The organism is Sphingobium sp. TomTYG73 (assembly GCF_055394245.1).
The window spans coordinates 2,361,784-2,417,488 of record NZ_AP027339.1 but is presented as its reverse complement, the minus strand read 5'-3'; the positions used below and the strand labels follow the sequence as shown (position 1 = coordinate 2,417,488).

Genomic DNA, 55,705 nt, shown 5'->3' with positions numbered 1-55,705 from the left:
TGTTCCGTTCGCGCCGCCTGCTCGCCGCGACCGGCCTTGCCGTGTTGGCGGTGGTGGTCGCCACCTTTGTCGACCTGCCATGGCTGAGTTCGCTGTCGCAGCCCTATCTCATCAAGGTCGGTTGATCGGGTCCGGCATGGCGGCGCAGTCCATCCCGATCGATTGGAGCACGATCGACCTCGTCATCTTCGACATGGATGGCACGCTCTATGATCAAAGGCGGCTGCGCGCGCGGATGCTGGCCGCCCTGCTGCGGGACGCGATCGCTCAACGAAGTCTGGACACGCTGCTGACGCTGCGTTCCTTCCGCCGTTGTCGCGAGGCGCTGGCCGAAGGGTCGCAGGATTTCCTGGCCGATCAATACAGCATTCCGGCGGCCGAGAGGGGCTGCACCCCCGAAGAGGTGCGCGGGCTGGTCGGTGAATGGATGGAAGAGCGGCCGCTGTCCATGCTTGCCGCCTGCCGCCGTCCGGGTATCCAGCAGCTGTTCCAGGCGATAGCGCGCGAGGGTAAGCGGATCGCGATCTTTTCGGATTATCCCGCGGTCGCGAAACTTGCGGCGCTGGACCTGACCGCCGACTATATCGTCGCGGCCACTGATCCCGACGTTGGCCGTCCCAAGCCCGATCCGGCAGGTCTTGAGAAGCTGTTGCGCCTGTCGGGTGTCGCAGCCGATCGCGCGGTGCTGATCGGCGATCGGGTCGAACGGGATTGGGCGGTGGCCGCGCGGTTGAACATGCGCGCGCTGATCCTGTCGCGGGGCGCCTCGGGCGAGGTCGAGCGGTTCCGTTCCTTCGGCGACGCGCTGTTCCAGCCGCTGCTCATGAAAATGGCGTGCTGATGGTCCCCTCGCGGGGACCGGGAGTCAGAGACGGGACGCCTGTTCGAGGGTCCCGGAAAGCTGTTCCGGTTTGTCCGTCGGGGAGAGGGAGAGGCCGATCAGCACCACGCCGAAGACAATGGACGCAACGCCGACAAGCTTGGTGGTCGATATGGATTCACCAAGGATGAAATAGCTCGACGCCACGGTGATCACGAGGCCCAGCCCGATGAAGGGATAGGCGGTAGAGAGATCGACGCGCGCCAGAACCAGCAGCCATATGAGCGCGCTCAGCACAAAGCAGCTCAGGCCGAGGATGACCAGACGCGAGGTCGCGATCACCATCGCCGTGCGGAACAGCGATTGGTCCGGCTGGGCCAGAGCGCTCTGCACCGCCGCGCTCGACATGCCGAGCTTCAGGATCAACTGCGCCGCCGCAGACAGGAAGACGCTTGCCAGAACCAGTCCGAGGAGCATTGCCTTTGCCATAAATCGCCTTTCCTTTTCGCCACCGCTGATGCCTTACGAATGTTCGGGAAATGCCGCGATCGGGGCGGAGGATTTTGCCGCACCACCCACCGGACGGTTCGGGGTATCTGATGCCGCGCCCAGTCGCGACCGTGCCATGCTCTCCACAGCGCCGAGCAGGAACAACGGCATCGAGAACATCACTATCCGGCCGACATTATATTGGACGTCCAGCGCCAGGGCGAACAGGAACAAGGCGATGACGCCGCCGATGTCGCAAAGATAGACCATGGGGTCACGGCTCTGCCGAATCGCGGTCCACCACAGGATGATCACGACGATCGGGGGCCAAAGATTCTGATAGGCACCCTTCATGCCGAAAAGATGGCGGATCGAACCGATCATCCCCGAAACATAGGTGCCGGGGTCCCGTTGATTGTCGAGGCCCGGCATGGCGAGGGTAAGGACCGTCGCCGCATAGGCTGCCAGCGCGACGGCGGCAACGCATGCCATGACGAAATAGACCTTGCGATGCTCCACCACGAACAGCATGCGGAGGCTCGCGCCAAAGAAGGCGATCAGGGCCACCTTTTCATTGACGATTGTCCCGAGGATGACGGCGGCGGCGAAGATGGCGATCCTGCGCTCTATCATCGCAATGGCCGCGATTACGAGCGGCAGCGTCGCTACGCCGTCGGCGGAGCCCATGCCGAGATAGCGCGTCAGCAACAGGAAGATGAGGGTGGCGGAAAAGGCCCAGCCCACCGAAACATTGCGCCAGAAGGCGAGATAGAGGCCGACAATGCACGCGGATATTGCCGCATAGGCCGCGTTGGCCGCGCACATTGCCTGCAAGGCTCTCACATATTCCGGCTGCATCACGACGGGTGCGTGGTGGATGCCCTGACCCGAAAACAGGATGACCGGCAGCTGGTAGAAGGGTGCGGCGAGGATTACCGAACCGATGCGATAGACGTGCGGGCTGGGTGGGATCTTCCCGCCCGGTTCGCCCAGCACCCACAGCAGATAGCGCGAATAGTCATCATAGGACATGGTGCCATAATAGACGGTTCGGTAGACCTCGAAGAACATGGGCAGGACAAGCGCCACGAGCATGGTGGCCATGAATATCGGCGCGAGGTAGGTTCCGCCGCGCAGTTCCTTAGAGTGCATTTCCAAGGCCATCCCCCACCATCCTCAGTTCAGCGCCGCCGTGGAGATCATCGGCCGGGACAGGTTGATCGTGATGGCGCGCTGGGCACGGCGGACGGTCACGAAACTTTCCCATGGCTTTGATCCATCCCGATTTTCTACAGGAGCCCCACTGGGTCCACACTTGCGATTTCGGAGAAGGGCCACTCCTTGGGGGGATCGCTTTTCCTCCCCGGATAGGTCCGGAATAGTTGTTTCGATTTGCGGCACTTTGGTGATCATCGGGGCATGAAATCGGCGCGAGAAACAGGCATGGCCGGGGAAATGGTGCCCGACAGGCACATGGGGCGACATCCCTTGCCCGCGGGTGGTGAGCCGTCGATGCGCGCCTGGGCCGTGCCGAAAGCGGTCGCCCTATTGCTGGCGATCATGCCCGTTGTCGCAGAGGCACGGACCCTGGAAGCCTTTCCCGGAGCGGTGGGCTATGGCCGGTTCACCCAAGGCGGTCGCGGCGGCGCGATCATAGCGGTGACGAGCCTGGCCGATAGCGGGCCGGGAACGTTGCGCGCCTGCATCGATTCGCGGGGGCCGCGCACATGCGTTTTCCGGGTCGGCGGGGTCATCCGCTGGACGACCGAGCGGCCGGTGATCCGCAATCCCTATATCACGATCGCGGGGCAGACGGCGCCCGGTGGCGGCATATTGATCACGCATGCGGGCGGCCGATACGGTCTGACGCCCCTTGTCGCCAAAAATACGCATGATGTCATCATTCGCCACATCAGGGTGCGGCTGGACAACCGGGGGGACACGCGCGCTTCCGACAGCGGGATCATCTTCGAAAAAAGCAGCAACGTCATCATCGACCATGTCAGCGTGTCGTGGTCGGAGGATGAAACCGTCGGCGGTCAGGGGCAGAACGACAATATAACGATATCCAATTCCATCCTTGCCGAGGGATTGCGCAGGCATGACAAATGCGCGCTTCTGAGCAGCGATGCCACAGGCAGCCAGAAATTGACGTTTCTCGGCAATATCTGCGCCCATAACGGCGACAGGAATCCCGACGTCAACTTCTTCCCCGGTTCCTGCGTCGATGTGGTCAACAACCTGATCTACAATGCGCGTTCCGATTTCGTCGAAGTTTGGGAACAGCATGGCGGAAGCCCGGTCAATATCGTGGGAAACTACTTCAAGTCGGGACCCAATATGGTGCCCGGGCGATACATCATCGCGCGCCAGTCGGTGAATTCGACCGGCCGCGCGCAGATATATGAGGCGGGCAATTATATTGATGGCAGGATCGTCCGGGAGCCGCCGCCCTATGTGCGCGAAGCGATGGTGCAGACGCCGTCCTGTCCCATTGGCGCCCCGGTCATCGACGCCAGGCAGGCCTATCATCGCGCGCTGACGACAGCCGGGGCCTTTCCCCGCGATACGGTGGACACACGGATCGTGAAGGAGGTGAGGCAGGGCACTGGCAAGATCCGCCATGAGCCCGGCATCCTTCCCGAGATAGCCGATGGAACGCCTTATGCGGATTCCGACGGAGACGGCATGTCCGACCAATGGGAAAAGGCGAACGGCACCGACGCGACCAGAAACGACGCCTGGGAAGATGCGAACCGCGACGGGTGGAGCAATCTCGACGAATTTCTGGATTATGCGCATCGCCAGGCGCTGGCGGGCTCCAGCCTCGCGGAAAGACAGGAAGATCAAGACAAACCCCGGACTGTTACGGCGTGGGTGGTCGCTCTGACCGTCGCCGCGCTCGCTGGGCTGGGCGGCCTTTTGAGAGCGGCGATGATGTGAAGCCCTCCCCCGCCCTTCCCGCCATTGCATACACCACCAATCTCTCCTAAAGGCAGGCCGTCATCTGGGGAGTAGCCAGCCGTTCGCTTGGTCGAACGGGCCGTATGTCAACATATTTGGCCGAGAGGCCGTGGCATGCGGGATATGGGAGGCCAAGGCGAACGCCTTGAGCGGGCCGTATCGGGCGAGACCAATGGCATCGGCTCTTCCCTGTCCGGCCGGGCGGGAAGAGGCGGTGGCATTGCGTCTTCAACCCTACGCCCGGCCCCGGATATAATATCGATGGACGCTCTCTTCACCTCTACCGCATTGGTCGCGCTCGCCGAGATGGGCGACAAGACGCAGTTGCTGGCCATGCTGCTCGCCACCCGCTTTCGAAAGCCGGTGCCGATCATACTCGGCATCCTGTTCGCCACGATGGCCAATCATTTCCTGGCGGCGCTGGTCGGTCATTCGATCGCGGGCGTGCTGACGCAGCCATGGTTCCGCTATGCCGTGGCGGCGAGCTTCATCGCGATGGCGGGATGGACGCTGATCCCCGACAAGATCGATGAGGACGAGCCGCTAAAGGCTCCTTCGAAGGCGGGCGTGTTCGTGACGACGTTGATCGCCTTCTTCCTGGTGGAGATGGGCGACAAGACGCAGGTCGCCACCGTGGCGCTGGGCGCACAGTTCGACAATGTGCTGGCGGTGACGGCGGGCACGACGCTGGGCATGATGATCGCCAATGTGCCTGCGGTGCTGTTTGGCGAAGCGCTGGCGAAGAAGGTGCCGATGCGCGCGTTGCAGATGGGCGCGGCGCTGCTGTTCCTCGGCCTTGGGCTGTGGATGATCGCGGACCTGCAAGGCTGGATCGGTTAAAAAAGGAACAGGGACCGCCGCCCGGCTGTTGTCAGCGGGCGGCGGCTGTTGCAAGGGGAGCTAAGTCATTTTCCCCAAGCAGGACAGGCATGGAACGCGTGATGAAGGACAATCTGGTTACGGTGTTCGGCGGCGGCGGCTTCCTTGGCCGACAGGTCGCCCAGGCCCTGATGGAACGCGGCGCGCGGGTGCGCATAGCGCAGCGCGACCTGGCGAGCGCCTTTCGCATCCAGCCTCTGGGCGCGTTGGGGCAAAAGCAACTTATTGCGGCCGATATTCGGAATGCGCAGAGCGTCGCTCGGGCGATCGCAGGGAGCGATATCGTCATCAATCTGGTCGGCGTGCTGAGCGGCGACCTGGAAGGATCGCATCATGACGGCGCGGCCAATGTAGCGAAGGCCGCGGCGGAAGCCGGGGTCAAGGCGCTGGTCCATGTGTCGGCCATCGGCGCGGATGCGGAGAGCCCTTCGGCCTATGGACGGTCCAAGGCTGCGGGCGAGGTGGCGGTTCGGGCAGCTTTCCCTGCCGCGACCATCATTCGTCCGTCCATCATTTTTGGGCCGGAAGATCAGTTCCTCAACCGCTTCGCCGAGCTGATCAGCCGCCTGCCGGTGGTTCCGGTGATCGGCGCCGATACGAAATTCCAGCCGGTCTATGTCGCCGACGTCGCGCAGGCGATCGTCAATGCGGCGGCGGACCCCGGCCTTCATGGCGGCAAGACATTCGAACTGGGCGGCCCGCGACAGCTCAGCATGATGGAGCTGAACAGCTGGATCGCCAAGGCCATTGGTCGCAATCGCAGCCTGATCGCGGTGCCTGCGCCGATCGCATCGACCATCGCGAGCTTTGGCTGGCTGCCGGGCGCGCCGATCACGCGGGACCAATATGCGATGTTGCAGAAGGACAATATCGTGTCGGCGGGCAAGCCGGGTCTTGCTGAGTTGGGCGTGTCACCCACGCCGATGGAGGCGATCGCCGATAGCTGGCTGGTCCGCTACCGCCGCCATGGCCGCTTCGCCGGGCGCGTAAAGGCCTGACCTGAGCGCGCGAGCCATCGCCGCCTGCCAGCTGTCGATGGAATGACGGGATGGCGCGGCGATGAGCGTTGCCGTGCATTGCACGCGCGTCCCGCATCTGCACAATAAGCGCGATCTTTCCTCCGCCGGGTTCCGCGCGGATTTCCCTTTCCAGTTCAAGGACCAGAGCCGCCCATGGACCTCCATTTTCTGACGGTCATCCTGCTTGGCATCGTCGAGGGGCTGACCGAATTCCTGCCCGTGTCCTCCACCGGGCACCTGATATTGGCGAGCGAACTGCTGGGTTATGACGCGGCGACCTGGGCGATGTTCAACGTCATCATCCAGCTGGGTGCGATCCTGGCGGTGGTGGTGCTGTACTGGCGGACGTTCTGGGCGGTGGCGATGGGGCTGCTGCGCAAGGAACCGACGAGCTGGCGGTTCTTGCGCAATTTGCTAGTCGCTTTCTTGCCGTCCGTGGTCATCGGGCTGGCGATGCATGATTATATCGAGGTGCTGCTGGGCGCGCCGCAGGTCGTCGCCTGGGCGCTGATCATCGGCGGCATCGCCATTTTGGCGATCGAGCGGATAGCGAAGGATAACCGCTTTCACGGCATAGCCGACATCCCGTTGGCGCGGGTTATCGGCATCGGGTTCATCCAGTGCATCTCCATGATCCCGGGGGTCAGCCGGTCGGGCGCGACGATCATGGGCGCGCTGGCGCTGGGGGTTGAGCGGCGCACGGCGGCGGAGTTCAGCTTCTTTCTGGCTATCCCGACGATGCTGGGCGCATCGACGCTGGAGCTGCTGAAAAAGGGTAGCGACGTGACCTCCGCCACGGTGGGCTGGGGCAGCATCGCCTTGGGTCTTGTCGTGTCTTTCATCGTCGCGCTGCTGGTTATCCGGTGGTTCGTCGGCTTGGTTTCTCGCCAGGGTTTTGTCCCCTTTGCCTGGTATCGGATCATCGCTGGGACGGGCGCGCTCATATGGTTGTGGTTAAGGTAGGGCCGAATCGGTCATAGATTTAGCCTTACCGATCGCCCGTTCGATCAAGCGTGTTGGAAATAGTCTCAGTTTAGGTCAGCCAGCATGACCTTTATGCTCGAATCCGCGTGACTTTGGCGGTTTTTCTGCTATGTGAGCCCTGAATAGATTTTAGGGACTCATCATGGCTGACAATCCGATGCTGAAATTCGTGGGAACGGGCCAAGCCTATCCCGAGAAGCGTTCGGCCGACGATCGCGCCGACGATTTCCTGGAAATTAGCAGCAGCTTCCTGCTGGAAAGAGCCGAAGAGCAGGCGGCGCGTTGCTCGCAATGTGGCGTGCCTTATTGCGCGACGCATTGCCCGTTGCACAATCATATCCCCGACTGGCTGCGCCTGACGGCCGAGGGACGGCTGCGCGAAGCCTATGAGCTGTCGAACCTGACCAGCACGATGCCGGAGATTTGCGGCCGCATCTGCCCGCAGGACCGGCTGTGCGAAGGCAATTGCGTCATCGAATTTTCAGGCCATGGCGCGGTCACGATCGGCTCTGTCGAAAAGTTCATCACCGACACCGCCTGGAAAGAAGGCTGGGTTGAGCCGCTGGTTCCTGGCAAGCCGCTGGGTCAGTCGGTGGGCGTGATCGGGGCGGGTCCGGCGGGCCTTACCACCGCCGAATATCTGCGCGTCGCGGGCTATGAGGTGCATGTCTATGACCGGCACGACCGCGCGGGCGGGCTGCTGACCTATGGCATCCCCGGCTTCAAGCTGGAGAAGGACGTCGTCATGCGCCGGGTCCAGCGCCTGAAGGATGGCGGTATCATCTTCCATGAAGGTTTCGAGGTCGGCCGCGATGCGTCGATGGAAGAGTTGCGCAGCCGCCATGACGCCATCCTGATCGCCACCGGCGTCTACAAACCGCGCGACATCAAGGCGCCGGGGGTCGGCGCGCCGGGCGTGGTCAAGGCGCTCGACTTCCTCATCGCTTCCAACAAGGCCGGGTTCGGTGACGCAGTGCCGGAGCATGAGGACGGCTCCCTGCATGCCAATGGCAAGAAGGTGGTCGTCATCGGCGGCGGTGACACGGCGATGGACTGCGTCCGCACGGCCGTGCGTCAGGGTGCGACTTCGGTGAAGTGCCTCTACCGCCGCGACCGGGAGAATATGCCGGGCTCGCAACGCGAGGTTCAGAATGCGGAGGAGGAAGGCGTCGAGTTCGTCTGGCTATCCGCCCCGATCGCGTTCGAGGGCACGGAACATGTGACCGGCGTCAAGGTGACGAAGATGCGCCTCGGCCAGCCCGACGCTTCGGGCCGCCGCGCGCCGGAGGCCGATCCGGGCACCGAACACACGCTGGACGCTGATCTCGTCATCAAGGCGCTAGGCTATGATCCCGAAGAGCTGCCCAAGCTGTTCGGCGCGGAGGATCTGTCGGTCACCCGCTGGGGCACGCTGCGTGTCGATCACAAGACGATGATGACGTCGATGGACGGCGTGTTCGCCGCTGGCGACATCGTGCGGGGCGCTTCGCTGGTCGTATGGGCGATCCGCGACGGCCGTGATGTGACCGAGCATATGCACCGTTATCTAAAGGCGAAGGCCAAGGCTGCGGTCGGCGAGAGACAAGCGGCATGAGGCTGATTGCTATCCCCCTGGCCCTGGCCTTTGCAGTCGCACCAGCGAGCGCCCAAACCGGCGACCGGCTGGCCGCCCTCGCGGCTGCGCGCGACCTGCTGGTGGCCACCGACTTTGAGCGGCAGATGGAACAGACGGGTCTGGCGATGGCTACTACTGCTTTCGAACATAATGTCGTCCAGCAAGAATCGAAGTTGGGAATCACCATGCCCGCCGATCTGAAACAGACATTACGCCGTGTCGTGAACGAGGAACTGGTAGCGATGCTTGCTGATATGAAGCGGACGGCGCTCGATGACGCGGCGCAGATCTATGCGGATTATTTCAGTGCAGCAGAGTTACAACGCTTAGCCGTCCTCCAAACTGATCCTGTGATGCGCAAGGCGCAAAGTGTCATGCCACAGATGATGCCGCGACTGGCGCAGATCGGCCTTAAGGCATCCAGCGAGCATCAGCCTGCTCTGGAGGCCAAAATCAAACAAGCGGTCGAAGAGTGGGCCGCGTCACAGAAGATCAAGGGAAGTTCATCATGACCACGGAAAGCGAACGCATCCGCCTCGCGCGTGAAGGCATGTACCGCCCAGAATTTGAAGGCGATGCCTGCGGCGTCGGCCTTGTCGCCGCGACGGATGGCCGAGCGAGCCGCCGCGTGGTTGCTTCGGCGATCGATGCACTGAAGGCCGTGTGGCACCGTGGCGCGGTCGATGCGGATGGTAAGACCGGCGACGGCGCGGGCATTCATGTCGATCTGCCGGTGCGCTTCTTTGACGATGCGATCGCAGATTCGGGGCATAAGCCCCTGCCCAACCGGCTGGCCGTCGGCATGATCTTCCTGCCGCGCACGGATTTGAGCGCGCAGGAGACCTGCCGCACGATCGTTGAATCCGAGATCATCGAAGCGGGCTACACCATCTATGGCTGGCGTCAGGTGCCGGTCGATGTGTCCGTCATCGGCGAGAAGGCGCAGCGCACGCGGCCCGAGATCGAGCAGATCATGATCGCCGGGCCGATGCCCGAAGAGCGCGATCAGGTCGAGTTTGAGAAGGACCTTTACCTCATCCGCCGCCGGATCGAGAAGAAGGTCATCGCCGCGCAGATACAGGATTTCTACATCTGTAGCCTGTCGTGCCGGTCGATCATCTATAAGGGCCTGTTCCTCGCGGAATCGCTGTCGGTCTTTTATCCAGACCTGCGCGATGAACGGTTCGAGAGCCGGGTCGCGATCTTCCACCAGCGCTATTCGACCAACACCTTCCCGCAATGGTGGCTGGCTCAGCCGTTCCGCACGCTCGCCCATAATGGTGAGATCAACACCATTCGCGGCAACAAGAATTGGATGAAGAGCCACGAGATCAAGATGGCTTCGCTGGCCTTCGGGGATCATTCGGAGGACATCAAGCCGGTGATCCCGGCGGGTGCGTCGGACACCGCCGCGCTCGACGCCGTGTTCGAGGCGATCTGCCGTTCGGGCCGCGATGCGCCGACGGCGAAGCTGATGCTGGTGCCGGAAGCTTGGCAGGCCGCTGCTGGCGAAACGCCGCAGGCGCATGTCGATATGTATGAATATCTCGCTTCCGTGATGGAACCGTGGGACGGCCCCGCCGCGCTGGCGATGACGGATGGCCGCTGGGTCGTGGCGGGCGTCGATCGCAATGCGCTGCGGCCGCTGCGCTACACACTGACCGGCGACAATCTGCTGATCGTGGGTTCGGAGACCGGCATGGTCGTCGTGCCCGAAACCACCATCGTCAAGAAGGGCCGCATGGGGCCGGGGCAGATGATCGCCGTCGATCTGCAGGAAGGCGCAATCTACGACGACCGCGCGATCAAGGACCAGATTGCGGGCGAGAGGCCCTATGCCGAGCTGATCAAGGACTTCATGAAGGTCGGCGATCTGCCACAGACCGCCAGCGCCCTGCCCGCCTGGGACAAGGCGGAGCTGACGCGGCGGCAGGTTGCCGCCAACCTTACGCTGGAGGATATGGAGCTGATCCTCGCTCCGATGGTCGAGGATGCGAAGGAAGCCGTCGGATCGATGGGTGATGACACGCCGCTAGCGGTCATTTCCGACAAGCCGCGTACCGTCAGTCATTTCTTCCGCCAGAATTTCAGCCAGGTCACCAATCCGCCGATCGATTCCCTGCGCGAACGGCATGTGATGAGCCTGCGCACGCGCTTTTCCAACCTGCACAATATCCTGGAGCAGGATACGCAGAACAGCCATGTGCTGGTGCTGGAATCGCCCGTTCTGGTCTCGTCCGAATGGGCACGGCTAAAGGCGCATTTCGGCCCGGCTGTGGCCGAAATCGACTGCACCTTCCCGGCGGAAGGCGGGCAGGAACAGTTGCGCTCCGCGATCACCCGCATCAGGGAGGAAGCGGAGCAGGCTGTGCGCGAAGGCTGCACCGAAATCTTCCTGACCGACGAGCATGTCAATGCAGACAAGGTGGCGATAGCGGGCGTGCTGGCGGCGGCGGCAGTGCACACGCATCTGGTCCGCAAGGGGCTGCGCAGCTACGCGTCGATCAACGTGCGGTGCGCCGAAGCCCTCGACACCCATTATTTCGCGGTGCTGATCGGCGTCGGTGCGACCACGGTGAACGCTTACCTCGCCGAGGCCAGCATTGCCGATCGCCATGCGCGCGGCCTGTTCGGCGATTTGACGCTGGAAGATTGCTTCGAACGGTTCCGCGTCGCCATCAACGAAGGCCTGCTGAAGATCATGTCCAAGATGGGCATTGCCGTCATCAGCAGCTATCGGGGCGGCTATAATTTCGAAGCGGTCGGCCTGTCCCGCGCGCTGGTCAACGACCTGTTCCCCGGCATGCCCGCGAAGATTTCGGGCGAAGGCTATGCATCGCTGCATCATAATGCCGTGCTGCGGCACGAGGCGGCCTATGACAGCGCGGTGGTGCGCCTGCCGGTCGGCGGCTTCTACCGTCAGCGCAACGGCGGCGAGAGCCACGCTTATTCGGCGCAGCTGATGCACCTGTTGCAGACGGCGGTCGGGACGGACAGCTATTCGACCTATCTGCAATTCTCGCGCGGCGTGCGGGATTTGCCGCCGGTCTATCTGCGCGACCTGCTGGAGTTCAACTTCGCGCGGGAGGCAGTGCCGATCGACGAGGTCGAAGCGACGACGGAAATCCGCAAGCGCTTCGTGACGCCGGGCATGTCGCTGGGCGCGCTGTCGCCGGAAGCGCATGAGACGCTGGCGATCGCGATGAATCGCATCGGCGCCAAGGCCGTGTCGGGCGAAGGCGGCGAGGATGCGACCCGCTTCAAGCCCTATGAGAATGGCGATAACGCGAACAGCGTGATCAAGCAGATCGCGTCCGGCCGCTTTGGCGTTCATGCCGAATATCTGGGGTCTGCCGAAGAGATCGAAATCAAGGTCGCACAGGGCGCCAAGCCCGGCGAAGGCGGCCAGCTGCCCGGTTTCAAGGTGACCGAGTTCATTGCGAAGCTGCGCCACTCGACGCCCGGCGTGACGCTGATCTCGCCGCCGCCGCACCATGACATCTACTCGATCGAGGATCTGGCGCAGCTCATTTACGACTGCAAGCAGATCAACCCGCGTGCGCGGGTGTGTGTGAAGCTGGTCAGCCAGGCGGGTATCGGCACGGTCGCGGCGGGCGTGGCGAAGGCGCATGCCGACGTCATTCTGATCGCGGGCCATGTCGGCGGCACCGGCGCTTCGCCGCAGACATCGATCAAATATGCCGGCACGCCGTGGGAAATGGGGCTTTCCGAAGCCAATCAGGTGCTGACGCTCAATGGCCTGCGCCATCGGGTGAAGCTGCGCACGGACGGGGGCCTAAAGACCGGGCGCGACATCGTGATCGCGGCGATCCTGGGCGCGGAGGAGTTCGGCATCGGTACGCTGTCGCTAGTGGCGATGGGCTGCATCATGGTGCGCCAGTGCCACAGCAACACCTGCCCCGTGGGCGTGTGCGTGCAGGATGAGAAGCTGCGCGAGAAGTTCACCGGTACGCCGGAGAAGGTCATCAACCTCATGACCTTCATCGCCGAGGAAGTGCGCGAAGTGCTGGCGCGGCTGGGCTATCGCAGCCTGGACGAAGTGATCGGGCGCACGGAACTGCTGAAGCAGGTTAATCGCGGTGCCGAGCATCTCGACGACCTCGATTTGAACCCCATCCTGGCCAAGGTGGACGCGCCTGATGACCAGCGGCGCTTCAGCCTCACCGCATGGCGCAACGAGGTGCCCGACAGCCTGGACGCGCAGATGATGCGCGATGCCAAGGCCGTGTTCGAGCGGGGCGAGAAGATGCAGCTGACCTATACGGTGCGCAACACGCATCGTGCGGTTGGCACCCGTCTGTCGGCGGCGGTGACCGAGCGGTTCGGCATGTCTGCCCTGGCGGACGGACATCTGACCGTGCGGCTGCGGGGGTCGGCCGGTCAGTCGCTGGGCGCGTTCCTGTGCAAGGGCATCACGCTGGAAGTCTTTGGCGATGCTAATGATTATGTGGGCAAAGGCCTGTCGGGCGGCACCATCGTCGTGCGCACGACGGTTTCCTCGCCGCTGACGAGCAAGGACAACACGATCATCGGCAACACCGTCCTCTACGGCGCGACCGCGGGCAAGCTGTTCGCGGCGGGACAGGCAGGCGAGCGCTTTGCCGTCCGCAACTCGGGCGCGCAGGTGGTTGTCGAGGGCTGTGGCGCCAATGGCTGCGAATATATGACCGGCGGCACGGCGGTGATCCTGGGCAAGACCGGCGCGAACTTCGGCGCGGGTATGACCGGCGGCATGGCCTTCATCCTGGACGAGGACGGCAGCTTCGAACGACGCGCCAACCCGGAAAACATCATCTGGCAGCGGCTGGAAAGCGCCCATTGGGAAGCGCAGCTAAAGGCGCTGATCGCCGAGCATGCGGTCACGACCGACAGCAAATGGTCGAACACGATCCTGGATGATTGGGATCGCTGGCGGCGTCATTTCTGGCAGGTTTGCCCCAAGGAGATGGTGCACCGGCTGACCCATCCTTTGAGCGATGCAAGCGCCGAGGTAGTGGCTGCGGAATAGGATGAGGGGGAGGAAAGGCAGAGCGCTTTCCTCCCCTTTTGCTTGGGTCAGCCAGTGCGTCGGGCCGCTGCGCTGCCTTGCCTAATAGGGAACGGGTGAAACGGCAGGCGCAGAATCGAATTTCGCGCCATTGCCTTGCGCCAGTTGCGTCGGCTGCGGCTGCGGCTGTGCATCATCGCCGTTCGCGAACCGGTCTATGTTGGCTGGTAGTCTGTGCATCGGCGATGGCGGGGCGTCTTCAAGCGGTTGCCAATCTTCGGTTCGCTCATCCTGCGCCTCATAACGCTGCACAACCGGATCGTCATAGCCGCTCCAGCCCGCCATCATGCTTGCCATTTGCCGATCCGCGAGGGTCGGGCCGCAGCCCTTGCAGTTGATCTCATCCGGCCCGGTCAGGTCGGGACTGCTTTCCGGTTGCGCGATCGAGATGGGTGACGCGGGATAGGAGGAGGATTGCACATCGGTGAAGGACAGCCGTGGCGGCGTCGTCGCGTAGAGGCCAAGGCCTAGCCCACTGACCAACGCGGCCCCCGCGCTCGCCAGGCTGAACAACCAGAAACGGGGGGACATGCGACCTTCTCCTCTTCCGCGCTCGCCTGAATCATCACCAACACCCGGCAAAAGAAACGCACATGAAGATCGGTTGTTGCATGGGTCCAAGGCCTTTGCTAAGGGCCGCCTCCTACCAAGGCACCGGCCCCGCCGGTTTCCCTTCAGATGTGCGGTCGTGGCGGAATTGGTAGACGCGCAACGTTGAGGTCGTTGTGGCCGAAAGGCCGTGGAAGTTCGAGTCTTCTCGACCGCACCATTCAGTTTGACAAGGTAACTAATTTTCGCCTTCGGGCATGCTGCGCCTGAGGAATGGTGCAGTTCTGCAGGGTTTGCCGGCGTGGTTTTTGGGCACGTGGGTCAGAGATGCCATCCTCGCATCTGCTCAGGCTGCGTAGTTTTCAACCTGATCTAGAATTTATCTCCGCAACCCTATTGCCGATTTTGTTGCACCGTACGATGGTCGCGGCGAAGCGGCAGCTTCCGGCTCCCGCTGCCCGGAAAGTCGCCAGTCAGCAAACGGCCATCCCAGAATGCAGGAGTTGAAAAAGCGGCTGGTCCGCAGCTAGGGCCGGAAATTTGGCGGCCGAACGGCTACAAAGGGTCGAACTCAGCGAATTACGCCTCGGCGAGCGCTTCCATTACTGCATCGAGGTCGCCCCTGACGACGATGTAATGCCCCTTTTCGAAATTAATGGCGCTGGCTTGATCAGTTCCTCTGTAACGTCGAACAAAGCTGACACGGTCTGCATTAATGGCGAGGACATCGCCATCGGGCGTCTCGAATTTGATGTAACCGTTCATGGAATTTCCGCCTCAGGGCCGGACGGAGCAGATCCGCCGCCTTTCTTGGCTTTATGCTTCGCAAGCAATTCGTCCAGTTCCGCTATACGGATGCGCTCCGGAGTATCCTTTGCAAGGCCTTTCAGCCTGCATTCGGCCCACAGGCTTCGGCGTTCCGACTCCAATGCCTTCTGATACAAATCGGCCATACTGTTCTCCAGAATTAGCGTGGATGCTGCGTGTCGGCACGTTGCCCTGAGCAACTCGCCCTGGACGGTGCGCGTCGGGCATCCTCGCAGCCCTCCTGTAGGAGGGCGGCATCAGCTATTTATTTCGAGCTTTGCGCGCAGCGTAGCGAGCATCCCGAGCGGCTTTCATTTCAGCAGCGCTGGGGGGCGTCAGCCTGGCGGCCTTGAGTGCTGCCGCAGCCTCAGCCGCGGCTTGTTTTTCAGCTTCCGCCGCCTGCTCGGCCGCTCTGCGTTCCGCCTTTTGAGCTTTGGCTAAAGCAGCGGCTTCAGCCTTGGCCGCCCGCTCGATTGCAATTGCTTGATCCTGCGCTTCGCGCGCTCGGCGCCGTTCCGCCATAACTGCCTCGTCGATGGGCGGCTTGGCTTTCAGTGCATCCAAGGCCTTTTGCTTGGCCGATCCTGCTGCGGCAATACGGTCTTGGAACGAGGGAGCTTTATAGGAAGGCAATGTTTATCCTTGAACATTCGATTTAGATGACGCACCGCGTGTTGCAAAGGCACGTCGTATTTGCCGTTGAAGCCAGAGCCGCTAGCAAAAAACCTTCTTGATCTCAAGGTCGCGAGATTGCGCGATGCGAATGCGATCCCTTCGGTCTGATCCGCACTGCCGCTTTCTGACCACCGCTCTTCCATTCCCTGGATCCAGGAGGTCATGACTCCTGTTATCGAACGAGGGACTGTAGCGCCGACAGTCCGCCCGATCAGCGTTGCTTCTTCGCGATGGTCGCCGTGAAGTCCGGATCCTTCTTCGCCACCCAGTCGACGAATTTGCGCACGTTGTGATTTTCCAACAGGCCCGCCACCTCCATCCCGTGGCGTTGAAGTTCGGAATTGGTGAAGTTGGCAATCAGCGTCTGCTGGCAAATGGAGTGCATCGGCACGACATCGCGCCCGCCGCGGCTCTTGGGTATGGGGTGATGCCAGACGATGGTCTTGCCGGTTGGTCGGCCGCACAGCCAACAGGGCACGGGGGCTTCAGGAGCCTCATCTTCCTGTGGGAGATGGTCATAGGGATCGTATTTCGAACGCTTGCGGGCCATGGGTCGATTTAACCGCCTGATTGTCTGTCGGCTATAGCGATGCGCACTGCTGCATTATACGGGCAAGTACATCAATCCACGCCTTGCCGAGAACTGGAATGGGAAACAGCGATGACGGATTCATTGAAACCATGGGACGGAGAACAGGTCCGCATGTGGCTGGAACGCCGGATAGAGGCGTCAAGGCTGGATCAGGCGGCGGCGGACCGGCGCGGTTATGAGGCGCGCGACGACTATGACAAGGCCGCTGCCGAGGAGTGGGTTTGTCGCGCGCTCAGGCATGGCGATTGCCCCCAAAAGCAGGCCGCGTTCGCCAGTCGCCTTAAGGAACTGATCGGCCAGGACGAATATCCGGCGACGAGCATCCATGACGATATACGGTTCGAGCGGCATGTTCGCAGTCACCTCAGGAAGCTGGCCAAGATGACCAAGGCGAATGAGGGGTTCGGGAAGACGCTGCACTATCAGTGAAGGGGGTGAAGTACCGACATCTGCATGCTAGGGGCGAACCATGTCCAATATCCGCAGCCATGGCGGCACAGTCGAAATCGACGGATTCAAATATGACTGGGAACTGCTGAGCGAGCCCCAGCTATCCTCTGGTGATGGCTGGAAGGGCATGACTGTCTCGTTGCGTCAGCAAGACATGCCGCGCGAGGCCATACTGGAATTTCCTACGCCCAAGCGCCTGATGAAAGGATTGCCGAAAGGGCGTTCCCACATCAACGACACGATTGCCGCACGGGGCGTGCGGGCGGCGTTATTGGCAGGATGGGATCCTGCGTCACGAGGTAAAACGATGATTTTCACAGTCGATGCCAACGGCGACTAGGGGCGATAGTCAAAGCCATATGAACGGCCGCGATCCCTACATCTCCGCTCCGAACGCGTCAGTCCGAAATCGGCCAGTCTTGGGCATGCAGAATGAAGAAGCAGACCGACCGCAGTTGAGAACGGAAAATTAGCGGCTGAACAACCGGGATGGGTCGGAAGCCCCTGCGAGCTCATGGGGTAGACCGTCGCTCCCATTTGATGCGCAGACGTCCGCGTCGTCGTGCGGCCGGCCTGAAGCGCGAATAGATGGAAGAACGCGTATCAATTCCGGTGGGGGCCGGGACCAACCATCCTCGCAGAATTGACCCGGACGGTCTTTAGGTCACCTGGGTTACCTGTAGCGATTGGCTTTGCATCTCGACACTCCCGTAGCTGGTAAGAAATGACACGTCGGCAGCATCGCGGCCGACGCCGATCTTCGCCATCGTGTCGGGCGTAGACATGCCCGTCGGATCTACCATGTACCAGGTGTTGTCGAGGAAGACTTCGGCCACAGCATGGAAGTCTTGCGGTTCCACGCCGATGCCGTAAACGCTGCAGAAGCGCGCAGGGATGGCGCTCGCCCTTGTCATGCTGATCATCAGGTGCGCGAAGTCGCGGCAGACACCATCACGCGAATGGTAGGTGTCCATGGCACCGGTTGCTGCGGTCGAGCTGCCCGCCTCGTAACTCAGATTCGCCGCGATCCAATCACGGATCGCAGCCACGCGCTGCCCGCCGATGGTGTCACCGAACAGGTCAGAAACGATGGGCTGAAACTCGTCCGAGGCGCAGTAGCGAGAGGGCAGGATGTACTCGATTACCTCACCCGGCAAACGGTGCGGGGGCACCGCGTCGAACTGGGCGATGTCGGCCGTCAGCCGGTTGATCTCGACCATGGCGTCGTATCGCACAGTCAGCTGACCCTGGGTGCGCAGCCAGATTCGGTCGCCGATGGTGTCGTGCCCCGCGATACGTGCAAAGTGTTCCGTTGGCGGCAGCTGGATGTACGCGTCGAGCACCCGCTGTTCAGGGATGATCGCCGCCTCCAGCTGCAGCAGCAGATCGGCCTTTTCAGGCACGTAGTAGTTGAGCTCGGTCGAGATCGCGATCTTCATGGGAAGTCTTTGCTTTAAGTGTGCTTCGCCGCACAAAGCCTGAGGCGCTCCTCAGCTCCTTCGGCGACGAATTAATTCTGGTAAAAGGGGCTTGCTGGCACCGCAGCGCAGGGCAAATCTCGTGTGATCTATCTGCTGAATAACGACCTTTCCGTGGATTGATTCCATCGCGCCAACGTCTGTAGTCGATCGCCGTTCGGTACATGATATGTCTGCAGCAATTAGTGGATCAGTTTTTCCACGTGCCGGAGCTTGTCGGGGTTCCGCATGACATAGATCGCTTTCACATGGTCGTTTTCAATGAGCAGAGCTGTCGTCTGCAATATGCCATCTGCCTCTCGCGTGACAAAGCCGGGCAGACCATTCACGAAGGCCTGCTTGACCAACTCAGGATGACCGCGCCGCAGGCGAAAAATCGCGGATAGTCCGCGCAAAACCTCAACGGCGCCATCGAGAATACGGCTTGCCGCTGGACGTTTGCCGCCGCCGTCGGAATGGAAGCGCACATCGTCGGCGAGCAGTGAGCCGAGCTTTGCGGCGTCACCAGCCCGGGATGCTTCGTAAAAGGCTGCAACGATCGCCAGTCCATGATCGCGTTCGACAGGAAATCGCGTTCGTTCGCTGCGTACATGCTCCCGCGCACGGGCTGCAAGCTGGCGGCAGGCGGCAGCGTCTCGACCGACGGACCGGGCTATATCATCGAAGCTCTCACCGAACAGGTCGTGAAGCAGGAATGCCGCTCGTTCGAGTGGGGAAAGGCGCTCAAGGGCAAGCATGAGGGGGAGGGTGACATCCTCCAGCGGTTCCGCCTCCACGATCGGGTCGGGGAGCCAGGGCCCGATATAGTCTTCCCGCCGCACCCGCGCGGACTTGAGGTGATCGAGGCAGAGGCGTGTCACCATGCGGCGGAGAAAAGCGGCGGGGACGCGCACAGCTTGCCTGTCGGTTCTGGCCCAGCGGATGAATGCTTCCTGCAGCATGTCCTCCGCATCGGCCATCGAGCCGAGCATGCGATAGGCGACGCGCAGCAAGGCGGCTCGTTGCGCGTCGAAGCTGGTCACGCTATCGTCGGTCACGACGGCCAGCCGAGCGCGGGATCGTAGAGACGGAAGCCGACAGCCAGACGGTTCCAGCCATTTATGACATTTATCGCCAGCGTCAGTTGCACTTGCTCCTCCGCACTGAACTCCGACGCCAGCTCAGCATAAACATGGTCAGGTGCCCGCTTCGTGGCAACTTCCGTTAGACAGTCGGTCCAGCCGAGAGCTGCCCGTTCGCGGGCGCTGTAGCATGGCGCCTCCGCCCACGCACCGAGCAAATAGATGCGCTGCTCCGTCTCGCCCGCTTTGCGTGCATCGGACGTGTGCATGTTGAGGCAGTTGGCGCAGCCGTTGATCTGGGAGACACGGATCTTGACCAGTTCCAGCAGGCTTTTTTCGAGACCGGATTTCTCCACCTGCATCGACAGATCGTACCAGGCTTTGAAAAGAGGCCCGCCAGCGGCGTAGACATCAGCGCGGTCATTCATGTGTCGGATCCTTTCATCGCTGTTGGATACCGTCATGACGAGGCAGAGGATGGCCGTGTGACATGCTCCGCATTTTTTTATCGGCTGTTCATTGCCATCTTCCCTGTGAGCGTTGTTCTGGCGACGTCGAGTATCTGCTTAAGAGAATGCAAAGTTGATGGCTAAGTGACCGAAACGAGTGGGCGCCTCGTTGGGCAAAACACATAGGGCAGCTTTCAGCTGCCCAGTCTGCCCAGTCTGCCCAGGAGCCACACCTTAGAGGCCCATGGTCTGGCCAGCGTCGCGTCCCCGACCGGCCCCTTAGAATGAAAATCCGGCCAAAGGCGTCTTCCGATCCTGTTCGCTATCAGGTGCCGCGGCCTGATCGACCGCGGCACCCGTGCATTCAGAAGCGGATGCGCAAGCCCGCCCTTCCGCCAGCGCCTTCAAGGCTGTTGGAGCCACCGCCGTTGCTGAAAGTGCGCACATAGTTGGCCTCCAAGAAGCCGGAAATGCCGCTCGTCTGGCCAATGGTGACGCCCAGAACCGCTTCACCATAATCCCTCATGCGGTCATTGGTGAAGGCGACCGTCTGCACGCCGTTACTAAAGCTTACCTCGTCCCGTCCCTTGAACTCGTGGACATAGTTGGCTCCTATATAGGGTGCCAGCACGGCCGTGTCCCCAATGTGCACCTGTCCGCCGACACGCCCACCGATGCGGCCCCGCAGGCCATCGTCCTCGTTAAAGTCCGCAGTGGTGCCAAGGACCGAGAAGTTGTCGATGTCCGAGCGCGTGTAGGACAGGCTTGCGGCAGGCTCGATGAAGAAGGCGTCGCTGCCGAACCGCAGACCGACCTCGCCACGGACGCCATAGACGGAGCCATTGAATTTCTGTTTGAAGCCGCCGGTCGGGCTGTTGGCGTTGGCCCAATAATGATCATATTTGCCGAGGACGTTTGCAAATATGTTGCCCGAGGTGAAGCTGCCATAGACACCGGCATTAACCGCGTTGAAGGTGATCCTGTCCGGCGAAGCAGCGAAGTTTTGCGAGGAGTTTATATAGCCGCCGGTCACACCGAGGGCGAAGCCACCCTTTTCACCAACGCCACCACCGAAGTCGAAGCCGGCCTGTCCCCCGTAATAATCCTGCTTATAGCCTGTGTTGATGACACGGCTCTGCCCAAAGTTGGACACCGTCCGCCTTCCACCGCGATCCTCAACCGATCCGTGCATCTGTAGCCAGAACTTGCCGGAGTTCGCAGCATCGCCATGGGCCCAGAGTGAGTCGCGGCGCGACCGCAGTTGCGCGGTGACCACGTCTGCGGACTTCATCCACAGGCTGCGGGCGCCATCCACATAATTGAGCGTGCGGAACGCCGCGTCGCTTGGTCCGCCCGTGACGCTGTAGGACAGGGTAGCTGGGTCATAAGCGACTTCATATCGAACGAGGCCTGCATTCTGGAAGCCCCCGTTGAACTGAAAAGCCGACGCCGCGGACGGGGCACCCGCCTGAACGATGACGGCGCCCGAGGTGAAGATGGGTGCGGTAAGGGACGGCGTATCAAGCAGCACGGTCGTTGTCCCCGTGGCAGCGCCACCCAGGATCAGACGATCGCTGCCGCCAGCCCGCACATCGACGCCCAACTGGCTTGCGCCCGTGCCCGAAAAGGTGCCCGGAAGCGTGAGGCTATCGCCCACTACACCGTTGCGCAGATCGATCAGGCCGGCGTTTGAAAAGCTCTCCAGACCCGTGAATGTCGATGCACCCGCCACCGTTGCGCCCGCGCCAAGGCTGACCACGCCAGTGTTGACGAAGGCGTCGGTTCCCGCTCCGAAATCGGGGTTGGGGCCAACGACGAATGTGCCGCTGTTGTTCACCGTATCGTTGCCGGCAGTCAGGACAATGTCGCTGGACAAGGAACCGCTGTTGTTGATCGTTGCCGGACCGCCAAGCGCCTGGACCGCCAAACCATTGGGATTGGAACCGATCGTGCCGGAGTTGGACAGGGTGCTGCCATTGACCGACGTTAGCGTGATGAGGTTGCCGTCAGCCGCTGATAAGCGACCATTCGGCCCCACAGTGACCAGCGCGAGATTTCCGCCCGTGACCGCCAACGCATCTGCGCCGAGGCCTGAAGCCGAAACCAGCCCATTCACCGTAGCACTGGCATTGTTGCTGGCCGTCACCGCGATCGCGCGCGACGTGTCGCCGCTGGCCGCGACATTATTCACGACTGCGCTGGCATTACCCGCCGTCCCCGTGACGGAGATGGCATCGGCGACTCCACCCAAGGAAGCACGACCCGCCGTCGTCACCGTGCCGGTGGAAATTACCGCTGCGTTGGCGCCCTGCGCGAAAATGGCGCTGCGGCTAGTCGCCGTGTCCGCAGGCAGCGCAGCGACGGTGCTGACATTGTTTGCGGTTACGAATGCATCGCCCGTTGCCGACACTGCCGAAATGCCTGCTCCACCGCGGCCGGTGGAGGAGACGTTGCCCGTCGTTATCACGCTGGCAGTCCCGGTGTCTGATAGGGCCGAGACCGCCGTCGATCCCGCACCGGTCGTGGAGACCGATGCAAGTCCCACGTCTGCCGAACCGCCCAGGCTGGAAACCGTCACGCCATTGGAAAGCGCGCCACTGGTTGCGATTGACGCGCCGCTGCCGTCGACTGCCAGATCACCCGCGCCGATCATCTGAACACCGGGGGTTGCAGGCGTAGCCGTCTGAATGGAAACGTCGGCCGGGAGAACAACCGTCAGGCCGGCCGTGGGAAGGTAGGTGATGCCGGCCGGATAGGGATTGCCGGATGCAGGACAGGAAACCAGACCGCCGGCCCCAGGCAGCGCGCCGCATTCATTCTGAGCCAGCGCGGTATTAGGCAAGGCCAACATCAAAATTCCGAGCGAACCTGCAAGGCCAGTCGCACCCAAAAGTGCGCGCGAAGACGTAGCATTCCGACGAGCGGAATGCCCAAATTTTTTCAAATCCATATATTGATCCCTTTTTTCCTCCCTGGCAGGGAGCTATATCGGGAAACGATGATGATAAATGAAAGTTCCCCCCTTTCTTCAATAACATTTTATTATAGATTAACATTCCATTGCTGAGTTATTACGATTTTAATATTGTACTTCCACACAACCTGTCTTCAAAATTCCCATTAATATTGATATAGATTAAGAACTGGTCAGGTCGAGTATCTGAATTCGAAGTGGCCGACGATGCCTGGGGTGCAGCGGGTAGGTGCGGCGTTGCAACATGCAAGGTAACGTCAGCCACCCGCCGCATTCGTTCGCGGCGGTGTATCTCTGCGGTCGAAAGCATCGTGCCGACGAACGCACGCATTATCTCATGTTTCGTCGTTGGTTCGAACTACGGGGGCACGATGCCGCTCCACATCGATCGCTTCGTGGAAATCATATTCCGCACCAGCATTGATGACCTCGACACGCAGAAGGTGATCGACAGCGACGACGAGTTCGAAAAACTGTGTCGCGTTATTTCGCTCACCGAACAGCGCGGCTTCCGCCAGGTGGAAATCCTGCTCAATCATCCCCTGGTGCGCGACGACAAGGCGCTGATGAAGATCTTTGCCATCTGAGCCAAATCACTGGGCGCCCTATAACGATTGGCTCGCACGCCACAGGCGCCGCGATCGGAACCGATGGGAAAGGGTGATTGAACTGATGCGGGTTTGCCGGAGGCTATTTGGTTTAAGTTACGCAGCCATGAATACGTCGTCCAGCACGGCATAATATTGCTCTTCGGCTTCGGCAGGTGGATATCCCCCCTTGCGCGTGACAGGCGGAGCCTTCCGCTCCGGCTCCTCAACGGCGTCTTCGGTTACCTCCTTCGGATTCGCCTCGTTCAGCAGCGCTTCAACCTCCGCGATTTCAAAGCCGATGGCGTCAAAGTCGAAGTCTGGCACCAGCGCTGACAGATCGCCCAGCTCCAGGCCAGCAGCTCGCGGTCCCAGCCAGCGACCTCCGCCAGCCTGTTGACGGCAATGACATAGGCCTTGCGGTCGGCCTCGCTCATTCCTTCCAGAAGCAGAACCGGAATTTGGGGCGACATCAGGGAAAAGCAGGGAAGAGACGCGTTCGTTCCAGACTGCCCACTGCACCAACAGTCTTCACAGCAGGCAGAATTCACCCCCTTGGGGGCGCCCCGCATGATGCCGTGCTGCTCTGCGCCGTTTGCGGATGGATGCCCCCCCCGCGAGGCTTGAGGTAGGATTGAACAGCAGATCCGCGCCCTTCTTTCCGGCCGATTCCCCGCGCTGAGATTCCTTGGGTCACAGCCTGGGCTTCAGGCGGGCTTTGGCAGTGGGCGTAGCAAGGGCTATGGATGGGACAGTCGCCACATTGCTCAGGCTGCGGCGAAGCGCTACCGATGGTGGCGGGCGGCTGGATGGCGATAAGATGGAGACGCGGTCAGAAAAAATTAGCCGATCGGGCGCTGGCCGACTCTTGTTGTTTCGGGTCGCTTCACTCCTGATCCTGACGGATTTCGGACGAGCGGCGGCCGTGATCCATCGGCCTTCGCCGACGACGCCAGTTCGATCGGGCATGGCTCATTTCTCGGCCCTGTTGGGCAGGGTGGCAATGTTCCGGAGCAAGACCTCGCCGCGAGGGCTGGTCATCCTGCTATCTGATGCGCGGGGTTGGACGAAGGATGACCGCGCGCTCGCCGATCGGCTGACGGCCGAGGGCGCGCTGGTCACCGGCATTTCGACCCCGGTCTTCCTGCACGCGCTCGGTTCGCAGAAGACATGCATCAATCCGAACTATGCCATCGTTCCGCTGGCGCGCGAAATTCAGCACCGGCTCGGCGTGCCTATGTATATGAAACCAGTGCTGGTGGGGCGAGGGCTGGGAGCCACGTTCGCCTATGCCACGCTCGTCACGGGACCGGATGGGGCCTATCGCGCGGTGGTCACGGCTGGGTTTCGTCCATTTCTGCCGGGCCGGACCCATTGGTGCAAGTCGGCCATGCTCTCGCTAACGGCCCGCACATATTCTCACGTTGGCCGGACGATCGCCCCCGTGGCCCGTCTGGCTTCCCCCTGGATCAGTTTGAATAGGGAAGGTGCAGATACGCAGGCCGCTGACTTCGCACGATATCGTGGCGCCACGGCAGTAGGGCTTGATCCGCATTTCAGTCCCGACGCGCAGCTCGCGGCGCAAGTGAAGCCATTCCTTGCAGCCCGGTATGCCGCGCCAGGATCTTCGCAAAATCTTGTGCCGATGCCTGCGAACCTGCCCCTCACCATCGTTGACGATCCGGCCGCGCGGCGCACCGACAGGATGGCGGTGATCTATTCCGGGGACGGCGGATGGGTCGGCCTGGACAAAGGGGTCGCCGCGGAACTCGCAAAGGCAGGGGTACGGGTCGTGGGAGTGGATAGCCTGTCCTATTTCTGGAGCGAACGCACCCCGGCCGGTGCCGCCGCCGATCTTGCCTCCATCATCCGGAGTTATTCGCAACATTGGGGTCGCCCCAAGGTCTTTTTGGTCGGCTACAGCTTTGGTGCGGATGTATTGCCCTATATTGCGGGGCATCTGGCCCGGCCCGTGCGATCGCAAGTGAAGGGAATGGCGTTGCTCGGCCTCAGCGGAACGGCGAATTTCCAGTTCCATCTGAGCAACTGGCTGAACATAGGTTCGCCAGGCGCCTACCCGACCATTCCCGCCATAGCGCGGCTGCGCGGCGTGCCCATGCTGTGCATCCGGGGCAATCTGGAAACCGACAGCGCCTGTCCTGACATCCCACGGGGCATAGCAACGGTCGTCACGGTGCCCGGCGGGCATCATTTCGAACGCAACGCGCCATTTCTGGTGGCCCAAATCCTCCGGCACATGCCCAGATGATGGAAGCACAGGACATGCCCACCACCGCAGGGTCGCAGCAGGTGACTTCGGCCTCATCCCATTGGCCGGTTCTCGCCGCCTGCGCCCTACTCCTCGCGTCCCTGCTGCTTTTCTGGCCGGGGATCGCCGAATATGACTCGATCGTTCAATATCGGCAGGTTTTGAGCCAGAGTTACGACGACTGGCATCCTCCCATCATGGCTCGCCTCTGGGCCGTGCTGTCCTTCGCCCGACCAAGCACCGCGCCGATGTTCATAGTTCAAATGGCCGGTTACTGGATCGGGATCGGGCTGCTCGGCCGGGCACTTGGCCAGCGAAAGACCGTCGTCCTGCTCGCCCTGGGCGCGACACCGCTTCTGCTGGGCTGGCTCGCCATTGTGGTCAAGGACAGTCAGCTCGTGGGCGCGCTCACCCTTGCCATTGGCCTGATTGCCACGTTCCGCCTGCGCGAACGGCCCATTCCGCCATTTGCCTTCGTCATCGTCATCCTGTGCCTGATCTATGCAACGCTGGTTCGCGCGAACGGGGCATTCTCGACCGTCCCGCTGGCGTTTCTGCTGGTGGCGCGTCCCCGGAACGAATTTTTCCGCCTCGCCGCGATGATCGCCACCATTCCCGTGGTCCTGCTCCTTTCCCAACCGATCAACCACAGCCTGCTGGGTGCGCGGGACAGTGGGGTACGCAGCAGCCAGCCCATATATGATCTTGCAGCTATTGCCGTTCGGACGGGCGACCCGGCGACAGGCATCTCTGCTCAAGCAATCCGGACGCTCGCGGCGCATCATTGCGTCAAGCCGCTGTTCTGGGATCCGCTGGGTGAAAACGCCTTTTGCGCGTCCGCAATCCGGCCATGGGACAAGATGCCCCTCGGTCAGCTTTATGGGCAGTTTGCCAAGGCTGTCATTGCACATCCCTACGCCTATATCGCGCACCGGCTTGGCCATCTGAATTCGACCGAGCGCTGGCTGGTGCCCCTGCATTGGCCGCTGGCCGCACCGCCCGCCCGATCAGAGCCCAATGACCTGGGTTTCCCCAATCCCTCGTTCATGGCGACACGGTGGCAGGGGGTGGCTGGATTGCTGACCGAAGCGCCTGTCGCGTGGCCGATCTTCTGGGTCGTTGCGGCGTCGTGGGGGTTGTGGAACTGCTGGTGTCGGCCCGAGGGAGCGCAGCGCGAACTCGCAACGGCCCTCTTCGTTTCGACGCTCTTTCAGGAAGCGAGCTTCTTCCTGCTCAGCATATCATCCGACCTTCGCTATCATCTCTGGGCGATGTTGGCGACGGCGCTAGGCTGGATCATCCTGTGGCGACGCGACGAAGCCGTTCGCGGGAAAAGGTGGGCCGCGCTGGTGATTGCGCTGGTTATTCTGTCGGGGACTGTCTCCCGCTTCACCTTGCCGACCCCACCCGCGCGCTATGCCAGCCTGATGAACTGAGAGCCGGATCGGCGCGGGGTCAGCCAAGGAAATGGCTGAGGATGTCCGGGTGAAACGCCCAACCGGCAAAGCCGCATAGGCCCAGGAACATTCCGAACGCGCCGAACATCCAGCCGACGCCGAGCAGCCAGGCGCTTTCCACCAGCGCAGCGACGGCGGCGAGTGATATGGCGGTGGAAATCATTGCCTCGCTCGCGTCGAATTGGTCGTCATGGACGTTGAGGGCATCATAAAGGGCGGAATCGGCCTTTGCTTGCCGAGCCAGAGCAGGCACTTCCCGGATATATTTCGCGATGCTGGCATCAAGCGCATCGACGGTGCGTTTCGACAGCGCCTGCCGATGAGGCGTGTCGGCCAGAAGGACAATCTGACTGCGGCTGGTCTGGCTGATATGCAATTTGGTCTTGGCCGCCTGATATTCATTCCAGCTGTCTACCGCGTTGGACTGCGCCTGCTGCATCGCCTGGACTATGTTGCCATCCTTGATGTTGCACAGGCCCGTGAAGATGGAGAGGATGACGACCGTGATCGCGACCATGCGATTAAGCCGCTTGTCCTTCGACTCTGCATTCAGTTCGACTTCCATGGCGTCCTCTATCAAAAGCGCCGGGCGAGACCGACATAGATGCGCCTTTCAGGCGTGTCGTGGTTGAGGCCGAATTCGGAGCCGATATCGACCTGAGCAGCCTTGCCAACCATCAGTGCGGCGGAAAGGCCCGCGACGGCCTGCGTGCTCATTCTCCCTGCATCATCGTCGCGCATCACGGCGCCCTCGATAGCAAGGTTGAACACCGGACTTGCGGAGAAGTTGATACCGCCCGCCGAACCATAGGCCAGATGCCGCCCCTTTCGATCGCTGTCCACGGCTGCGTCTATCTCTGGCGTGAGCAGCAGGGAAAGCTTCTCCGCCACGGGCACGTTGATGGGAAGTTGCACACCGCCGCCCCAATCACCCACGCCAATCGCACTGCCGCCCGTCGGCACGCTGATCCAGGGCAGAAGAGCGACCGACAGATCGTGTCCATCGGGGTCGATCAGGTTGCGCTTGATCCCGATGCTGACGTCGCCTGAGCCTGATTGCCGTTGGACGTCGCCGGTTCGGCGATCGCGGGTGCGGGCGATGCCGACGGCGGTCCAGCCCAGGCGCAGCTCGGCATGCTCCGCGATGCCATAGCGCAGTGCGACATCGCCCAGCAAAATGGTATCGCTTACCGAGTCCGGCGATGTGTCATGCGTCCAGTCGACGGCCGATGTTTCCACCGATAACGCGCCCGGTTCAAGGGTGCAGGGCGGCGTGTCCAAGCCGGGGCGATCGGGACAATAGTCCCGCGCCGCCGCCCCATTCGCCAGAACCGTCAAAAGGGCAGCGACGGGCACGAAGAGCTTCATCACGGCTCTGCGCTAATTGCCGCCGCATGCATTGTAAAGCAGCGCCTTCACGCACATTCGCACAGGTCAATTCCAGCTCTCACCCTCGACCCAGGCGCAATGATCGAAATTTGCGATCCACAGGCGTTCGTGCTTTCGCCGGAACTGGATAAGGGCATCGGCCGCCTGCCCGGCCGCTTCGGACTTCTGCACCCCGCCCGCACTGCGCTCACTAGCCGCCCGGCAGCAGAGCCGCGCATGTTCCAGCCCGAGTTGCAGGAAGTTCACCCGCTCAGCCGCTTGCGGATCATGCGCCGCAGATTGCGCGGCTCTGGACAGAAGTTTTTGCCCGGCTGCAAAGCTTCCTTCCGGATAGACGATGGCCGCTGCCCTGGCCCAGCTTTTCCAGCGCGACGCCTTCAATTGGGCGAAGGTCGGCTCCAGCCTTCCGCTGAGGTTCATCGTGTAGTTTTCCCAATGCTCGAAATAGGCCCTCACGTCCGCAGCGGCGGGGCCGAAGCAGGCATAATATTCCTCCAGCAACGCATTGGCATCTGCGTCCGGCCGAGACTGAAGACGCATCAGCAGGTAGAGCGTCGGGCCTTGGGTCGCCCATTGCCCGGTGAGGGAATCGAAGTCGGTGCCCACCAGGCCGTTCGTGGCCGCGTTCCGGAATTCGTCCGCAAACTGGTGGGCGAAGACGAACGGCATGCAATAGCCATCGAGAAAATGGTTCGTGCGCAGAAAGATGCGCGCGCCAGTGTTTGCCCAGCCGCGCCATTGCTTTTTCATCCACTCCTGCACCGCCGCCGTGCGCGGGTAGAACCATGACGAAGGACAGAAGCCGACGAGGATGTTCTTGTTGAGCCGCACGCCAGAGGTCGGCGGCGCGAAATAGTTAAAATAGGCGTAGCCCACGACCGTGACGTCCGGATCATCCCGCGCCGCGAGGCGCTGGATTTCGAGCCAGGAGCGCGCATACCGATCCGTCACGAAAGGATGGCGGGCCATTTTCGATTGGGGTGGAATGAATGTCAGATAGTCGAGCGGTGGAGGGCTATCGAGAGCGCGACAAAGCGCGCATTCGCAGAGCCCGGGCATGTCATTTTCGACCGCGTTGATGAAGCTTGCCCCTGGTCTGGCGCCGCCCTTCTCGCGCCAGAGGGTGACAATCTGTTGGTGTAGACCGGGGTCGGCGATCGACATCGAAAAGCGGGCGCCCGGCTTTACCGGCCCGCGCCGTCCATCGACGAGCTGGAACCATTCGGGGTGCTGATCGCCATATTTGGCCCACCAGTCGCCAAAGGCATGGCCATAGCCAATGTGCTGGCGGCGGCCCATCCGGTGGCGCCTGATGAATATGCGCTCCTCCGCACGGTAGTCCGCCCCCGCCGCAGTGGAAAAGCCGAGTTCCGGACGATCGATCTTGCCCGCCTTGAACAGGCGAACATGACGCTGCATCAAATGGGGAGTGACGACCTCGTCAAGGCTCGGCACGACGAGGGATGCCGTTTTCGGCACCATGGTCCCCAGATCTCCGGGCCAAAGCCAGCGGACCTTCAGGTAGTTTTGCAGAAAATGATAAACGCCAAACAGCGTGCCTGCGGTGACATCGGGGTCCAGCGGGTCGCCGGGGCCATCGCGCCCCGCGATACAGAAATTTCCTCCAATCGTGCGAAGGACGCAGGCTTCAGGGGCGAGGCTGCTGAGATCGATCGATGCGCGTGCAATGGCGGTATCACCCAGAAAGAAGAAACCTCCTGACGTGCTTTGCCCCGACGCTACGTGTTCCGGGATGATCTGGGGCAGCGTGCCGGTGGCCTTCGCGAGATGCGCGGCGAGTTCCCGCGCGGCATAGACGACGCAATCTTGCGGCTGATCCGGTATGACCAGCGGGCGGGGGATGCCGCCCTTAATAAGGGTTATGCTGGATAGGGATGTTGCCTGGCCTTGGCTTATGGTTGGCGCCGAAAGCAGGGCTGCCGCCGATCCGAAGGAAAATGTCCTGCGTGAAATGGCTTGTCCCATTGGCAGCCCTCCTCCCTTCTGATCAGGGTGCCCCCCTCTTAGTCCAATTGACGGTCCTGGGGGCTGTGGCGGAGGGAGTACGTCCAAATGGTGAAAGGACAGCAGGGCCTTTCCTATATTTTCCCCAGTTCGTTGCGGATGAACAGCCGTTCCAGGCTTTCACGCCTGGGCAGTCCGGAGGCCGCGATCGGCTCTCCGTCGAGCAGGGTCCTTCGGGCGGCGCGGCGGGCGAGGATATAACTGGGATCAAGGAGGGACAGGAAGGTCAGAAAGGGCGCCAGACCGGGCCAACGCAACTGGGCCAGGCGCCGTATATATTGGAGCCGCGCGCGGATTCCCCGCGTCAGGGCGCGTGGCACTTCCATGCCAAGCAACTTGCGCGCCGTGAGCAATTGGGTGCGCATCGCGTTGCGCGCATAGCCGGACTGGAAATGCCGGTTCAGCTCATCCCAATCATCCTGCTGGAAACGGCTGGCAAAGGATTGCATGTCCAGCAGATGGCGCAGGTCGATCCGGCCGCGCAGATAGTCCCTGCCCTTCAACTGGTCATGCAGCAGCAATATCGCGGTGCACGCGACCGGAGATGGCAGCAGGACGATCCCGCCCGCCAATTCCAGCAGGGCGGCATTTTGCGCGAGATCGTCAAAGCTATAGCAGAGCGTGTTGATGCTGCCATAATCGGAGTGAAGATCAATCGTCGCCGTATCCTGCGGGCGCGAGAGGACAGCGGGCACGCCGGGTTGGGGATCGGGCGTGTCGAGGCAGTAACCGATGCCGCGCAGTTGATCGATCATGGGCAGGAAACGATCGGCGGGCACCATCAGGTCGATGTCCGCCAGCATACGGGCGGCACGCTCGTCCGGTGGCGCATGGGCCAGCCATGCCGTGCCCTTCAGCAGGATCGGCGACACACCGGCCGCGTTCATGGTCGCGGCGGCTTCGTCCAGTTGCGCCATGATACGAGCGTTACGGTCGCCATTGCGTCTTTCCATCTCGGCGAAAAATGTCGCGACATCCGATGGCAGTGCGGGAAAGCGTCCGGCTTTTCTAAGCCGCGCGGCCACGGCAGGGCTGCACAAGGTTTTGTTGGCGAGTGCAATGATGCGGGGCCAATCGGCATGCGAGGGTATTTGGCCCCGCAGGCAGGACAGCAGGCCATTGAGATGATCAAGCCGGATCACAAAATACCCCCAGCAGCGCGGCCGCTTCATCCAGATCGTCATATTCCAGTTCGCAGGTCCGGGCGCCGCCGACGGCGCGGATTAGGCTGTCGATCGCGGGACGGCTGGCCTCTCCGCTGCACGAGGCGGCTTCGGAGAGCAGATGTTTGACCAGTGCCGTGGGATGTTGCGGGATCAGGCGCGCGGGCGCGCCCTTCGTCCGCCGCAGCTTCAAGATCCAGCCAACCGGCAGGGGCGCTTGCCCGGATGGCAGCGGCAAGGCAAGGTAGCGCACCCGCCGCCCATCGGGCCGCCAATGGATCAGCGGCTGGAGCTGCCCCGGGTAGCGCGCGGCCATCATCGGCCAGGCGCCCGATTTTACGGTTGGCAAAAAGGGGAGGCCCAGCACTTGGCCGTCTGGTCCCAGCATGCTGATGTCATCGCCGTGATAGGCAAAGCCGCTGCCGATCAGCCAGGAGGTCAGGGTCGTCTTCCCCGCCCCCGGAGGCCCGGTCAGGAGCAGCGCCTTTCCATTGCGGCTGACGCAGCCCGCATGCAGCGCCAGGTTCCAGCGGGGATCATCGATGATGTCCTGGATGATCTGAGCCTTGACCAGGGTGGCGGCCTGATGGAGTTGCAGGACGGAGGCATCGCCCGCATCACGGCTGAAGAGGCAAAGCCCGTTGCTTTGCCAGAGATGATAGAGGGTGGAGGGCGGCGTTGAGGCCGCGCCCAATTGAAGATGGGCGAAAAGCGGCGCCACGTGCCGCACCAGCGCCTCATCATGATAGCGCAGCGTGAGGGCGCGACCGCCGAGCGATATGGATTGCGTCAGGATGGGCGCGGATTCGGGCGGGCAGGCAGTGGCGTGGACCAGCCCGGAGTGGGACCATTCCGCCAGCACCCTGTCGAGCATAGACGCGGCCTGATCGACGCCCCGGTCGACGACTTCCTGCGCGAGTTGCGACAGGGACACGCCATCCTCAAGGCGGCATCCGATATAGCCTGCTATCTGGTTCAGTTCATAAATGGCGTGCCGGTACTGCGAAACGATCACCGGCTGATCGCCGATGAAGGTCATCGAAGTCCCGGGTGTAAGGCGCAGCATCAATTCCGCCCCATCAGGGCGCTCCGCCCATTCGCCATCAATCAGCTGAACCTTGGCGTTCAGTGTTTGCCGCCCTTGTTGCCCGGATTGCCGGGGCTGGTGCCGGGGCCGTCATTGATCGGCGGGTTGCCCGGGGGCTGGGGATCGGGGCCGTTGCCGACGCCATTATTACCCTTGGGACCGCCGCCGCCGCCGCCGCCCGATGCCGCGATTGCCTGTGACGACAGGGAGGTCGACAACATGATCGTCATCGCCGGGGGAACGGTCGCCGCGAAGCGACCGCAGGTTTTCAGAAAGCGGCGGCGATCTTCGGCCGCAGCCAGAATGGTGGGTTCCTCAGCCAAGATAGCCTCCTCTTTTTCAGGGTTGAGGCAAGCTACCACCTGGGCCGGGCCGACCGCACTGCTATGGCGGGGTATATCAGAAGGTATAACCCCGCCCGCCCTCTACAGCCTATGATATTTCATAGGCTTGGTTGGATTAGTCCGAAGCTGGCAGGTAAATCTCACCCCCCTTGTTCTTAAAAGTCTCGCTCATTTCGGCCATGCCTTTTTCCGCATCTTCGGCCGCGATGAATGAGTCGGCGGGTTGGTTCTGCTTCGCTGCGAAGTCCCGGACCTCCTGCGTGATTTTCATCGAGCAGAATTTGGGGCCGCACATCGAGCAGAAGTGCGCAGTCTTCGCGCCTTCTGCCGGGAGCGTCTGGTCGTGATATTTCTCCGCCGTGTCGGGATCGAGCGACAAGTTGAACTGGTCGCGCCAGCGGAACTCGAAGCGGGCACGGGAGAGCGCGTCGTCGCGGACCTTGGCGGCGGGGTGGCCCTTCGCCAGATCGGCAGCGTGGGCGGCTAGCTTGTAGGTGACGACACCGACCTTCACATCGTCGCGGTCGGGCAGGCCCAGATGCTCCTTGGGCGTGACGTAGCAGAGCATGGCCGTGCCGTACCAGCCGATCATCGCTGCGCCGATGCCCGAGGTGATATGGTCGTAGCCCGGCGCGATGTCAGTGGTTAGCGGCCCAAGCGTGTAGAAGGGGGCTTCGCCGCACGCCTCAAGCTGCTTGTCCATATTCTGCTTGATCTTGTGCATGGGCACATGGCCCGGCCCTTCGATCATCACCTGCACATCCTGTTCCCAGGCGCGCTTGGTGAGTTCGCCCAGCGTGTAGAGTTCGCTGAACTGCGCTTCGTCATTGGCATCGGCGATCGATCCGGGGCGCAGGCCGTCGCCCAGCGAATAGGCGATGTCATAGGCTTTGCAGATTTCGGTGATCTCATCGAAATGCTCGTAGAGGAAGCTTTCCTTATGATGGCTGAGGCACCATTTCGCCATGATCGACCCGCCGCGCGAGACGATGCCGGTGACGCGCTTGGCGGTCATCGGGATGTAGGCGAGGCGCACGCCCGCATGGATGGTGAAATAGTCGACGCCCTGCTCGGCCTGCTCGATCAGCGTGTCGCGGAAGATCTCCCAGGTCAGTTCCTCGGCAATGCCGCCGACCTTTTCCAGCGCCTGATAGATGGGCACTGTGCCGATCGGCACCGGCGAATTGCGCATAATCCATTCGCGGGTGTCGTGGATGTTGCGGCCGGTCGAGAGGTCCATCACCGTGTCCGCGCCCCAGCGGATCGACCAGACCAGCTTGTCGACTTCGCTCGCCACGTCGGAGGCGACCGCCGAATTGCCGATATTGGCGTTGATCTTCACCAGGAAGTTGCGGCCGATCGCCATCGGCTCGGTTTCAGGGTGGTTGATGTTGTTGGGGATGATGGCGCGGCCACGGGCGACCTCGTCGCGGACGAACTCCGGCGTCACATAATCGGGGATTTCCGCGCCCCAGTCCTGCCCGTCGCGGACATATTCGGCGAGACGTGCACGGCCCAGATTCTCCCGCTCGGCGACATATTCCATCTCCGGCGTGATGATGCCGCGACGGGCATAGTGCATCTGGGAGACATTCATGCCCGGCTTGGCGCGCAAGGGGCGCTTCACGACATGGGGGAAAGGCTGGACGCCGCCGCTGCGGTCGGGGCCTTTGAGGCCGTTATCCTCGGGCTGGATGGCGCGGGCGTCATATTCTTCCACATCGCCCCGACCAACGATCCAGTCGCGGCGCAGCGTGGGCAGGCCCGCCATGATGTCGATGCGCGCATTGGGATCGGTGTAGGGGCCGGAGGTATCGTAGACGCGAACGGGCGGCTCGCCGCTGCCGGGTTCCAGGTCAATCTCGCGCATGGCGACCTTGAGCGGGCCGACATGGATTTTACGGCTACCCCGAATGGGGCCGGTGGTGACTCGCATTTCGGTGCGGGCGGGAATGTCGGCCATGGTGGTGGTTCCTTTCAGGCGATGACGGTTGCGCGGCCGGTGAGGCCCGCGAGGAAGAGGAGGATGCCCAGGACGATGCTGACAGCGGCCCAGGCGCGGGTGAAGTTGAGGGACCAGCGGCCGATCCTGATGAGCGGCGCAGGGATGGCGAGCAGCAGGGCGCCCTCTATCAGTGCAACATAGCCGATCAGGCTGACGATGACGGCCAGCGGATCGGTCCAGATGCTGTGGACGAGGACGAGAGCTGTGCCGACGACGAAGATGGGGAAGCCGAGCGTCATGACGAGGCCGGGCGAGCGTTCCAGATCGTCCATCATCGCGCGCCAGCGGGACGGTGCGATCAGCCCGCCGATGCCGACGACGATCATGTACAGGCCGATGGCTTCGGACAGGCGCAGGGTGAGGATGGAGATGGTGTCCATGGCAGCTCCGTCCTCCTCTTCTTCTTCGCTGGGCGGAAGGAGGACGCGGACATGCCTGTGACAAGCCCTCCCTCCCTACGCCGGTCTCATCCGGATCAGGTTCAACGGGTCGCAGCCACATCAGCCGCCTCTCAACCGCTTGTGAGCGGTCCCCCGGGGATTGGGTGGCGATAGCGGAAATGTGCAGGCGACGCCAGCCCATTGCGCTGGACATAAGGGGCGCTTTGCCGCTTTTATGGCAGGCGATGAAGCACCATGATCTGTCCACCAAGGAAGGCCGCAAGGCGCACCGGCATGAAATGCGCATGGTGGCTGTGCGACCGAGGCGCTGGGGACTGTGGCTGCTGACGGCGGGGTTCCTGCTGGTGCTGACGCCGTCCGCGCTGGACGTGCATAGCCTGTTCGGGCTGTGGCCGCCGATGTTGGGGGCGATTTGCGTGATTGTTGGCGTGCCGTTGCTGGTGGCGAGCGTGGTGCTGAAGCGGCGTTATGTGCGGGAGCGCGCGGCGGGACAGGTGATGGTGGGGCGGGTTAAGGGTTGAAGCTAGTTTCTTATTCCCCTCCCGCAGGCGGGAGGGGTTAGGGGTGGGCGCGAGCGGAGCGAGCTGCTGGGCTCGCCTTTGAATACCCCACTAACGTCGCGCTGGCCCACCCCCTAGCCCCCTCCCGCCTGCGGGAGGGGGAACATCGTATCTCGGCCATTCAGGGAGTCACCTCGAACATCAGCTTCATGCCCGTCCTCGGCCTTATCGTCAGGCGGCTGATCGGCTCCGGCTTGAATCCTTCCGGCACGGACAGGCGGTAGCGGCGCAGGACGCTGGCGATCACCGTCATCACCTCCTGCTGGGCGAAGCCTGCGCCGACGCAGACGCGGGGGCCTCGACCGAAGGGGAACCATGCCTGTTTCACCATCTCCGCATTGGCGGGATCGTCGAAGCGATCGGGATCGAAGCTGTGCGGGCAGCCCCAATTATCCTTGTTCCGCTGGGTGAGCCAGGGCGCGACGACCAGCATCGCGCCTTCCTCCAACTGCTTGTCGCGCATCGGCATGGGGCAAGGCACTTCTCTGGGCAAGAAGGCGACGGGCGGATAGAGGCGCAGCGTTTCGCGGAAGATGTTGCGGACGTGCCCCATGTCCTTGAGCATGGCGGCGGTGAGCGCCTCCTCGCCCGCCAGCGCCACCACTTCGGCGCGCGCGGCATTCTGGATATGCGCGCATTCGGCCAGCATGTAGAGCGCCCAGGTCATGGTGCTGGCCGAAGTTTCATGGCCCGCGAGGAACACGGTGGAGACCTGATCCATCACCTGTTGCAGGGTGAAGGGATCGCCGGTTTCGGGATGCTTAGCCTCGATCAGCGACTGGAGAATGTCCTTGTGCGGGGCCTCGCCGCGCTCATGAAAACCCTGGTAGCGGGCCTCGACGATCGGGCGGAATACGTCGTGGATTGCCTTGGCGGGCTTCAGCGACCGCTGCTCGAACCAGCGCGCGGGGAAGCCATAAAGGCGCAGCATCGAGGCGCTGTGGGCGTAGCGCTGGAACTTGCCGAACGCATTGTGGATGATGTTGGAGCGGTGCTCGTCCAGCGCCTCCGAAAAGAGCGTGCGGAAGATGATGTCGGCCGCGACATGAGTCATCATCGGGTCAATATCGACAGGCTGTGTGCGATCGGCGGCATCGATGCGGGCGAGCAGATCGTCGGCGGCCGCGACCATTAGCGGCATAGACCGGTGCAGCGCGGTGTGGGCGAAGGCCGGGTTCACCATCGCGCGCTGGCTTTCCCAATCCTCGCCATTGGCGGAAAAAACGCTGTCGCCGATCAGGGGCGACAGGTTGCGGACCAGTTCGCGATGCTTGGGGAAGGCGGTGCCGCCGCGCAGTATCTTGTCCACCAGCGGCAGTTCGTTCGCGATATACATGATCTGGCCGGGCATGCGGATTTCGCCCAGCTTCATCGTGTAGCTTTTTTCGAACAGCACATGGATCCAGCTATGCCAGCCGCGCAGGAAACGCTTCATCAGGCCGCGCTTGGTCCGGGGCGGCTGTGGATAGGGAGGCGTGAAGGGTTCGGTCACGGGATAGCCCTGAATGCGGCGATGGCTTCGTCAATGGTGCGGCGGCCTGCGGTCAGGCTGACATAGTCGACGGGAGATAGGCGATCGCCGACGCGCAGATAGTCGAAATGCGCTTCATATTTGTTCGACCAACCGCTGTTATAATTTTCCGGGTCGTAGAAGAGGTGGAAGCGCGGCGAGAGTAGATCGACGCGGGCGGCGCAGCGATCCGATACGAGGCGAATGGGGTTCACGTCGTGATAGGCTGCGCCATCGGGGGGCGCGGAGAAATCGACGAGGCGGAACTGCCCCTCGTTCAACGCCTTCAAGTCGGCATGATACCAGCGCGCGTCCTTGCGCAGGGCGATGACGGGGACGACTTGCCCCAGCGTCAGGGCGGTGAAATGATCGGGCAACGGCCTGCCCTTGCGCAATTCCAGGATGCGGCGAAGGACGCTCATGGCGTATATGGTGCCGTTGCTGTGAGAGGCGAAGATGACTTCGTCCCACGGGCCGTCCATCTCCTGCGCGATGCGGGCGGCGAACTGATCGAGGCGAGCGTCCATTTCCTCGCCGGGACCGCGCGCGGCGACGCTGTGGTTGTAATACATGAACCGCAGCAGCCAAGGGACAATTAGTTTGTTAAGCAATCTACCGGACAGCAGCGCGCTGATGCCGGTGCCGATCAGCGCTGCCGCCCAGAAGGGCATGAGCAGCGACAGCAGCGAGGCGGGGATTAGCGCCACCGCGAGCGGGATCAGGATGGCGAGCAGCGGCGGGTAGAGGATGGTGATGACCGGGCCGGGGCGCAGCTTCCTCATCCGCAGGAACTGCATGTGGCGGGCGTGGGCGGCGTAGGTGGCGATCGATCGCCAAGCGAGGAGCAGCGGGTTGCGGATCCAAACCTTGCCGACCAAATCCTCCCAGCGGAGGAATTCATAGTCGGTTTCGACCCCTGCGCTATGGTTGGTGACGGTCCAGATGGCGGACGAGGCCGGGCCTGACCGACGCGCGCTTACCTCCACCTGTTCACCGGAGAGGCGCGCATAACGCTCCGCCTGCTCGCGATAGAGTTGGTGATAAAAACGCACCCCGCGCGGATCGAAACCGCCAAGGTAGAAGACTTTACGCTTGAACTTTTGCACGGCCCTGTTCCACATCGGGCCATGACGACACCCGAACGCGATTACTGCTATTTCATAGATCACCGCAAATACAACCGAAACATCGGCTGCCGGAAACATGACAATGCCTATGGCATCAATGGCGGCGGCAGCGAGCGGGACCGTTGGCGGGCGGATCTGGCCTTTTACCGGCATATGCGAGGAAATGGCGATCCGATGGCGCTGCCTGCGCTTCTCGCCTGCCTCGTCTTTGGTTGGTTCTGCTGGAACTATCATCCGGGCAAGGGGCTGTGGCGGGGACAGCTCTTGCGCCGTTTTGCGAAAGCGCCGAAGTGAGCGGCATGACACAGCAACGCCATGTTTCGATCGGGTCGGTGACGATCGGCAATGACCTGCCCTTCGTCCTGATTTCCGGCCCTTGCCAGATTGAGAGCCGCGATCATGCGATGATGATGGCGGAAAAGCTGGCGGGGGTAGCGGACAAGGCAGGCGTGCCGTTCATCTTCAAATCCTCCTTTGACAAGGCGAACCGGACTTCGGTGTCGGGCCAGCGTGGCGTGGGAATCGATGCGGGGCTTGCGATCCTGGCTGAGGTGAAGGCGCAGTTGGGCTGTCCGGTACTGACCGATGTGCATGAGGCGGGGCAAGTGGAGGCGGCGGCGCAGGCGGTGGATATTTTGCAAATCCCGGCATTCCTGTGTCGCCAGACGGACCTGCTGCTGGCGGCGGGGCGGACGGGCGCTGTGGTGAATGTGAAGAAGGGGCAGTTCCTTGCGCCCTGGGACATGGCGGCGGTGGCGCAGAAGGTCGCTTCCACCGGCAATGAGCGGATATTGCTGACCGAGCGCGGCGCGAGCTTTGGCTACAATACATTGGTCAGCGATATGCGGTCGCTGCCGGTGATGGCGCAGACCGGCTATCCGGTGGTGTTCGACGCGACCCATTCCGTGCAGCAGCCGGGCGGGTTGGGGTCAGCTTCGGGCGGGCAGCGGGAGTTTGCACCGGTGCTGGCGCGCAGTGCGGTTGCGGCGGGCGTCGCGGCGGTGTTTGCCGAGGCGCATGATGATCCGGATCGGGCGCCTTCGGATGGGCCTGTCATGCTGCCGCTGGAGTGGATGGGGCCGCTGCTTGGGAAGTTGAAGGCTATCGATGAGGTGGTGAAGGGCTGAGTACGCCTCTCTCATCCCCGTTCGCCCTGAGCTTGTCGAGCCGAAGGCCGCCGAAGCCAACGGCTCCACTTCTTTTGAGAAAAGTGAAGGGCTTCGACAGGCTCAGCCCGAACGGTGAAAGGTCGTCCCCTATATCAAGGCCGCGTCTGGCCCGTCCCGCGCACCAGCCATTTGTAGGTGGTTAGACCTTCCAACGCTACCGGGCCGCGCGCGTGGAGGCGGCCGGTTGAGATGCCGATCTCCGCGCCAAGGCCGAACTCGCCGCCGTCGGCGAATTGAGTGGAGGCGTTCCACATGACGATCGCGCTGTCTACGGCGTTGAGGAAGCGCTCGGCTTTCGCCGCGTCTTCGGTAATGATCGCGTCCGTGTGATGGCTGGCGTGAGCGGCAATATGAGCGAGCGCTTCGTCCAGCCCATCGACCAGCCGCACGGAAACGATGGCGTCGAGATATTCGGTATCCCAATCCTCGTCCGACGCAGCAATCACGCGCGCGTCCATCGCCTGCACCGCCGCGTCGCCGCGCACTTCGCACTTAGCGTCGAGCAGGGCCTTCACGATGGTGGGTGCTGCGCTGAATGCCTTGTCGATCAGCACCGTTTCGGTCGCGCCGCAGATGCCCGTCCGGCGCATCTTGGCGTTGACGATCAGCTTGGCTGCCATGTCCGGATCCGCCGCACCATCGACATAGCTGTGGTTGATGCCGTCGAGATGCGCGAGCACGGGCACGCGCGCTTCCTCCTGCACGCGCGCAACCAGACTCTTGCCCCCGCGCGGGACGATCAGGTCGATGAAGTCAGACGCCTTGAGCAATGCGCCCACGGCGGCGCGATCCGTCGTCGGCACCAACTGCACTGCGTCGGCAGGGAGGCCCGCAGCCGCAATGCCCTCCGCCATGGCGGCATGGATGGCGCGGTTGCTTTCCTTCGCCTCGCTGCCACCACGCAGAATGACCGCGTTGCCCGCGCGCAGGCACAGCGCGGCGGCGTCGGCGGTCACATTGGGGCGGCTTTCATAGATGATGCCGATCACGCCCAAGGGCACGCGGACGCGGGACAGTTCCATGCCGTTGGGCCGGACCTGCTTGTCGATGACACTGCCGAGCGGATTGTCGAGGCTCGCGACCTGATCGACGCCAGCGGCCGTTGCCGCCACGCGACTTTCATCGAGACGCAGACGGTCGAGCATGGCTGGCGAGAGACCGTTGGCGGCGGCGTTTTCCATATCGCGCGCGTTTGCTGCAAGGATTTGCGGCGCCTGATCCCGAAGCGCCTGCGCGGCGCGGCGCAGGGCCTCGATCTTCTGCGCGTCGCTTGCGCTGGCCAGCGTTGCGGCAGCGGCGCGGGCGCGCGCGCCCATTGAGGCAATCAGCATTTCGGGAGTCTGGGTCAGGTCATTCATCTGGTCGAGCCTTTCGCCCGCGCCCTTAGCATGAAAGCGCGACGGGGCGAAAGGCGCTGACAGCTACCAATGGTAGCCTCGGCCTACATTGGCCAGAGTGTTTTGCTCGAAAACTCTACTCCGTTCGGGCTGAGTCTGTCGAAGCCGCTTTCTTCTCTTCAAAAGAAGAAAAGCCCTTCGACAGGCTCAGGGCGAACGGGTGTTGGGATGATCTATTATGTCCCTAAGCGGCCTGCGCCAAGCTTTCCGCCTTCAGCGCGCGGAAGGTGCGGCAGGGCGGAATGTTGCGCCATTCGACCCGCTCGGCGATCTGGTTGAACTGCCCGGTGAGCAGCCGACGTACGAAGGCAGAATATTGATAGACCAGAAACTCGCCGCCGGGTCGCAACGCCCGCTGCGTTTCCGCGCAGATGAGTTCGCCGACGCCATCCGGCAGGGTGGAGAAGGGGATCCCCGAGAGGATATAATCAGCCTGCCGGTGTCCGGCCTCAACAATGAAGCGGCGCACATCCGCCGCCGACCCATGTACGACCCGCAGGCGGGGATCGTCGATCTGCGCTTCGAGCCATGCGACGAAGTCGAGGTTAAGATCGATCGCCACCAGTTTCGCGTCCGGGTGCATGCGCTCCAGGATCGGGCGGGTGAAGGTGCCGACGCCCGGCCCATATTCCACCAACAGGCGCGTATGCTGCCAATCCACCCGGTCCAGCATGCTGTTCACCAGTGCAGCCGAAGAGGGGATCACGGAACCGATCATCCCGGGATGCTTCACGAACTGGCGGAAAAACATGCTCCACTGACCCAGGAATGACGCCGGATCTGCTTTTTTCTTCAAGGGAATGGAGGCCATCAATACTCGCCTGTTTGCCTTCACGTCTGGGCCTTGCAAATATCGGCAAGCCTGGCAAGCCGCTTTGCATGCTGGCGGGCATATTGCCCGGCCATGGGTAAGCGAACGCGCGGACTGCGGATGGGTTCAATCCGCAATCCGCTAGCCCTTGTTAAGATTGCGATTCGCGGGATCGGAGCATCCCCGGCGCCACAAAGCCGATGGGGTCTACCCGCATGGCGCTCTGCTTCAGCTGGGATTGAATCTTTTCATATTCATGCTCCATTTCCGGCGTCACCGACGCGCGGGTTTCCTCCAGCGCCTCATTGAAATGCGCCTGCTCGACCCGCTCCACCGACAGGGATTTGCGCAGCGCGATCAGACCGGCGCGGCGGACCAGATCTTCCAGGTCCGCGCCCGTGAACCGCTCCGTCCGCTCCGCCAGATCGTCAAGGTCGACATCCTCACCCAGCGGCATCTTGCCGGTATGGATTGTCAGGATGCGCCTGCGCCCTGCCTTGTCGGGCACCGGGACATAGATGAGCTCGTCGAAGCGGCCCGGCCGCAGCAGCGCGGGGTCGATCAGCGTCGGCCGGTTGGTCGCGCCGATAACGATGACCGATTGCAGTTCCTCCAGCCCGTCCATTTCGGCAAGGATAGTGTTCACCACCCGCTCCGTCACCGCCGGTTCGCCAAGCCCCCCGCCACGCGCGGGGACAAGGCTGTCCAGCTCATCGATGAAGATGACCGTGGGCGCCACCTGCCGCGCTCGGGCGAACAGGCGTGCGATCTGCTGTTCGCTTTCGCCATACCATTTGGACAGCAGGTCGCTGGACTTGGTCGCGATGAAGTTCGCCTGCGCCTCCCGCGCGACCGCCTTGGCCAGCAGCGTCTTGCCGGTGCCGGGCGGGCCATAGAGGAGGAAGCCCTTTGCTGGACGGATGCCGATGCGGCGGAAAGCGTCGGGGTCCTTGAGCGGCAGCTCGACCCCCTCCTTGAGGCGCATCTGTGCCTCGTCCAGACCGCCAATGTCGGACCAGCCGATATTGGGCGCCTGCACCATCACCTCGCGCATGGCTGATGGCTGGACGCGCTTGATCGCCGCCATGAAGTCATCGCGGGTGACAGACAGTTCCTCCAGAACGTCCTGCGGGATGGTGCCTTCCTCAAGGTTGAGGCGCGGCATGAAGCGTCGTACCGCCTCGATCGCCGCCTCGCGGGTCAGGGCGGCGAGGTCAGCGCCGACAAAGCCATAGGTCATGCGCGCCAGTTCGCCGAGATCGACGCCTTCGGCCAGCGGCATACCGCGCGTGTGTATGCCCATGATCTCACGACGCCCGCGCTCGTCGGGAACGCCGACGATGATCTCACGGTCGAAGCGGCCGGGGCGGCGCAGTGCTTCATCAATCGCCTCGGGCCGGTTGGTGGCCGCGATGACGACCAGATTGGTGCGCGGCTCCAGCCCGTCCATCAGCGTCAGCAACTGCGCAACAAGCCGCTTTTCGGTCTCGCCAGTCACGCTGCCGCGCTTGGGCGCGATCGAATCGATCTCGTCTATGAACAGGATCGAGGGGGAGGACTTGGCCGCCGCCTCGAATATCTCGCGCAGCTGCTTTTCCGATTCGCCATAGGCCGAACCCATGATCTCCGGCCCATTGATCAGGAAGAACTCAGCCTCCGATTCATTGGCGACGGCGCGGGCGAGGCGCGTCTTGCCCGTACCCGGCGGGCCATGGAGCAACACGCCCTTGGGCGGGTCGACGCCCAGCCGTTCGAACAATTCAGGGTAGCGGAGCGGCAGCTCCACCATTTCGCGCAGTTGGTCGATCGCTTCAGCCATGCCGCCAACATCGTCATAGGTGACATCGGCGCGCCGGGACTCCTTGGGCTCCTCATATTCGGCGCGCAGGTCGATCTCGGTATCGGCGTCGATCTGCACGTACCCCTTGGGCGTCGTGGACACCACCACCAGCCTGATTTCCTGAAGCGCATAGGCGGGCGCGGCGAGCATCTGACGTAGCTGCGGGGGCATGTCGTTCGGCGGGACCTGCTGTTGGCCTGCCGTTGCAACGATGTCGCCAGCCGCGAGCGGACGCTGGAAGAAAACACGCTTCAGCGCTTCGGGATTGCCCTGAAGCCGGAGATTATTTTGTGCAGGCGCGAACACAACCCGTTGCGCGGGGCGAGGCTCGATCTTGGTTATATGCACGAAATCGCCCGATCCGACCCCCGCATTGGCGCGCTGCAACCCGTCGAGACGAAGGACATCGAGCCCCTCATCTTCCTTGTAAGGGCGGACCACGCGGGCAGGCGTCGACCGCTTCCCCGCAATCTCGATCACGTCGCCCTCGGACAGATGAAGTTCCGCCATCACCGCCAGCGGAATGCGCGCAAGCCCGCGTCCTGCGTCTTCGGGTCGCGCATTTGCTACCTGAATTCGGCGTTCCGCGCTTTCCTGTTCGGCCATTGCCATCCCCATTCTTGTCACTGCGTAACGAGATAGGAAACGCCAGTCGCCAAGGAAAGGGGCCAGCGATCATGACCGGCCGGGACAAAAAAAGGGCCGACCCGAAGGCCAGCCCGAAAAGTTTTAGGAGAGGATGCCTGAAAGGCCTTTCCTATGTGCGGTGCAGCATGATATTTTGCAATTGCGAAAAGAACGAGACAGTTGCAAAATTTGCATCTTACCGGTTGACGCTTTTTCATGCTGGTGAAAAGAGGATGACTTGGGATAGGCCGCTCAACCTTCGAAGCGTACCGATGACGCGTCGCAACAGAGTTATGGCTTAGCTACAGATCGATTATGCGCAGACTGCCGCCCCTTACCGCCCTTGAGGCCTTTGTTCAGGTAGCCCGTCTTGGCTCGGTCAAGGCTGCGGCTGAAGAACTGGCGCTGTCCACGCCCGCGCTCAGCCGCCGCGTTCAGGCGCTGGAACGATTTATTGGCCGCCCGTTGTTCGACCGCAAGCATCAGGCGCTGGAAATCAATGCCGATGGGCAGAAGCTGCTCGACGACATCGCGCCCGCGCTTGATTCGCTGAGCCAGGCGCTGGAGAATATTCAGAGCGGCGGCAACCAGCTTCGCCTGCGCCTCGCGGTGATGCCGCTGTTCGCGACGCAGCGGCTGTTCCCCCATCTGGGCGCGTTGCGGCAGAAGCATCCGCAATTGCACATCGACATCGAAACGACGCCGCATGCGGTCGCGCGGCTGGGCGAAGGGCTGGACGCCGCGATCGTGCTTGCGAAGGATATCGATCCGGCGCTCTATGCCCATGAGCTGGATCATGACGAAGTTTATCTAATCGGCCGCAAGGCGCTGCTCGAATCGCCGCAGAAGATCGCGACTCCCGCGGACCTGGCGGAGCACACCATCCTGCTTCATCGCGACATGAACCTTTCGTTCGAGGCGTGGAAGGAAGCGGTGGGGTTGCCGGACCTGCAGCCGCTGGCGATCGACAATTATGATTCGGGCCAGTTGATGCTGGAGGCGGCGGCGCAGGGTCTGGGCGTCGCGGTGATGCATGCGAGCCACTTCAAGGAAGCGGACGACGCACGGCTCGTTCGCCTGTTCCCCGAAACGCGGGTGGAAAGCCCCTACCGCTATTATTTCGTCTGTCGGCCACGCGCCTTGCAGACGCGCGCGGTGCGCATTTTCCGCGATTGGCTGATCGCGGCGGACATCTGACCGTCGCCAATATCGATGGCCTATCAGCGCCTTGGCGTTTTTTTGCCTCCCGCGCTCTTAACCTTAGTCAGTTCGATCCGTTATTACCGGCATGACTGGGGCATCATCATCCGCAAACCCGCAGCACGGCCTGGCCGATCGTCTGACTCGATGGGCTCGCGGCCTGTCGGGCAAACCGGACACAGAGGAAGAGACGGACGAAGCTGAACCCCAGCGCGCCCGTTCTGGCAGCACCGCGCATCGCGAGATCAATCGGCGGCGCAAGCTGTACGACGAGATCGGCAATTTCCTGTTCGCGCACGATCTTGACCTGACGCCGCTGAATTTCGGCGTTGCGCATGATTATCTGACCGGGTCGCAGATCGGCGTGGAAAAGGCGATCAGGGCGGTGCTGGCCGAGCGTGGCAAGATCAGCAACAGCTGGGTCGAAGAGATCGTGGCGGAGCAGCGCGGGGACGAGGTGACGCCCGAGGCGCTGTCCACGATGCTGGCGAAGGTCGAGGAGAATCTGTCCGAATTTACCGGTCTGATGACCGAATCGCGCAATTCCGCGAAGGACTATGGCGCGGCGCTACAGGAAGAGGTGAAGGGCCTTACCGCTGGCGCGAAGAATGAACCTGTCCTTGCGCGGCTGGTAGCCCTTACGCGGTCCATGGTCGAAAAGACCCGTCAGGTCGAAGGCCAACTACGCCAGAACCAGAAGCAGAATCATGCGCTGCGCTCCAGCCTCGCCAATGCGCGGCGGGCGGCCGAGCATGACCATCTGACGGGCCTGCCCAACCGGCGCGCGTTTGAAAGCACATTGCGCGAGGAGGTGGCGATGGCCCGGAAGGAAGGCCAGCCGCTGGCCGTCGCCTTCTGCGATATCGATCATTTCAAGGTGATCAACGATACGCACGGCCATGACACGGGCGACCGCGTGCTGAAGTTCGTCGCGGGGCTGCTGGCCAAGGCAAGCAACGACCAGTGCCATGTCGCGCGACATGGCGGCGAGGAATTCGTCATGCTGTTTCGCGGCAAGACGGCGGCGGAAGCGTGCGAGGCGGTGGACGATGTCCGGCGGGACCTCGCCACGCGCAGCCTGGTCAACCGCACCAATGGCGAGCGCATGGAGCGGGTGAGCTTTTCGGCGGGCGTTGCCAATGTGCTGGCCCATGACGACCCACGCGCGGCGCTGAAGGCGGCCGACCGGGCGTTGTATCTGGCCAAGGAGCATGGCCGGAACCGCGTCTATCTCGCGGTTGAGGGCGAATGACTCCCTAAAAATCCGGCTTTTCATAATGGGGCGGCGGGGTAATGACCTCCATGCGCTCCGACAGCAGGGGCCGGAAGGACGGGCGCGACTTGAAGCCTGCATACCAGCGCTTCACCGTCTCATGTCCAGCCCAGTCTATGCCGCCCAGATAGTCCGCGACTGAAAGGTGCGCGGCCGCCGCGATGTCGGCAAGGCTCATCGTGCCACCCGCCATCCAGCTGCGGTGATCGAGCAGATAATCCATATAATCCATATGGACATTGGCGCGCTTCATCGCCTCGCGCAGCACCCGCGCATCGGGTGGCGCGCGTTCGATCAGCCGTTTCTTCATCCGCTCATGCAGCAGCGGGCCGACGACGTCGCCGTAGAAATTCTGGTCGAAAAAGGCGACGAGCCGCCGCACCTCCGCCCGGCCCGCAGCCGTGCCGGAGATCAGCGGAAACTTTTCCACAGTCTCCTCGAAATATTCGCAGATCGCCTGGCTGTCGATCAGCGTCGATCCCTTTTCCTGATCGACCATGACGGGCGTCGTCCCGGCGGGGTTGAGATCCAGAAACTCGTCGCGCGCTTCCCAAGGCGATTCGCGCACAAGGTCATAGCCTATCCCCTTTTCGCCGAGCAGCAGGCGCACCTTGCGGGAGAAGGGACAAAGCGGGAATTGGAAGAGCTGCCACATGGCTTCCTGTTAAGCGGAGGCGGCGCCTGCGAAAAGCGGCAAATTGGGTGGTCACTCCTTTAATGCGCGGCAAAATGGTGGAAACTTTGGCGGCAGCGGAACGATCCGGGCTTCCGATGATCGCCTCTACCCTCTAGAGGGGCAGGCAACGCGCAGGAAAGGATACTCGATGTCTGACGATTTTTTCCCGGTATCCAAGGAATGGGCCGCTTCGGCGCTGCTCGACCGGGATGGGCGTGAGGCAGATTATCAGAGGTCGATCAACGAGCCGGCATCCTACTGGCTGGAGCGCGCAAAGCGCCTGGATTGGCTGACATTCCCCAGCAAAACCGACGAGAGCAGCTTCAACGAAGCGGATTTCGGCGTGAAATGGTTTGCCGATGGCGTGATTAACGTCAGCGCGAACTGCATCGACCGGCATCTTGCCGAGCGGGGCAACCAGACCGCGATCATCTGGGAACCTGACTCGCCGGATGCCGAGCCGCGCCGCTACACCTATGCTAAGGTGCATGAGGAAGTCTGCCGCTTCGCCAATGTGCTGAAAGCTGCGGGCGCGAAGAAGGGCGACCGCGTCACCGTCTATCTGCCGATGATCCCGGAGGCGGCGTTCGCCCTGCTCGCCTGTGCGCGGATCGGCGCGATCCATTCGGTCGTCTTTGGCGGCTTCTCGCCCGAGGCGCTGGCGGGACGGATCATCGATTGCGATTCCAACATCGTCATCACCGCCGACGAAGGCCGCCGCGCGGGCAGACAAGTGCCGCTCAAGGCCAATGTCGATGCCGCGCTTAAGGATTGCCCAAGCGTCAAAAAGGTCGTGGTGGTGCAGGCGACCGGCAGCGCCATCGCCATGCAGGAAGGCCGCGACCTGTGGCTGCATGAGGAAGCCGCGAAGGTCTCAGCCGACTGCGCGCCCGAGCCGATGAACGCGGAAGACCCGCTGTTCATCCTCTATACCTCGGGTTCGACCGGCAAGCCCAAGGGCGTGCTGCACACGACCGGCGGCTATCTGTTGTGGGCCAGCCTTACCCATGAGCTTTGCTTCGATTATCGCCCAGGTGACATCTACTGGTGCGCGGCGGACATCGGCTGGGTCACGGGACACAGCTATATCGTTTATGGCCCGCTGGCGAACGGCGCGACGACGCTGATGTATGAGGGCGTTCCCAACTATCCGACGCCCAGCCGCATCTGGGAAGTCGTGGACCGGCATCGGGTTCAGACGATCTTCACCGCGCCCACGGCCCTGCGCGCGCTGATGAAGGAGGGCGATGCCTTCGTCCACTCGACCAGCCGCAAGTCGCTGCGCCTGCTGGGCACCGTGGGCGAGCCGATCAACCCCGAGGCGTGGCGCTGGTATCATCATGTCGTGGGTGAGGATCGCTGCCCGATCATCGATACCTGGTGGCAGACGGAAACGGGCGCGGCGATGATCGCGCCGATGCCGGGGGCCACTGACCTGAAGCCGGGTTCGGCAACGCTGCCGATGCCGGGCGTGATCCCGCAGATCGTAGATAGCGAGGGGAAGGTGCAGGAAGGAGCGGCGGAGGGCAATCTGGTCATCGCCGGAAGCTGGCCGGGTCAGATGCGCACCGTCTGGGGCGATCATGAGCGCTTTTTCCAGACCTATTTCACCACATTCCCCGGCAAATATACGACCGGCGACGGCGCGCGCCGCGATGCGGACGGCTATTATTGGATCACCGGCCGCGTTGATGACGTCATCAACGTGTCGGGCCACCGCATGGGCACGGCCGAGGTGGAGAGCGCGCTGGTGCTGCACGAAGCGGTCGCCGAAGCGGCGGTGGTTGGCATGCCCCATGACATCAAGGGTCAGGGCATCTACGCCTATGTCACGCTGAACAGCGGCGAGGAGCCGAGCGAGGAATTGCGCAAGACGCTGATCGCCTGGGTCCGCACCGAGATCGGCCCGATCGCCACGCCCGACGTCATCCAGTTCGCCCCCGGCCTGCCCAAGACCCGCTCCGGCAAGATCATGCGCCGCATCCTGCGCAAGATCGCGGAAGGCGAGGTGTCGGCGCAGGCTCTGGGCGACACAAGCACCCTTGCCGATCCTTCGGTGGTGGATAATCTGGTCGCCAACCGTCACGGATAAAGCGCCAAGGATCAGGAGACGCCGGTGGAACGATACAGCCTGGTTGCCCGCACGTTGCATTGGGTCATGGCGATCCTGATCCTATTCAACCTGTGGCTGGGACTGGCGCATGACTCCCTGCCGCGCGATTGGCAGGTAATGCCGGTGCATAAATCGGTTGGCCTCACCGTGTTGGCGCTGGCGATCCTTCGGCTGGTCTGGCGTCTGACCCATCGGCAAACGCCTTTGCCTGAGGGTTTGCCCGCCTGGGAAAGGCTGGCCGCGAAGGTTACGCACTACACATTCTATGCGTTCATGCTGCTGGTGCCGCTGACCGGCTGGATCATGAGTTCGGCGGGGAAATGGCCGCTCAACTGGTTCTTCCTGTTCGATGTGCCGAAATTTGCGGTGACGAAGGATGACGCGATCGTTGGCTTTTCCGCCGAGGCGCACGAGATATTCGCCTTTGCCTGGATCGCGCTCCTCGTCCTGCATGTCGCGGCGGCGCTGCGCCATCACTTCATCCTGAAGGATGACGTGATGCGGCGGATGTGGGGGTAAGCTCTTCGTCGTCACCCAGCGAAAGCTGGGGTCCAAGCGAGATGCCAGTTTTCACTGGCATGACGGAAAAACTTAGACGAGTTCCCCGATCAGCAGCTTGGGCAGCGCGCCGGATTCGCCGCGTGCCTCCGCCATGAAGCGGTTCTTGAGCATCGGTGTGCGCTGTACGGCGGCGAGGCCGAAGCGGCGGACGGCTGAAGGAATGCGGCCGGGTACATCGAACAGCCGGACGAGACCGTCCATGGCGACGCTGACGGACATCGCGTCCAGCCCGCGCCAGCGCTGGTAGCGTGCCATCAACTGCGCGTCGCCCGGATCAAGGCCGAGGCGCATGCCATCGACAAGGACCTCCACCAACGCGGCGACGTCGCGGAAGCCGAGGTTCAGGCCCTGCCCGGCAATCGGATGGATCGCGTGCGCACTGTCACCGACCAGCGCCAGCCGAGTGTCGGTGATCCGCGCGGCATGGTGGAAGCCGAGCGGGTAGCTGGAACGCGGCCCGGCCAGCGATATTTCGCCCAGGAAACCGCCCATGCGCTTCTGTGCTTCGGCGAGCCATGCCCGCTCGGACAATTTCAGCATCACCGGCGCCTGCTCGGTCGGCACGGTCCACACGATCGCCGATCGCGTGCCCGGCAGCATCGGCAGCAGCGCGAAAGGGCCACCGGGATAGAAAATCTCGTAGGCCGTGTTGGCATGCGGCACCTCATGATCGATCGCCGTCACCATGGCGGTATGCTTATATTGCCAGCGGGTTGTGCGGATGCCCGCAGCTTCGCGCGTCGGGCTGTTCCGGCCCTCGGCGGCCACCAGAAGCGCGCCGTGCAGGACCTGCCCACTGGCGAGCGTCAGGCTGACGCCATCGGCATTGCGATCGACATGGATGGCGCGGTCTGGCTGGAAGCGGGTGAGATTTTCCGCTTTCTCCGCTGCCTGAGCCAGGGCGACGCGCAGGTCGCGATTAGGGAACATGATCCCCATGACCCCATCGTCGGCATCGGGTGCGAAGTCGAGCGCACCGGGCTCCAGCCCGTCGCTGACCCAGATGCGGTCGATGGGGCAGCCCTTCCCTTCCAGCAATGCGGCAACACCGATCGCGGACAGCATCGCATGGCTGGTCGAGGAAATGGCCGAGACGCGCCCGTCGAAACCGACTGCGCTGGTTTCGACCGGATCAGCAGGATCGATGACGGCGCAGCGCACCCCATGACCGGAAAGCGCGATGCCCAGGGTCAGCCCGACAAGGCCCCCGCCCAAGATGACGACATCAAAACGTTGCATGCAAGCTATCTAGGCGCTTGGCGGCCGATTGGGAAGCGTGACAAACCCCGATCAAAGAGTGCTGAGTCACATTGGTTCGCGCAGAGGCGCAGAGGACGCAGAGGTTTTTTCCCTCTCTGCGATCTCTGCGCCTCTGCGCGAATAATCTATCCACATCCCCCGTTCGGGAGTGAGCGGTTCGCTGCCTTAAATCTTGCGCACCCAACCAGCGGGGTCCGCCACCGTCCCGCGCTGGATACCGGTCAGCTCGGCGCGCAGGGCTTCGGTCACGATGCCGCCGTCGCCATTGCCGATGGTGAAGTCGCCATCGACGCTCTTCACCGTGCCGATCGCCGTCACGACCGCCGCCGTGCCGCAGGCGAACGCTTCGCGCAGCTTGCCGCTGGCCGCATCGTCGCGCCACTGCGCAAAGCTATAGGGTTCTTCGCGCACATCATGCCCCTTGGCGCGGGCGAGGGTGATGATGCTGTTGCGGGTAATGCCGGGCAGGATCGTGCCCGATAGCGGCGGGGTGACGATCGACCCGTCATCCATCACGAAGAAGACGTTCATGCCGCCCAGTTCCTCGACCCACTTATGCTCCGCGGCGTCGAGGAAGACGACCTGATCGCAGCCATGTCTGGTCGCTTCGGACTGCGCGACCAAGCTGGCGGCATAATTGCCGCCGCACTTGGCAGCGCCCGTGCCGCCCTTTGCCGCGCGGGTAAAATGTTCTGACACCCAGAGCGTGACGGCCTTCTTGCCGCCCTTGAAATAGGCGCCAGCGGGCGAGGCGATGACGCAGAAGATATATTCGGCCGCCGGGCGGACGCCCAGAAAGCTCTCGCTCGCGAACATGAAGGGGCGCAGATAGAGGCTGCCTTCGCCGGTGGGTATCCACGCGGCGTCGATCTTCACCAGTTCCTCGACAGCCTCCAGGAAAATGTCTTCGGGCAGGACAGGCATCGCCATGCGTTCCGCCGATTCGGCGAAGCGGCGGGCATTTTCTTCCGGGCGGAACATGGCGATGCTGCCATCCTCAAGCCGGTAGGCCTTCATGCCTTCGAAGATTTCCTGGGCGTAATGCAGCACGGCGCAGGCGGGATCGAGTTGGAACGGCTCACGCGGGCCGACGGCATGGCTGTGCCACCCCTGCCCCTCGGTATAGCGGATCGTCACCATATGATCGGTGAACAGGCGGCCAAAGCCAGGGTCCTCCAGCATTACCGCGCGCTGGTCAGCCGCCACAGCCTTGCTGCTCGGGTTGACGGTAAAGCGCGACTTCTGCTGGACGTCCATGATCAATGCTCCTCTAGTAGGACCGGCCGCCTATGTCACAAACGGCTGGCCGAAACAATGGGTCATGATTACTGTCCAATTTGTTCCGGTTTCGAAAGGGCCGCTCGCCACCTGCTGGCATCTTGGCGGCGGGCGGCGGCGCGCTTATGCCCTCAACCATGCACTTCTTTTCGGACAATGCGACCCCGGTCTGCCCGCAAGTAATGGCGGCGATGGCGGCGGCTGATCTGGCTGACCACGGCTATGATGGCGACGCGTGGAGCGCGCGGATGGATGGCGCCTTTTCGGATCTGTTCGGCGCCCCGGTTCGCGCGCTGTGGGTGGCGACCGGCACGGCGGCGAACAGCATCGCGCTTGCCTGCCTCTGCCCGCCCTATGGCGGCATCCTGTGTCATGAAGAATCGCACATCATGGTCGATGAATGTGGCGCCCCGGGCTTTTACACCCATGGTGCGAGCCTGATGAGCTTGCCGGGAAATGGCGCGAAGCTCTCGCCTGACACGCTGACCGAACGACTGCAGGGGATACGGCCGGATGTGCATCAAATTCCGGCCCGTGCGATCAGCATCACCCAGGCCAGCGAATATGGCCGCGTCTATACGCCGGAGGAGGTCGCCGCGATCGGGGATGTGGCGCGGGGCCACGGCCTTGGCCTGCACATGGACGGCGCCCGCTTTGCCAATGCCGTGGCGCATCTGGGTTGCCATCCGGGTGATGTGTCTTGGAGGGCTGGTGTCGATGTGCTGACCTTCGGCTGCGTCAAGAATGGCGGCATGGTGGGCGAAGCGCTGCTCTTGTTCGGGCCACAAGCGGATGCGCGTGCGGCCGAAGCGGCACGATGGCGCAAGCGCGGCGGGCATTTGCTTTCCAAAGGCCGCTATCTTGCCGCGCAGATATTGGCGATGCTGGAGGATGACCTGTGGCTGACCAACGCCCGCGCCGCCAATGCCGCCGCTGCCGCGCTGGCGGGGGCTGTGCCGGATCGACTGCTCCACGCCGTGGAAGCCAATGAGTTGTTCATCCGCCTCTCTCCTGCCGAAGCTGCCAGCCTGCGCGCGCAAGGCTTCGATTTTTACGACTGGGGCGAAGGGGCTGCGCGTCTCGTTACCAACTGGGCACAGGATGCTGCGGCGGTCCAGCCACTCGCCGATGCTCTTAAGGCTCTGGCATGAGCGGATCGTCCGAGGCGCGGGGCGGCGTCATCCTGCCCTTCCTGCTCGTCACGCTGATCTGGAGTTCGACCTGGATCGTCATTCGCGATCAGCTGGGCGCGGTGCCGCCGAGCTGGTCGGTCTGCTACCGCTTCCTGCTGGGCGCGGCGGGCATGGCGCTATTCGCGATGATCCGCCGGGTACCCTTGCGGTTGCCGCCAGCGGGGATCGCCTTTGCGGGCGCATTAGGCGTGGCGCAATTCGTGCTCAACTTCAACTTCGTCTATCGGGCAGAACATTATCTGACCTCCGGCGTCGTCGCGACGGTCTATGCGCTGCTGCTGATCCCCAACAGCGTCCTTGCTTGGATCGCCTTTCGCCAGCCGGTCAGCCGCGTCTTCGTGCTGGGGTCGCTGGTGGCGATTGCGGGGATCATGCTATTGCTGCTCCGCGAATATCGCGCTGCCCCGATGTCTGCTGAAGCCGTGCTGATCGGCATCGCGCTCAGCGTCGCGGGATTGCTCAGCGCGTCCACGGCGAATGTCATGCAGGGAATGCAGATCGCCCGCCGCCTGCCGATGGCGGCGGTGCTCACCTGGGGCATGCTGATCGGCAGCGCGCTCGATGCGGCTTATGCGTGGGCAACCGTGGGGCCGCCGGTCATCGAGTGGCGCGCGGGTTATCTGTTCGGCATCGCTTGGCTAGGCATTGCGGGGTCGGTGGTGACCTTCCCGCTCTATTTCCAGCTTATTCAGCGAGTTGGACCGGGGCGGGCCGCTTATAGCAGCGTACTTATTCCCGTTATCGCCATGCTGATTTCCACGCTGTTCGAGGATTATCGCTGGTCCACGCTGAGCGCGGTAGGCGCGGTGCTCGCGGTGGCTGGCATGGTGATCGCGCTGCGGGCGAAGACGGCGTAAGGCTGTTTCTATCACCCCAACCGTTCGGGCTGAGCCTGTCGAAGCCCTTCCCTTCTCCAAGAACAAGTAGAACCCTTCGACAGGCTCAGGTGGGACGGGAACGGGAGGAAGCGATGCTTGCTTCCCGATCGACTACTTAACGGCGAACCCGCGGCTCATAATGACGCTTCGCCGCATTTACCCGGTCGATCAGGCTGGCGAGCGATTGCGGCGCGGGATTGGCGGTTTCGGGCACCGCCAGGCGGCTCATGCGCTGGCTGAGCGCGGCGAAGTTGCGGTCGATCCGTTCCATGGCGAGAAGTCCTTGGCGTAAGCTGTGGGACCATCCATGGGGCGCTTTGGTTAACGCCGCGTAAGCGATGCGGTGACCCGAGTCATTCCGCCCCGGCAAGGCAGGCGGCAAGGCCTTCGCGATAGGTGGGGTAGCGCGGCGCCCAGCCCAGCAACCGCTTGGTCCGGCCGTTCGCGACGCGCCGATTTTCCGCATAGAAGGATAGCGCCATGGGCGACAGTTGCGCCTCCTCCAGCGTCAACAGCGGTGGCAGCGGTGCGCCCAGCATGGCGCAGGCCGCCTCGATCAAGCGGTTCTGCGCGCAGGGCAGGTCGTCGGCCAGATTATAGGTGCCCGGCGGCCCGTCGAAGGAGGCGATGAT

The 55,705-nt window shown here is 62.6% G+C and carries 53 protein-coding genes, 1 tRNA gene and 2 riboswitches (2 of these 56 running past the window's edge); of the genes, 24 read left to right on the top strand and 30 right to left on the bottom strand.

All coding sequences use genetic code 11. The features are described 5' to 3' along the window. Both ACZ5TH_RS12150 and ACZ5TH_RS12145 read left to right on the top strand, forming a co-directional pair. Window positions 1–125: the end of a UbiA family prenyltransferase gene (locus ACZ5TH_RS12150; RefSeq protein ID WP_464794078.1), read on the top strand. 865 nt of this gene lie to the left of the window's left edge; only the last 125 of its 990 coding nucleotides appear in the window; its start codon lies beyond the left edge, outside the window; its stop codon occupies window positions 123–125. Then, entirely contained in the window at window positions 80–841 is a 762-nt protein-coding gene (locus tag ACZ5TH_RS12145; protein ID WP_464794077.1) for an HAD family hydrolase, read from the top strand. Before ACZ5TH_RS12150 ends, ACZ5TH_RS12145 begins: the two co-directional genes overlap by 46 nt. A gap of 24 nt (window positions 842–865) precedes the next feature. On the opposite strand, the gene ACZ5TH_RS12140 is transcribed toward ACZ5TH_RS12145, so the two are convergent. Further along, window positions 866–1,309, bottom strand: a complete 444-nt coding sequence (locus tag ACZ5TH_RS12140; RefSeq protein ID WP_464794076.1) for a DMT family transporter — start codon at window positions 1,307–1,309, stop codon at window positions 866–868. A gap of 33 nt (window positions 1,310–1,342) precedes the next feature. Further along, the gene (locus ACZ5TH_RS12135) at window positions 1,343–2,473 is read right to left on the bottom strand and encodes a hypothetical protein (RefSeq protein ID WP_464794075.1); all 1,131 of its coding nucleotides are present in this window, start codon (window positions 2,471–2,473) and stop codon (window positions 1,343–1,345) included. 279 nt (window positions 2,474–2,752) lie between these two features. Here ACZ5TH_RS12135 and ACZ5TH_RS12130 point away from each other — a divergent pair, with 279 nt between their 5' ends. The 7 genes from ACZ5TH_RS12130 to gltB all read left to right on the top strand — a co-directional run bounded on the left by ACZ5TH_RS12130 (window position 2,753) and on the right by gltB (window position 13,799). Next, the gene (locus tag ACZ5TH_RS12130; RefSeq protein ID WP_464794074.1) at window positions 2,753–4,252 is read left to right on the top strand and encodes a pectate lyase family protein; all 1,500 of its coding nucleotides are present in this window, start codon (window positions 2,753–2,755) and stop codon (window positions 4,250–4,252) included. A gap of 53 nt (window positions 4,253–4,305) precedes the next feature. Beyond that, a riboswitch (yybP-ykoY riboswitch) is annotated at window positions 4,306–4,434 on the top strand. Between the two features lie 100 nt (window positions 4,435–4,534). Then, window positions 4,535–5,113, top strand: a complete 579-nt coding sequence (locus tag ACZ5TH_RS12125; protein ID WP_464795110.1) for a TMEM165/GDT1 family protein — start codon at window positions 4,535–4,537, stop codon at window positions 5,111–5,113. Between the two features lie 89 nt (window positions 5,114–5,202). After that, window positions 5,203–6,150, top strand: a complete 948-nt coding sequence (locus tag ACZ5TH_RS12120) for a complex I NDUFA9 subunit family protein (RefSeq protein WP_464794073.1) — start codon at window positions 5,203–5,205, stop codon at window positions 6,148–6,150. Window positions 6,151–6,324: 174 nt separating this feature from the next. After that, window positions 6,325–7,134 (top strand): undecaprenyl-diphosphate phosphatase, encoded by an 810-nt coding sequence (locus ACZ5TH_RS12115; RefSeq protein ID WP_464794072.1) that lies wholly within the window; start codon window positions 6,325–6,327, stop codon window positions 7,132–7,134. A 163-nt stretch (window positions 7,135–7,297) separates the two neighbouring features. Beyond that, window positions 7,298–8,749 carry an NAD(P)-dependent oxidoreductase gene (locus ACZ5TH_RS12110; RefSeq protein WP_464794071.1) on the top strand — a complete coding sequence of 484 codons (1,452 nt, stop codon included), beginning with the start codon at window positions 7,298–7,300 and terminating at the stop codon, window positions 8,747–8,749. Further along, window positions 8,746–9,282: a DUF2059 domain-containing protein gene (locus tag ACZ5TH_RS12105; protein ID WP_460987164.1), complete on the top strand. Its 537-nt coding sequence runs from the start codon at window positions 8,746–8,748 to the stop codon at window positions 9,280–9,282. Before ACZ5TH_RS12110 ends, ACZ5TH_RS12105 begins: the two co-directional genes overlap by 4 nt. Then, the gene (gene gltB, locus ACZ5TH_RS12100; RefSeq protein ID WP_464794070.1) at window positions 9,279–13,799 is read left to right on the top strand and encodes a glutamate synthase large subunit; all 4,521 of its coding nucleotides are present in this window, start codon (window positions 9,279–9,281) and stop codon (window positions 13,797–13,799) included. The genes ACZ5TH_RS12105 and gltB overlap by 4 nt, the downstream gene beginning before the upstream one ends. An 81-nt stretch (window positions 13,800–13,880) precedes the next feature. Here the strand turns inward: gltB and ACZ5TH_RS12095 are convergent, their stop codons facing one another. Further along, complete coding sequence (locus ACZ5TH_RS12095) at window positions 13,881–14,369, bottom strand: hypothetical protein (protein ID WP_464794069.1); 489 nt, start codon at window positions 14,367–14,369, stop codon at window positions 13,881–13,883. Window positions 14,370–14,520: 151 nt separating this feature from the next. Between ACZ5TH_RS12095 and ACZ5TH_RS12090 the strand changes: the two genes are divergently transcribed. After that, a tRNA-Leu gene (locus tag ACZ5TH_RS12090) sits at window positions 14,521–14,607 on the top strand. Window positions 14,608–14,966: 359 nt separating this feature from the next. Here ACZ5TH_RS12090 and ACZ5TH_RS12085 read toward each other — a convergent pair. The 4 genes from ACZ5TH_RS12085 to ACZ5TH_RS12070 form a co-directional block, all read right to left on the bottom strand. Next, on the bottom strand, window positions 14,967–15,152 hold the full coding sequence (locus tag ACZ5TH_RS12085; protein ID WP_449470759.1) for a hypothetical protein: 186 nt from the start codon (window positions 15,150–15,152) through the stop codon (window positions 14,967–14,969). Then, a complete protein-coding gene (locus ACZ5TH_RS12080) occupies window positions 15,149–15,340 on the bottom strand; it encodes a hypothetical protein (protein WP_449470757.1) in 192 nt (63 codons plus the stop codon). Before ACZ5TH_RS12080 ends, ACZ5TH_RS12085 begins: the two co-directional genes overlap by 4 nt. Before the next feature lie 115 nt (window positions 15,341–15,455). Next, entirely contained in the window at window positions 15,456–15,827 is a 372-nt protein-coding gene (locus ACZ5TH_RS12075; protein ID WP_449470756.1) for a DUF6481 family protein, read from the bottom strand. A gap of 253 nt (window positions 15,828–16,080) precedes the next feature. Continuing rightward, window positions 16,081–16,419 (bottom strand): hypothetical protein, encoded by a 339-nt coding sequence (locus tag ACZ5TH_RS12070; protein ID WP_449470754.1) that lies wholly within the window; start codon window positions 16,417–16,419, stop codon window positions 16,081–16,083. 111 nt (window positions 16,420–16,530) lie between these two features. Here ACZ5TH_RS12070 and ACZ5TH_RS12065 point away from each other — a divergent pair, with 111 nt between their 5' ends. Both ACZ5TH_RS12065 and ACZ5TH_RS12060 read left to right on the top strand, forming a co-directional pair. Then, complete coding sequence (locus tag ACZ5TH_RS12065; RefSeq protein WP_464794068.1) at window positions 16,531–16,890, top strand: hypothetical protein; 360 nt, start codon at window positions 16,531–16,533, stop codon at window positions 16,888–16,890. Between the two features lie 40 nt (window positions 16,891–16,930). After that, the gene (locus tag ACZ5TH_RS12060) at window positions 16,931–17,251 is read left to right on the top strand and encodes a hypothetical protein (protein WP_449470751.1); all 321 of its coding nucleotides are present in this window, start codon (window positions 16,931–16,933) and stop codon (window positions 17,249–17,251) included. A 319-nt stretch (window positions 17,252–17,570) separates the two neighbouring features. Here the strand turns inward: ACZ5TH_RS12060 and ACZ5TH_RS12055 are convergent, their stop codons facing one another. The 4 genes from ACZ5TH_RS12055 to ACZ5TH_RS12040 form a co-directional block, all read right to left on the bottom strand. Continuing rightward, on the bottom strand, window positions 17,571–18,350 hold the full coding sequence (locus ACZ5TH_RS12055; RefSeq protein WP_464794067.1) for a transglutaminase-like domain-containing protein: 780 nt from the start codon (window positions 18,348–18,350) through the stop codon (window positions 17,571–17,573). A 221-nt stretch (window positions 18,351–18,571) separates the two neighbouring features. Beyond that, on the bottom strand, window positions 18,572–19,426 hold the full coding sequence (locus ACZ5TH_RS12050) for a sigma-70 family RNA polymerase sigma factor (protein ID WP_464794066.1): 855 nt from the start codon (window positions 19,424–19,426) through the stop codon (window positions 18,572–18,574). Further along, window positions 19,423–19,878: a carboxymuconolactone decarboxylase family protein gene (locus ACZ5TH_RS12045; protein WP_464794065.1), complete on the bottom strand. Its 456-nt coding sequence runs from the start codon at window positions 19,876–19,878 to the stop codon at window positions 19,423–19,425. Before ACZ5TH_RS12045 ends, ACZ5TH_RS12050 begins: the two co-directional genes overlap by 4 nt. A 385-nt stretch (window positions 19,879–20,263) precedes the next feature. Continuing rightward, window positions 20,264–22,750: an autotransporter domain-containing protein gene (locus ACZ5TH_RS12040; RefSeq protein ID WP_464794064.1), complete on the bottom strand. Its 2,487-nt coding sequence runs from the start codon at window positions 22,748–22,750 to the stop codon at window positions 20,264–20,266. Window positions 22,751–23,070: 320 nt separating this feature from the next. On the opposite strand from ACZ5TH_RS12040, the gene ACZ5TH_RS12035 reads away from it, so the two are divergent. After that, a complete protein-coding gene (locus ACZ5TH_RS12035; RefSeq protein WP_449470746.1) occupies window positions 23,071–23,460 on the top strand; it encodes a hypothetical protein in 390 nt (129 codons plus the stop codon). 117 nt (window positions 23,461–23,577) lie between these two features. Here ACZ5TH_RS12035 and ACZ5TH_RS12030 read toward each other — a convergent pair whose 3' ends face one another. Then, window positions 23,578–23,787 carry a hypothetical protein gene (locus ACZ5TH_RS12030; RefSeq protein ID WP_464794063.1) on the bottom strand — a complete coding sequence of 70 codons (210 nt, stop codon included), beginning with the start codon at window positions 23,785–23,787 and terminating at the stop codon, window positions 23,578–23,580. 415 nt (window positions 23,788–24,202) lie between these two features. On the opposite strand from ACZ5TH_RS12030, the gene ACZ5TH_RS12025 reads away from it, so the two are divergent. Next, a complete protein-coding gene (locus ACZ5TH_RS12025) occupies window positions 24,203–25,729 on the top strand; it encodes an AcvB/VirJ family lysyl-phosphatidylglycerol hydrolase (protein WP_464794062.1) in 1,527 nt (508 codons plus the stop codon). Continuing rightward, window positions 25,726–27,165, top strand: a complete 1,440-nt coding sequence (locus ACZ5TH_RS12020) for a hypothetical protein (RefSeq protein ID WP_464794061.1) — start codon at window positions 25,726–25,728, stop codon at window positions 27,163–27,165. Before ACZ5TH_RS12025 ends, ACZ5TH_RS12020 begins: the two co-directional genes overlap by 4 nt. A 19-nt stretch (window positions 27,166–27,184) precedes the next feature. Here the strand turns inward: ACZ5TH_RS12020 and ACZ5TH_RS12015 are convergent, their stop codons facing one another. The 8 genes from ACZ5TH_RS12015 to ACZ5TH_RS11980 all read right to left on the bottom strand — a co-directional run bounded on the left by ACZ5TH_RS12015 (window position 27,185) and on the right by ACZ5TH_RS11980 (window position 35,579). Beyond that, the gene (locus ACZ5TH_RS12015; RefSeq protein ID WP_464794060.1) at window positions 27,185–27,751 is read right to left on the bottom strand and encodes a DUF4337 domain-containing protein; all 567 of its coding nucleotides are present in this window, start codon (window positions 27,749–27,751) and stop codon (window positions 27,185–27,187) included. 11 nt (window positions 27,752–27,762) lie between these two features. Then, window positions 27,763–28,554, bottom strand: a complete 792-nt coding sequence (locus ACZ5TH_RS12010; protein WP_464795109.1) for a transporter — start codon at window positions 28,552–28,554, stop codon at window positions 27,763–27,765. 66 nt (window positions 28,555–28,620) lie between these two features. Continuing rightward, window positions 28,621–30,561 (bottom strand): DUF4838 domain-containing protein, encoded by a 1,941-nt coding sequence (locus tag ACZ5TH_RS12005; RefSeq protein WP_464794059.1) that lies wholly within the window; start codon window positions 30,559–30,561, stop codon window positions 28,621–28,623. A 113-nt stretch (window positions 30,562–30,674) separates the two neighbouring features. Then, on the bottom strand, window positions 30,675–31,625 hold the full coding sequence (locus ACZ5TH_RS12000) for a nucleotidyltransferase family protein (protein ID WP_464794058.1): 951 nt from the start codon (window positions 31,623–31,625) through the stop codon (window positions 30,675–30,677). Window positions 31,626–31,728: 103 nt separating this feature from the next. Then, window positions 31,729–32,829: a hypothetical protein gene (locus ACZ5TH_RS11995; protein WP_464794057.1), complete on the bottom strand. Its 1,101-nt coding sequence runs from the start codon at window positions 32,827–32,829 to the stop codon at window positions 31,729–31,731. Window positions 32,830–32,888: 59 nt separating this feature from the next. Further along, window positions 32,889–33,173 carry a hypothetical protein gene (locus tag ACZ5TH_RS11990; RefSeq protein ID WP_449470733.1) on the bottom strand — a complete coding sequence of 95 codons (285 nt, stop codon included), beginning with the start codon at window positions 33,171–33,173 and terminating at the stop codon, window positions 32,889–32,891. Window positions 33,174–33,309: 136 nt separating this feature from the next. After that, window positions 33,310–35,157, bottom strand: coding sequence for a phosphomethylpyrimidine synthase ThiC (thiC, locus tag ACZ5TH_RS11985; RefSeq protein ID WP_464794056.1), 1,848 nt, complete (start codon window positions 35,155–35,157; stop codon window positions 33,310–33,312). Between the two features lie 14 nt (window positions 35,158–35,171). After that, window positions 35,172–35,579: a DUF2065 family protein gene (locus ACZ5TH_RS11980; RefSeq protein ID WP_464794055.1), complete on the bottom strand. Its 408-nt coding sequence runs from the start codon at window positions 35,577–35,579 to the stop codon at window positions 35,172–35,174. Window positions 35,580–35,634: 55 nt separating this feature from the next. Continuing rightward, window positions 35,635–35,745: riboswitch (TPP riboswitch) on the bottom strand. 79 nt (window positions 35,746–35,824) lie between these two features. Here ACZ5TH_RS11980 and ACZ5TH_RS11975 point away from each other — a divergent pair. Then, on the top strand, window positions 35,825–36,121 hold the full coding sequence (locus tag ACZ5TH_RS11975; RefSeq protein ID WP_464794054.1) for a hypothetical protein: 297 nt from the start codon (window positions 35,825–35,827) through the stop codon (window positions 36,119–36,121). A 160-nt stretch (window positions 36,122–36,281) separates the two neighbouring features. On the opposite strand, the gene ACZ5TH_RS11970 is transcribed toward ACZ5TH_RS11975, so the two are convergent. Together ACZ5TH_RS11970 and ACZ5TH_RS11965 are read right to left on the bottom strand one after the other, a co-directional pair. Next, window positions 36,282–37,652 carry a cytochrome P450 gene (locus tag ACZ5TH_RS11970; RefSeq protein WP_464794053.1) on the bottom strand — a complete coding sequence of 457 codons (1,371 nt, stop codon included), beginning with the start codon at window positions 37,650–37,652 and terminating at the stop codon, window positions 36,282–36,284. Next, window positions 37,649–38,776 carry a tudor domain-containing protein gene (locus ACZ5TH_RS11965; protein WP_464794052.1) on the bottom strand — a complete coding sequence of 376 codons (1,128 nt, stop codon included), beginning with the start codon at window positions 38,774–38,776 and terminating at the stop codon, window positions 37,649–37,651. Before ACZ5TH_RS11965 ends, ACZ5TH_RS11970 begins: the two co-directional genes overlap by 4 nt. 21 nt (window positions 38,777–38,797) lie before the next feature. Here ACZ5TH_RS11965 and ACZ5TH_RS11960 point away from each other — a divergent pair, with 21 nt between their 5' ends. After that, the gene (locus ACZ5TH_RS11960) at window positions 38,798–39,091 is read left to right on the top strand and encodes a hypothetical protein (protein WP_449470727.1); all 294 of its coding nucleotides are present in this window, start codon (window positions 38,798–38,800) and stop codon (window positions 39,089–39,091) included. A 5-nt stretch (window positions 39,092–39,096) separates the two neighbouring features. Further along, a complete protein-coding gene (gene kdsA, locus ACZ5TH_RS11955; RefSeq protein ID WP_464794051.1) occupies window positions 39,097–39,924 on the top strand; it encodes a 3-deoxy-8-phosphooctulonate synthase in 828 nt (275 codons plus the stop codon). A gap of 134 nt (window positions 39,925–40,058) precedes the next feature. Here kdsA and ACZ5TH_RS11950 read toward each other — a convergent pair whose 3' ends face one another. The 3 genes from ACZ5TH_RS11950 to ACZ5TH_RS11940 all read right to left on the bottom strand — a co-directional run bounded on the left by ACZ5TH_RS11950 (window position 40,059) and on the right by ACZ5TH_RS11940 (window position 44,620). Next, complete coding sequence (locus ACZ5TH_RS11950) at window positions 40,059–41,324, bottom strand: glutamate-5-semialdehyde dehydrogenase (protein WP_464794050.1); 1,266 nt, start codon at window positions 41,322–41,324, stop codon at window positions 40,059–40,061. 223 nt (window positions 41,325–41,547) lie between these two features. Further along, window positions 41,548–42,174 carry a class I SAM-dependent methyltransferase gene (locus ACZ5TH_RS11945; RefSeq protein WP_464794049.1) on the bottom strand — a complete coding sequence of 209 codons (627 nt, stop codon included), beginning with the start codon at window positions 42,172–42,174 and terminating at the stop codon, window positions 41,548–41,550. 151 nt (window positions 42,175–42,325) lie between these two features. After that, a complete protein-coding gene (locus ACZ5TH_RS11940) occupies window positions 42,326–44,620 on the bottom strand; it encodes a CDC48 family AAA ATPase (protein ID WP_464794048.1) in 2,295 nt (764 codons plus the stop codon). 336 nt (window positions 44,621–44,956) lie between these two features. Between ACZ5TH_RS11940 and ACZ5TH_RS11935 the strand changes: the two genes are divergently transcribed. Next, window positions 44,957–45,838: a LysR substrate-binding domain-containing protein gene (locus tag ACZ5TH_RS11935; protein WP_449470721.1), complete on the top strand. Its 882-nt coding sequence runs from the start codon at window positions 44,957–44,959 to the stop codon at window positions 45,836–45,838. A 91-nt stretch (window positions 45,839–45,929) separates the two neighbouring features. Next, window positions 45,930–47,093: a GGDEF domain-containing protein gene (locus ACZ5TH_RS11930; protein ID WP_464794047.1), complete on the top strand. Its 1,164-nt coding sequence runs from the start codon at window positions 45,930–45,932 to the stop codon at window positions 47,091–47,093. A 4-nt stretch (window positions 47,094–47,097) separates the two neighbouring features. Here the strand turns inward: ACZ5TH_RS11930 and ACZ5TH_RS11925 are convergent, their stop codons facing one another. After that, window positions 47,098–47,769, bottom strand: a complete 672-nt coding sequence (locus ACZ5TH_RS11925; RefSeq protein WP_196225035.1) for a glutathione S-transferase family protein — start codon at window positions 47,767–47,769, stop codon at window positions 47,098–47,100. A gap of 169 nt (window positions 47,770–47,938) precedes the next feature. Here ACZ5TH_RS11925 and acs point away from each other — a divergent pair, with 169 nt between their 5' ends. Further along, window positions 47,939–49,882 (top strand): acetate--CoA ligase, encoded by a 1,944-nt coding sequence (gene acs, locus ACZ5TH_RS11920; RefSeq protein WP_464794046.1) that lies wholly within the window; start codon window positions 47,939–47,941, stop codon window positions 49,880–49,882. Window positions 49,883–49,906: 24 nt separating this feature from the next. Continuing rightward, on the top strand, window positions 49,907–50,422 hold the full coding sequence (locus tag ACZ5TH_RS11915) for a cytochrome b (RefSeq protein ID WP_449470716.1): 516 nt from the start codon (window positions 49,907–49,909) through the stop codon (window positions 50,420–50,422). Window positions 50,423–50,494: 72 nt separating this feature from the next. Here the strand turns inward: ACZ5TH_RS11915 and ACZ5TH_RS11910 are convergent, their stop codons facing one another. After that, window positions 50,495–51,703, bottom strand: a complete 1,209-nt coding sequence (locus tag ACZ5TH_RS11910) for an FAD-dependent monooxygenase (RefSeq protein ID WP_464771631.1) — start codon at window positions 51,701–51,703, stop codon at window positions 50,495–50,497. Window positions 51,704–51,889: 186 nt separating this feature from the next. Next, window positions 51,890–52,981, bottom strand: coding sequence for a branched-chain amino acid aminotransferase (locus ACZ5TH_RS11905; protein ID WP_464794045.1), 1,092 nt, complete (start codon window positions 52,979–52,981; stop codon window positions 51,890–51,892). 158 nt (window positions 52,982–53,139) lie between these two features. On the opposite strand from ACZ5TH_RS11905, the gene ACZ5TH_RS11900 reads away from it, so the two are divergent. Next, entirely contained in the window at window positions 53,140–54,153 is a 1,014-nt protein-coding gene (locus ACZ5TH_RS11900; RefSeq protein WP_464794044.1) for a threonine aldolase family protein, read from the top strand. Beyond that, window positions 54,150–55,052, top strand: coding sequence for a DMT family transporter (locus ACZ5TH_RS11895; RefSeq protein WP_464794043.1), 903 nt, complete (start codon window positions 54,150–54,152; stop codon window positions 55,050–55,052). Before ACZ5TH_RS11900 ends, ACZ5TH_RS11895 begins: the two co-directional genes overlap by 4 nt. A 136-nt stretch (window positions 55,053–55,188) precedes the next feature. Here the strand turns inward: ACZ5TH_RS11895 and ACZ5TH_RS11890 are convergent, their stop codons facing one another. Together ACZ5TH_RS11890 and ACZ5TH_RS11885 are read right to left on the bottom strand one after the other, a co-directional pair. Beyond that, window positions 55,189–55,344: a hypothetical protein gene (locus ACZ5TH_RS11890; protein WP_464794042.1), complete on the bottom strand. Its 156-nt coding sequence runs from the start codon at window positions 55,342–55,344 to the stop codon at window positions 55,189–55,191. Window positions 55,345–55,426: 82 nt separating this feature from the next. After that, a protein-coding gene (locus ACZ5TH_RS11885; RefSeq protein ID WP_464795108.1) for a Rossmann-fold NAD(P)-binding domain-containing protein crosses the window boundary here: on the bottom strand, window positions 55,427–55,705 show its end. It continues 528 nt past the right edge of the window; the window shows 279 of its 807 coding nt (coding positions 529–807); the start codon falls outside the window, past its right edge; it ends in the stop codon at window positions 55,427–55,429.

Excerpts from the sequence above, each read along its gene's own strand:
- ACZ5TH_RS12145 (WP_464794077.1), top strand. The coding sequence starts at position 80 with ATGGCTGAGTTCGCTGTCGCAGCCCTATCTCATCAAGGTCGGTTGATC.
- ACZ5TH_RS12140 (WP_464794076.1), bottom strand. The coding sequence starts at position 1,309 with ATGGCAAAGGCAATGCTCCTCGGACTGGTTCTGGCAAGCGTCTTCCTG.
- ACZ5TH_RS12135 (WP_464794075.1), bottom strand. The coding sequence starts at position 2,473 with ATGGCCTTGGAAATGCACTCTAAGGAACTGCGCGGCGGAACCTACCTC.
- ACZ5TH_RS12130 (WP_464794074.1), top strand. The coding sequence starts at position 2,753 with ATGGCCGGGGAAATGGTGCCCGACAGGCACATGGGGCGACATCCCTTG.
- ACZ5TH_RS12125 (WP_464795110.1), top strand. The coding sequence starts at position 4,535 with ATGGACGCTCTCTTCACCTCTACCGCATTGGTCGCGCTCGCCGAGATG.
- ACZ5TH_RS12120 (WP_464794073.1), top strand. The coding sequence starts at position 5,203 with ATGGAACGCGTGATGAAGGACAATCTGGTTACGGTGTTCGGCGGCGGC.
- ACZ5TH_RS12115 (WP_464794072.1), top strand. The coding sequence starts at position 6,325 with ATGGACCTCCATTTTCTGACGGTCATCCTGCTTGGCATCGTCGAGGGG.
- ACZ5TH_RS12110 (WP_464794071.1), top strand. The coding sequence starts at position 7,298 with ATGGCTGACAATCCGATGCTGAAATTCGTGGGAACGGGCCAAGCCTAT.
- ACZ5TH_RS12105 (WP_460987164.1), top strand. The coding sequence starts at position 8,746 with ATGAGGCTGATTGCTATCCCCCTGGCCCTGGCCTTTGCAGTCGCACCA.
- gltB (WP_464794070.1), top strand. The coding sequence starts at position 9,279 with ATGACCACGGAAAGCGAACGCATCCGCCTCGCGCGTGAAGGCATGTAC.
- ACZ5TH_RS12095 (WP_464794069.1), bottom strand. The coding sequence starts at position 14,369 with ATGTCCCCCCGTTTCTGGTTGTTCAGCCTGGCGAGCGCGGGGGCCGCG.
- ACZ5TH_RS12085 (WP_449470759.1), bottom strand. The coding sequence starts at position 15,152 with ATGAACGGTTACATCAAATTCGAGACGCCCGATGGCGATGTCCTCGCC.
- ACZ5TH_RS12080 (WP_449470757.1), bottom strand. The coding sequence starts at position 15,340 with ATGGCCGATTTGTATCAGAAGGCATTGGAGTCGGAACGCCGAAGCCTG.
- ACZ5TH_RS12070 (WP_449470754.1), bottom strand. The coding sequence starts at position 16,419 with ATGGCCCGCAAGCGTTCGAAATACGATCCCTATGACCATCTCCCACAG.
- ACZ5TH_RS12065 (WP_464794068.1), top strand. The coding sequence starts at position 16,531 with ATGACGGATTCATTGAAACCATGGGACGGAGAACAGGTCCGCATGTGG.
- ACZ5TH_RS12060 (WP_449470751.1), top strand. The coding sequence starts at position 16,931 with ATGTCCAATATCCGCAGCCATGGCGGCACAGTCGAAATCGACGGATTC.
- ACZ5TH_RS12055 (WP_464794067.1), bottom strand. The coding sequence starts at position 18,350 with ATGAAGATCGCGATCTCGACCGAGCTCAACTACTACGTGCCTGAAAAG.
- ACZ5TH_RS12045 (WP_464794065.1), bottom strand. The coding sequence starts at position 19,878 with ATGAATGACCGCGCTGATGTCTACGCCGCTGGCGGGCCTCTTTTCAAA.
- ACZ5TH_RS12040 (WP_464794064.1), bottom strand. The coding sequence starts at position 22,750 with ATGTTGGCCTTGCCTAATACCGCGCTGGCTCAGAATGAATGCGGCGCG.
- ACZ5TH_RS12025 (WP_464794062.1), top strand. The coding sequence starts at position 24,203 with ATGGATGGGACAGTCGCCACATTGCTCAGGCTGCGGCGAAGCGCTACC.
- ACZ5TH_RS12020 (WP_464794061.1), top strand. The coding sequence starts at position 25,726 with ATGATGGAAGCACAGGACATGCCCACCACCGCAGGGTCGCAGCAGGTG.
- ACZ5TH_RS12015 (WP_464794060.1), bottom strand. The coding sequence starts at position 27,751 with ATGGAAGTCGAACTGAATGCAGAGTCGAAGGACAAGCGGCTTAATCGC.
- ACZ5TH_RS12010 (WP_464795109.1), bottom strand. The coding sequence starts at position 28,554 with ATGAAGCTCTTCGTGCCCGTCGCTGCCCTTTTGACGGTTCTGGCGAAT.
- ACZ5TH_RS12005 (WP_464794059.1), bottom strand. The coding sequence starts at position 30,561 with ATGGGACAAGCCATTTCACGCAGGACATTTTCCTTCGGATCGGCGGCA.
- ACZ5TH_RS11995 (WP_464794057.1), bottom strand. The coding sequence starts at position 32,829 with ATGCTGCGCCTTACACCCGGGACTTCGATGACCTTCATCGGCGATCAG.
- thiC (WP_464794056.1), bottom strand. The coding sequence starts at position 35,157 with ATGGCCGACATTCCCGCCCGCACCGAAATGCGAGTCACCACCGGCCCC.
- ACZ5TH_RS11980 (WP_464794055.1), bottom strand. The coding sequence starts at position 35,579 with ATGGACACCATCTCCATCCTCACCCTGCGCCTGTCCGAAGCCATCGGC.
- ACZ5TH_RS11975 (WP_464794054.1), top strand. The coding sequence starts at position 35,825 with ATGAAGCACCATGATCTGTCCACCAAGGAAGGCCGCAAGGCGCACCGG.
- ACZ5TH_RS11960 (WP_449470727.1), top strand. The coding sequence starts at position 38,798 with ATGACGACACCCGAACGCGATTACTGCTATTTCATAGATCACCGCAAA.
- kdsA (WP_464794051.1), top strand. The coding sequence starts at position 39,097 with ATGACACAGCAACGCCATGTTTCGATCGGGTCGGTGACGATCGGCAAT.
- ACZ5TH_RS11950 (WP_464794050.1), bottom strand. The coding sequence starts at position 41,324 with ATGAATGACCTGACCCAGACTCCCGAAATGCTGATTGCCTCAATGGGC.
- ACZ5TH_RS11945 (WP_464794049.1), bottom strand. The coding sequence starts at position 42,174 with ATGGCCTCCATTCCCTTGAAGAAAAAAGCAGATCCGGCGTCATTCCTG.
- ACZ5TH_RS11940 (WP_464794048.1), bottom strand. The coding sequence starts at position 44,620 with ATGGCCGAACAGGAAAGCGCGGAACGCCGAATTCAGGTAGCAAATGCG.
- ACZ5TH_RS11935 (WP_449470721.1), top strand. The coding sequence starts at position 44,957 with ATGCGCAGACTGCCGCCCCTTACCGCCCTTGAGGCCTTTGTTCAGGTA.
- ACZ5TH_RS11930 (WP_464794047.1), top strand. The coding sequence starts at position 45,930 with ATGACTGGGGCATCATCATCCGCAAACCCGCAGCACGGCCTGGCCGAT.
- ACZ5TH_RS11925 (WP_196225035.1), bottom strand. The coding sequence starts at position 47,769 with ATGTGGCAGCTCTTCCAATTCCCGCTTTGTCCCTTCTCCCGCAAGGTG.
- acs (WP_464794046.1), top strand. The coding sequence starts at position 47,939 with ATGTCTGACGATTTTTTCCCGGTATCCAAGGAATGGGCCGCTTCGGCG.
- ACZ5TH_RS11910 (WP_464771631.1), bottom strand. The coding sequence starts at position 51,703 with ATGCAACGTTTTGATGTCGTCATCTTGGGCGGGGGCCTTGTCGGGCTG.
- ACZ5TH_RS11905 (WP_464794045.1), bottom strand. The coding sequence starts at position 52,981 with ATGGACGTCCAGCAGAAGTCGCGCTTTACCGTCAACCCGAGCAGCAAG.
- ACZ5TH_RS11900 (WP_464794044.1), top strand. The coding sequence starts at position 53,140 with ATGCACTTCTTTTCGGACAATGCGACCCCGGTCTGCCCGCAAGTAATG.
- ACZ5TH_RS11895 (WP_464794043.1), top strand. The coding sequence starts at position 54,150 with ATGAGCGGATCGTCCGAGGCGCGGGGCGGCGTCATCCTGCCCTTCCTG.
- ACZ5TH_RS11890 (WP_464794042.1), bottom strand. The coding sequence starts at position 55,344 with ATGGAACGGATCGACCGCAACTTCGCCGCGCTCAGCCAGCGCATGAGC.